This is a genomic window from Microbacterium sp. LMC-P-041, from assembly GCF_030209555.1.
Taxonomy (GTDB): domain Bacteria; phylum Actinomycetota; class Actinomycetes; order Actinomycetales; family Microbacteriaceae; genus Microbacterium.
The window spans coordinates 281477-335458 of sequence record NZ_JARVRV010000005.1 but is presented as its reverse complement, the minus strand read 5'-3'; the positions used below and the strand labels follow the sequence as shown (position 1 = coordinate 335458).

Below are 53982 nucleotides of genomic sequence, written 5' to 3'. Positions count from 1 at the left end.
AGGTCGTCGCCCGCGATCGTCCACACCGTCGCGGCCACCAGCAGGAGCACTCCCCACGCGAGCGGAGCCCGCACGAGCCGGCGACCGATCTCGCGCCGCAGCCTCCGCTCCGAGGTCGTCGTGGGCGCCGTGTCGGTCATCGCCCCCATCCTAGAGCGAGGCCGGACGTCATCACGGGGTCACGACGTCGCGTGCGGCAGTACCGTGGATCCATGACCGCTCCTGTTGATCCGACACTCACTCCCGCCTGGTCCGAACTCGCCGCGCTGCGCGAGTCGATCACCGCCGATCTGCGAGGCTGGTTCGCCGCGGATGCCGACCGTGCGGAGCGATTCTCGTTCCCGCTCGCAGACCTCCACGTCGACCTGTCGAAGAACCTCGTCACCGACGACGTTCTCGCAGCGCTTCTGCGCCTCGCCGAGCAGACGGGAGTCGCCGAGCGATACGCCGCGATGCTCCAGGGAAGCCACCTCAACACGTCCGAGGACCGCGCCGTGCTGCACACGGCACTGCGTCGACCGGCCGACTCCTCCCCCGCGCTCGTCGTCGACGGACAGGACGTGGATGCCGACGTGCAGGCCGTGCTCGACGCACTCAGCACTTTCGCCACCAGAGTTCGCTCCGGAGAGTGGCTCGGCATCACCGGAAAGCGCGTCACTCACGTCGTCAACATCGGCATCGGCGGCTCCGACCTCGGGCCCGTCATGGTCTACGAGGCGCTCAAGCCCTATGCGGATGCCGGGATCGAGGCGCGGTTCGTGTCGAACATCGATCCCACCGACCTCGCGCAGAAGACCGCGGACCTCGACCCCGAGACGACCCTCTTCATCGTCGCGTCCAAGACCTTCACCACCCTCGAGACGCTCACCAACGCCCGCCTGGCGCGCGATTGGCTGTGGGCCGGACTCCAGGCCTCGGGAGCCATCTCCGACGACGAGGACGCCCGCACCGACGCCGTCGCGCACCACTTCGTGGCGGTGTCGACCGCCCTCGACAAGGTCGCGGCCTTCGGGATCGATCCGGCGAACGCCTTCGGATTCTGGGACTGGGTCGGCGGCCGCTACTCGGTAGACTCCGCGATCGGCCTGTCGCTCGCGATCGCGCTCGGACCCGACACCTTCCGCGATCTGCTGGCCGGCTTCCATGCGGTCGACGAGCACGTGCGCACCACGCCTCTCGAGCGCAACGTCCCGGTGCTGATGGGTCTGCTCAACGTCTGGTACGTCAACTTCCACGGCGCGCAGTCGCATGCGGTGCTGCCCTACGCACAGCAGCTGAGCCGGTTCCCGGCCTACCTGCAGCAGCTGACGATGGAGTCCAACGGCAAGTCGGTCCGCTGGGACGGCACCCCGGTCACCACCGACACCGGCGAGGTGTTCTGGGGAGAGCCCGGAACCAACGGCCAGCACGCGTTCTACCAGCTCATCCATCAGGGCACCCGGCTGATTCCGGCCGACTTCATCGCGTTCGTGAACCCGGCCTACCCTCTGACCGACGGCGGGCAGGACGTGCACGAGCTGTTCCTGGCGAACTTCCTCGCGCAGACGAAGGCTCTGGCCTTCGGCAAGACCGCCGCAGAGGTCGAGGCCGAGGGAACCACCGGAGCGCTCGTCGCGGCACGCACGTTCGCCGGCAACCGCCCGACGACCTCGATCTTCGCACCCGCGCTGACACCGCAGGTGCTCGGTCAGCTGATCGCCCTGTACGAGCACATCACGTTCACGCAGGGCACGATCTGGGGCATCAACTCGTTCGACCAGTGGGGCGTCGAGCTGGGCAAGCAGCTCGCGATGCAGATCGCTCCGGCCATCGGCGGGGACGAGGCGGCCATCGACGCGCAGGACGCCTCCACGAAGGCGCTGCTCTCCTACTACCGCGCGAACCGGAAGTAGGCGAGACAGCGGGAGCGGCGGATGCAGTCGGTCACACGCGGCGACGCGCACGTCAGTGCGCGTCGCCGGGCACTGGTCGTCGTCGCCGTCCTGGTCGTCGCGGCCGGTCTCGTCACACACCTCGCCGGTCGGGGTCCGATCGCGGACGCACTCGGCGACGCCCTCTATGCGGTGATGATCTACGTCGTCATCGCGATCGTGCTCCCACGAGCCCCGGCCTGGATCGTGGGTGCGAGCGCCGCGGCGCTGTGCATGCTGATCGAGTGCTTCCAGCTCACCGGTCTGCCGGCGATCTGGTCCGAGGCCTTCTGGCCGGTGCGACTCGTCCTGGGCGTCGGATTCGATGCGCGCGACCTCGTCGCCTACGCGGTGGGCGCGGGTGCCGCCGCCCTCTGCGACCACGCGATCGGTCGCCGTCTCTGCGCACGCGCACAGTAGACAGAAAAAAGACCCCCGAGCGATGCTCGGGGGTCTTTCTCGTCGGTGGACCTAAGGGGATTCGAACCCCTGACCTCCTCGATGCGAACGAGGCGCGCTACCAACTGCGCCATAGGCCCTGACGTCTTCTACGCTATCACGCTCGAAGACCCTCTCGTGCCGCGAGGATCAGCCCGCTGCACGCTTCGCGAGGAGGTCGCGCACATGCGCCTCGATCTCCGCGTCGTCGACGTATCCCATCTTCGCGAACGGAGACGCAGCGGCCTGCGCGGCCGCCGGAATCTGCACGGGTGCGGCGGGCGCCATGCGCTCCGCTCGCTCACGAAGCTCGGCGAGACGAGCCGCAGCGCGGCGCTTCTCCTGCGCATCCAGCTCCGCTCTCGCCACCTGCGCGCGCGAGCCTGCGACCGACACCAGCGGCTCGGGCAGCGGACGCGGGGTCCATGTCGCCGGGCCCTGATCGTGCAGTTCGGGCTCTGCCCTCTGCACGGGCTGCTCGACGACGCGCACCGAACGCCGGGCGGCGCGGGCGGCGACAGCCGACATGCGCTGCAGGGCGAAGCCGGCGACGACGATGACCGACCCGCCGACCCAGAGCAGCAGCTGCGCCTGAAGCGCGATCAGCTGCCACACGCCGAGCCCGGTGACGACGAGACCGAGAAGCAGGGTCGAGGTGGCGACGATGCGCACACGGCGACGCGCGCGGGCCTGTCGAATGACGGGATCAGCCCTCGTGGCAGCCAGCTCTTCGCGGAGCTTCATGAGCTCCGCGGCTTCCTTCTCGGACTGCAGGCGCTTCGCGAGCTTCTGCTGCGCGAGGGCGGTCCGCGCGTTGAGTTCGAGGCGGACCTCGCCGGGGGTCTCGCTGGTCTCGGCCAGCACCCGAAGGGCCTGGTTCAGTCTGACGGCGTTGCGCTCCGCGGCGTCGTACTGGAAGCGCCCACGCCAGGAGGGCAGCAGGTAGAGCATCCACAGGAGCACAGCGACGAGGACTATCACTCCCCCGCTCAGCACCGGCCCGTCCATGTCGACAACGGTACGGGAACATCGCTGGTCACGACGCTCAGTCGGAGCGTGTGTCGCGAGGAGTTCTGAAGTCAGCGGCGTGTCAGAGCGCGAAACGGTCCGACGGCGGGATCGTCGCGGCGTCCGGAGGCACCTCGCCGTTCAGCCACCGGGCCAGCACGCCCTGCGGCACATCCTCGCGAGTGAGGGCGAACGCGTAGTGATCCCGCCAGTCGCCGTCGATGTGGATGTAACGGCGACGCAGCCCCTCGTAGCGGAAGCCGAGCTTCTGCACGACCCTCAGGCTCGCGACGTTCTCGGGCCGGATGCAGATCTCCATGCGATGCAGCGCATACTCCGTGAAGCAGGCATCGGTGGCGAGCGCGACGGCTGTGGGCGTGATGCCCTTGCCGGCGAAGCGCTCACTCACCCAGTACCCGATGGTCGCCGAGCACAACGACCCCCTGGCGACTCCCCACACGTTGAGCTGCCCGGCGATCTCGCCCTCGTACTCCATGACGAACGGATAGCCCGCGCCGTCGCGGTACTGCTGCAGCAGACGGCGGATGCTGAGTCGCATGTCGAACGAGACCGAGCCGTACGGGACGGTGGCCTCCCACGGCTGCAGCCAGGAGCGATTACTCAACAGCTCGTGCTGAAGAGCCCTCGCATCCCGAGAGCGCACGAGGCGCAACTCGATGGGACCATGCCGCATCCCCGTCGCCTGATCCATCCGCGCGCTCCCGACGCCGCGTCGACGCCTAGAGGCGTTCCGCGAACTCCTTGAGCCACGGCCGCAGCTCGGGGCCGAGGTCGTCGCGGTCGGAGGCGAGCTGGACGATCGCCTTGATGTAGTCGACGCGGTCGCCGGTGTCGTACCGGCGTCCACGGAAGATGACGCCCACCACACCGGGGCCGTCGGCGCTGGTGGCCAGCTCCTGCAGCGCGTCGGTCAGCTGGATCTCGCCGCCCTTGCCGGGTTCGGTGCGCTCGAGCACCTCGAAGATCGAGGCGGGCAGGACGTAACGGCCGATGATCGCCAGGTTCGACGGCGCGTCCTCGGGTGCGGGCTTCTCGACGAGGTCGGTGACGCGCACGGCATCCGATCCCTCGATGTCCTCGACGGCGGCGGCGCCGTACATGTGGATGCTCGCGGGATCGACCTCCATGAGGGCGATCACCGCGGCGCCGCTGCGTTCGTGCTCGGCGATCATCTCGGTGAGCAGCTGGTCGCGCTCATCGATGAGGTCGTCGCCGAGGAGCACGGCGAAGGAGCTGTCGCCGACGTGCGTGCGGGCACGCAGCACCGCGTGACCGAGTCCCTTGGGCTCACCCTGACGGACGAAGTGGATGTCGGCGAGGTCGCTCGAATGGATGACGCGCTCGAGACGCCCCGTGTCGCCCTTCTCCATCAGCTTGACCTCGAGCTCGGGGACCGAGTCGAAGTGGTTGGAGATCGCGTTCTTGTTGCGGCCGATGATGACGAGGATGTCATCGATCCCGGCGCTGGCGGCCTCTTCGACGACGTACTGGATCGCCGGCTTGTCGACGACCGGCAGCATCTCCTTCGGCATCGCCTTCGTCGCCGGCAGGAAACGCGTTCCCAGACCGGCAGCAGGAATGACAGCCTTCATCTTCCGTATACCCATCCACCCAGCCTAGTGGGGATGCCGCCGTAGACTCGGAGCCATGTCCCACGACGTAGAGCATGAGAAGCGCGCGCTTCGCGCCGAGCTCCGCGAACGCCGCCAGCTGCTGAGCGACTCGCAGCGGGAGGCCGCGGCATCCGCCATCACGCAGCGCCTCGACGAGCTGGTCGACGCGCTCGGCGCCCGGTCGATCTCGTGCTTCCTCTCGACCACGACCGAGCCGGGCACCCGGGAGTTCGTCACCGGCGCGGTGCGCCGCGGCATCCGGGTCCTGCTTCCTGTGACACGGGCCGACGGCCTTCTCGACTGGGCCGTGGCGACCGATGACGACGACGTCGCGGAAGGCCTCTTCGGGCTTCCCGAGCCGACCGGCGAGGTGCTCGGTCCGATCGCCGTCAACGATGTCGACCTGATGGTGATCCCCGCCGCGGCCGTCGACCGCACCGGGATGCGCATGGGCTGGGGGCGCGGGTACTTCGACAAGACCATCGGTTCGATGGAGAAGTGCCCTCCGGTCTACGCAGTCATCTATGATTCCGAGGTACTCGACTTCCTGCCGAGGGAGGTTCACGACCAGCCGGTCACCGGCGTCGTGACTCCCACGCAGACCCTCCACCTGTCGCCCACGCGACGCTGACCCGCGAGGATCGCAATGCCCACCTATGCCTATGCCTGCCGTTCGTGCGGTCACGCCTTCGACGCCGTGCAGAGCTTCTCCGACGACGCGCTCACCGTCTGCCCCGAATGCGGCGGCGAGCTGCGCAAGCAGTACGGATCCATCGGCGTGACCTTCAACGGATCTGGCTTCTATCGCACCGACTCGCGAGCGGGCTCCGGCTCTTCCGCATCCGCCCCGGCATCATCGAAGGCAGAGCCGGCCAAGACCACGACCCCGGCCCCCGCGTCGACCAGCACATCTTCTTCCTGACCCCATCAACTCCCCGGAGGCATCCATGCTCAAAGGTTTCAAGGACTTCATCCTCCGCGGCAACGTGATCGACCTCGCGGTCGCGGTCGTCATCGGCACCGCGTTCACGGCGATCGTCACCGCCGTGGTGAACAGCATCATCACCCCGCTCGTCTCGCTGTTCTTCAAGGCGGATGCGACGGGCAACTTCGGACCGCAGGTGCAGAGCATCTACGGAGATACCGTCACGTTCCCCATCGGCGATCTCATCTCGGCGATCATCAGCTTCCTCTCGGTCGCTCTGGTGGTGTACTTCGTGTTCGTGCTGCCGATGAACACGTTCAAGGCCCACGTCGAGGCGCGCAAGGGCACCGCGGCCGAGCAGCCGGAGGAAGAGCCGGCGGCCGCCACCGAGGCCGAGCTGCTCGTCGAGATCCGCGACCTGCTCGCCGGGAACAAGCCGCGCAGCTGACTCGCAGTCCGCACCGCGAAGCGCACGGTCCGATTCGGGCCGTGCGCTTCGTCGTCTCCCGAACACGCCTGAGCCGCCGGTGCTCAGTAGTGCGGGGGCACGTCCTGCATCAGGCGGTCGTCGTTGGGCCCCTTCGGGCCCGTCGTCCGCTGAGGTTCCCGGACGACCCGATCCGGGTCCGTGTCGGTGCCCGGCACGGGAGTCAGCCGGGCACGCCGCGATCCGGCGACCCGCACGACCTTCTGCCGCGGGGCACCGGAGTCCGGCTGATCAGTCATTCTGCGGGTCGGTGAGATCGATCGGCTGCGTGTCGTTGTCGGCTCGGGCCGCGGATGCCGAGATTCCCAAGACTCCCGCGATGCGCGTGGCCGCCGTGACGGGGTCGCTGTAGAGGTCGAAGGCGTGCACGCGCACGTAATGCCACCCGAGGCGGCGAAGCACGTTCGGGCGCAGCCGCAGGGCCTCGCGCAGTGACTCGCCCCGAGACTCCGGGTCGGACTCGATGACGACGGCCTTGCCGTTGTGCTGTGCGACGAGCGGCAGCAGACCGCGGTAGTCGACGTCGACCGCTGCGCCGAGACGGCGCAGCTCTCGTGCGAGGGCGAGCGTCAGCGGGTCGGCGAGATCCTCCAGTCGTGCGTCGCGTCCCCGGGTGGCGAGGCCGCCGAGGATCGACATCAGGGTGGCGGCGCCGAACTCGAGGCGGCCGTCGTCGAACGACGAGGGGCGGATCGACGAGACGATCACCATGGACCGGCGGGCGCGGGTCATCCCGACCGTCAGCAGCCGTTCCCCATCCGGCGTGGACAGGTCGCCGAAGTCGCTGAGCACTCGGCCGTGCTTGGTCAGGCCGTAGCCGAGTGAGAAGATCACCCGGTCGCGACTCTCGGCCACGGACTCCTCGAGGGTGAGCACCGCGAAGGGCTCGGCCGTGTCGCGACCGACGAAGTCGGCGACGTCGGAGCGCCCGGCGAATGCCGAGGTGACGGCGGCCCGCACGCGCTCGGCGTGACGCCTGCTCGCGGTGACCACCATGAGCGACTCGTCCGGGCGATGCACGGCGTGCTCCACGACCAGCGTGACGACGCGTGCGACCTCTGCCTCGGGGCTCTCCACCGCACCCGACACGGGGTCGGGTGCGCCGGTGCCGCCTTCGACGTAGTCGACGGTGAGGCTGCCGCGACCCAGGTACGAGCCCGCCCAGGGCAGCGAGACGATCTCGCCGCCGTAGAACGCGTCGTTGATGAGCTCTGCGAGGTCCTCGCCGCCCGCACGGTAGCTGCGCGTGAGGGTCATCACGGGAAGAAGTTCGGACAGGCGCTCGAACACCGACACGGAGTCGAAGGGCACCTCGTGCTCCCATTCGGGGCCGGGGTCCACGGCGACGTGGAACGCCGTCGGAAGCTGGGTGACCGGATCGCCGAAAGCGACGACCTGACGGGCACGGCGGATCGCCGGGGCCGCTTCGGCGAGGTTGATCGCGGCCGCATCGACGAGGAGCACCGTGTCGAACTCGACGGAGTCGGGGATCTGCGGCACGAGGTAGGGAGACGAGATCCAGACCGGCGCGAGCACGCCGACGAGTGTGGGCGCGGAGCTCACGATCTCCGCTGTCGTCGTCGCCGGCTGCTTCAGTGCGCGCCTAAGGTTCTGCGACTCCTGCGGTTCATCGACGATGGCGATCTTCCACTGGTTCGCGAGCTGCCAGGCGAGCAACGGACCGGCCATCGCGGCGTGCGCCTCGTCGACGAGACGGAAGTCCCGCTCGAGCCGGTCGACCACCGCCGTGTTCGCACCGAGCAGCGCTCGATCCTCCTGCAGAGCCCGTTCCAGCAGTGTCTGCCACCAGGCGAACTCCAGCTCGTCACCCACACGCGACTCGGCGACGTGGCGAACGGACAGCTCCGCGAGCAGCGGCTCGAGACCGAGGTCGGCCAGCCTATCGCGCAGCTGCGCGCGCTCCACGAGGTTGTCGAAGACGTCGGACTTCGCCGCGAGACCGGCGAGAGTGCGCACGAGGCGGGCGACGGGGAGCGTCGACAGCGGTTCCCTGCGGCCGAGCGCGACATCGAGCTCGGCGAGCTCAGCCGTGACGCGCTGCCACGAGGAGTGGACGTCGGCGAGCCCGAGTGGAACCTCGGGCGCCACTCCGGCTTCCACGAACCGCTGCCACTGGGTGCGCTGCGCCTGGATGCGCAGCAGCGATTCGTGCATCTCGGTGACATGGACGCCCGGGCGCACGTACTCCTTGGCGAGACGACGCAGCCGACGCCGGTTCGCCCCGGACATCGCGGGCGCGTCGCGGCGCGATCCGTGAGCCTGGATGAGCTCGCCCAGCGGACGCTCGAAGACGGTGGGGCTGAACCGGTCGAGAGAGTCGCGGATGCCCTGCAGCAGCCGCAGGTACTCACCGAGCTCGTCGATCGTCGAGAACGGGCGCATATGCGTCTGGGCGATGAGGGCATACCCGCGCTCGAGGAGGGCCGGCACGCTGTCGGAGTGCAGACGCGCTGCCAGCTGGTGCGCCGACTTCGCAGCCTCGGTGCTCGAGAACGTGACTCCGTACCAGGGCGAGTCGTCGGGTCCGAAGCGGAACTCGCCGAGGCGCGCGGCCTGCGCGAGCGCCGCTGCCGCCGACGAGCGATCGTCAGCGAGACGGCGGAGGGTCTCGGCGCTGAGTCGCGCCGTGGTCGACGGCGGGGTGGGCAGGGAGGCGAGCCTCGTGAGATGCCTGGTGGCGTCGAGCACCGACGAGTTCGTCCCCGCGACCGGAGCGGTGAGAGCGCTGCGATAATCCCTGAGCACCGTGCGGAGACGCACGAGAGCGTCATCGACGTCGCTGACCTTCGGAGCCGTCGCCTTCTCGTTCCGGCCGATCGCGCGGACGAGGTCCCGACGCACGTTCGCGGGCGATACCGCCAGGCTGTCGAGGCCGATGCCCGCAAGACGGTGCCGCACGCCGTCGAGGGTCGACCGTCGCGCCGAGACGACGAGCACCCTCTTGCCGGCCCGCACGAGTTCGCCGAGCGCGTTGATCACGGTCTGTGTGCCGCCTGTGCCGGGGAGCGTCGCGACGGTCAGCGAATGTCCGGCGGCGATCCTGGCGAGGAGCGCCTCCTGCTCGGCATCCGCATCGAGCAGCAGATTGTCGGATGCCGGCGCCCGGTCGTCCGGTCCGGTGTGGTGCGGCGCGGGTCGGCGGGCCGAGACCTGCTCGCGGTCACCGACGTGACCGGCCAGAGCGTTGAGCACGACGTGGTCCAGACTCCCGCCGTCGCGGGACATGGCACCGCCGACATCGGCGAAGGTCGAGACCACGAGCCGCGGCAGCACCGTGAAGGTGTCGATCGACCGCGTCGTGGCCCGAAGGCTGTCGATCACGGGCTGCGGCTTGAAGATCCCGCCGTCGTAGGCGAGGGAGGCGAGAGCCGCGGCGTCGATCGTGATGCCGAAGTGCTCACGCGCGATGCGCACGAGCTCGGGGTTCACCTCGAACGCGCCCTGCAGCTTGAGTTCGAAGTCGGAGTGGTGCCGACGGATGGCGAGGGGGCGAAGCAGCACGGGCGCCGAGAAATCCGCCCCGCCGATGCGCCAGCCGGCGACGCCGACTGCGAGGTGCACCGCCTCGATGCCGCGAACGGTGCGCAGCTCGGTGTTCTTCGCCGTGATCCGCTCGGCGGCGAGCCTCGCAGTGCGCAGACCGACCTCGTCGCGATAGAGATTCGACAGCAGGGTCGATTTGCCTGTGATGAACTGGGGAAGACTGCCGGGGTGGGCCTTCGAGATGTCGATGCTGGATTCGACCGTGTCGCGGAAGTTCACGAGCGGCGATGAGCCACCGAGGTCAGCAGCTTCCGCACGCAGCCGAGTGCGCTCGGCCTCTGCCGCATGCGCGATGCCGATACCGGAGACCGGCTCGTGCGATTCGCCGAGGGTCACTGCGGCATCGGTCGCTGCGTCATCCGCAGCCTTGCCTTCACGTCGCCACACACCTCACACACTAAGCGCGCCTCGCCCCGCAGGCGGTATCCCGGGCGGGTTTCACCGTATTTCCGCCCGCTCGAGGGCGGAGCGACGACCCTGCGGACTGCTTCTGCACCCGAGCGACGAGTCGGTGCGGTCTCCCCCGGTCGCGCTCGTGGGGACGCCCCCGTACCCCCGCTCCGGTCAGTATGGAGGCATGACCTTCCGCTATGACTTCGCACCGACTCCGTTCGGCGACGCCCTCGCGGTGTTCTCCGACGAGGGGCTCGTCCGATTCGACCTCTCGGAGTCGAATGATCCATCGGTTCCCTGGCTCCTCGAGAACGTCGCGAGCCAGCTCCGGGCCGTCCCGGAACCCGACCCCGGTGCGGCAGACGAGGTCACCGAACTCCTCGACGCGTACTTCGGTGGATCGCCGGTGCGATTCCACGATCACCTGGCGCTCGACTGGCGCCTCATCGACGGGTTCGCGCGCACGGCGCTGCAGACCATCACCACCATCGAATGGGGAGAGACGATCAGCTACGGGGAGGTCGCGGTGCTGGCCGGGCGCCCCGGTGCCGCGCGGGCCGTCGGCACCGCCTGCCGTCTCAGTCCCTTCTCCATCGTCGTCCCCGTCCACCGCGTGGTGCGGTCGGATGGCACGACGGGTCAGTACGGCGCGCATCCCGAGCGCAAGAGGTTCCTTCTCGACCTCGAGTCGCACGGCTGACCGCACACGGGGACCCCGACGAGTAGGCCGTCGGGGTCCCCGTTCGCGTCATCGGCCGCTCAGTGGTCGACGGCCTTCTCGGCCCCGAAACCGGTGAGCGAGCGCACTTCCATCTCGGCCGCCAGGAGCGGCGACTCCTTGGTCCGGCTCGTGACCGTCCCGAGCCAGCCGAGGAAGAAGCCGAGCGGGATCGACACGATTCCCGGATTGTTCATCGGCCACAGCACGATGTCGATCCCGGGGATCATCGAGGTCGGCGACCCGGAGAACACCGGCGACAGGATGATCAGGATGATCGCCGCGGCGAGGCCGCCGTACATGCTCCAGACCGCACCGCGGGTGTTGAACCGTCGCCAGAACAGCGAGTAGAGGATCGTCGGCAGATTCGCCGAGGCGGCGACCGCGAACGCGAGCGCCACCAGGAAGGCGATGTTCTGCCCCTGCGCACCGATGCCACCGACGATCGCGAGGATGCCGATCACGACCACCGTTCGGCGTGCGACGCGCACCTCGCCGTTGGGATCCGGCTCGACGGGGTTTCCGGCCGAGTCCTTCTTCCCCTTCTGGATCACGTTCGCATAGATGTCGTGCGCGAACGAGGCTGCTGCCGTGATCGTGAGTCCGGCCACCACCGCGAGGATGGTCGCGAAGGCGACGGCCGAGATGAACCCGAGGAGGACCGGCCCGCCGAGATACAGGGCGAGCAGCGGCGCCGCCGAGTTCGGCCCGCCGGGTGCCGCCGCGATCACGTCCGCGCCGACGAGCGCGCCTGCTCCGTAGCCGAGCACCAGTGTCAGCAGGTAGAAGCCGCCGATCAGCCAGATCGCCCACACCACCGAACGACGAGCCTCCTTGGCGGTGGGGACCGTGTAGAAGCGCATCAGCACGTGCGGGAGCCCCGCCGTTCCGAGCACGAGAGCCATGCCGAGAGAGACGAAGTCCCAGGGGTTCGCTCCGTACTGCAGTCCCGGCGCGAGGATCGCGTCGCCCTTGTCGGAATTCGCCACAGCCGCCTCGAGCAGCGTGTTGAGGCTGAATCCGTTGATCGCCAGCACCCAGATCGTCATCGCGATCGCACCGCCGATGAGCAGGAACGCCTTGACGATCTGCACCCAGGTCGTGCCCTTCATGCCGCCGATGAGGACGTAGACGATCATCAGCACGCCCACGACGGCGATCACGATCGACTGACCGAGTCGGCCGTCGATTCCGAGCAGCAGGGAGACCAGCCCGCCGGCTCCCGCCATCTGGGCGAGCAGGTAGAAGAAGCACACTGCGAGCGTGGTGATCGCGGCCGCCATGCGCACGGGCCGCTGCTTCAGTCGGAACGACAGGACGTCGGCCATCGTGAACTTGCCGGTGTTGCGCATCAGCTCGGCGACGAGAAGCAGTGCGACGAGCCAGGCGACGAGGAATCCGATCGAATACAGGAATCCGTCGTAGCCGTTGATCGCGATCGCACCGCAGATTCCGAGGAAGGATGCCGCAGACAGATAGTCGCCGGCGATCGCGAAACCGTTCTGCGGCCCCGTGAACGAGCGGCCCGCGGCGTAGTAGTCCGCCGCCGTCTTGTTGTTCCGGCTCGCACGGATGACGATGAACAGTGTCACCGCCACGAAGGCGACGAAGATCGAGATGTTGAGAACAGGATTGCTCTCCACCGCGATCTCCCCCGCGGCGGCGTGAATGCGGTTCATGCGTCAGCCTGCGCCTTCTCGAGCTCTTCGCGGATCTCGGTCGCTATCGGATCGAGTCTCCGGTTCGCGAATGCGACGTACCCCATCGTGATCGCGAAGGTGGTGACGAATTGTCCCAACCCCATGAGCAGCCCGACGGTGATATCTCCCCACACTCTCTGAGACATGAATTCGGTCGCGAAGGCGGCGAGCAGGACGTAGACGAAATACCAGATGAGGAAGAATGCCGCGAGCGGGAAGATGAATGAGCGCTGCGTCTTCTTCAGTTCGCGGAATCGTGGTGATTCCTCGACAGCGATGTAGTCGATCGCTCCCGGCGAATCTGCCGTCGGATGGTCGGTCATGGGGCCTCCTTGCCTCATGTTCTGCGGCTCGCCCCGCATTGCCAGGCGAATGATAGGGTCGACGCTACGAAACGGGGACACAGCGCCGTCACCCCCGAAAGTAGGTAGTCGTGAGCACATCGACCGAGATGGAATCAGAGACCGAACTCGTCGCCAGAGCAGTGCGCGAGCTCGCGCAGCGCACCCGGTTCCCGGTCGCCTTCGGCGGCCTGATCGACGAGGGCGTGGTCAGCGTCACCAGCATCGTCGGGAACCGCACGCACAGCCTCGACGGGTTGCGCGTCAGACCCGAACGCGGTCTCGGCGGACGGGCGATGATGGAGCTGCGCCCTCGCATGACGAGCGACTACGGGTCATCGCAGCAGATCACGCACGACTACGACGTGTTCGTGCTCGGCGAGGGCCTCAGGACCCTGCTGGCCCTGCCGATCGTCGTGAGCGGCCGTCCCCGAGGCGTCCTGTACGCGGGGGCCTGGGACCGGACACCCGTCGGCGGCGTGACCACGGCACCGGCGATGCAGGTCGCACAGTCCGTCGCAGAGGAGCTCCGAGTTCGCGACGAGGTGGAACGTCGCCTTCGCTCGGTCACGCCGTCGTCCGCATCCGTCCCCCCGCGCCATCGCGAAGAGCTGCGGGAGAGCTTCGCCGAGCTTCGCAGCATCGCGGCATCCGTCGATGATGCGGATCTTCGGGCGCGCATCGCACAGGTGGAGCAGCGCCTCGTGATGCTCGCGGACGACGCGGTCTCCACCGGCACCGGGCCTATCCCGACGGTTCATCTCTCCCGCCGCGAGACCGATGTGCTCGCCTGCGCCGCCCTCGGCGCGACGAATGCGGAGATCGGCGGGCAGCTCGGCCTTCGCGAGGGCACCGTCAAGGCGTATCTCGGCACGGCGATGTCCAAGCTCGACGCCTCGACCCGCCATGCCGCCGTGGCCAAGGCGCGGCGGGCCGGACTGCTCCCCTGAGTCACGCGCGGCGCTCCGCGGCACAGCGCTGCACAGCGCTGCACAGGCCCTGCTCAGCGCTCACGGCTATCGTGGATACTGGTCGGTGAACCCCGGCCCCGGACGAGGCAGACCAGTACCCGGTGAGCGAAAAGACTGGTCCGAAAGGACCGTCATGTCGTGGATCGTGCTTATCGTCTCCGGAGTCCTCGAAGCTGTATGGGCGACTGCGCTCGGCAAATCCGAGGGATTCACCAAGCTGTGGCCGAGCATCATATTCGCGGGCGGTCTGATCCTCTCGATGCTCGGGCTCGCATTCGCCATGCGTGATATCGCCACCGGCACCGCCTATGCGGTGTGGGTCGGCATCGGCGCGACTCTGACAGTGGTGTGGGCGATGATCACCGGCGACAGCGACATCTCCTGGCCGCGGATTCTGCTGCTCCTCGGCCTCGTCGGCTGCATCGTCGGCCTGAAATTGATCGACCCTGGTCACGAATAGCACTGCGGGCTCGGATATTCGGCAGTACTGTATTCCCATGGCAAGAAGAATTGTGCACCAGCTGGTTGACGACATCGACGGAAGCATCCTGGAAGTAGGCGAAGGCGAAACGGTCCATTTCTCGCTGAATGGCACTTCTTACGAGATCGATCTGAATTCCGCGCACGCAGAAGAACTGCGCGCGGCATTGGAACCGTATATCTCGGCTGGACGACGGGCCGGCTCGGCGGCCTCGTCGCGGTCGGCAGCACCCCGGAAGCGCGCGGGTCGCAATCCCGAGGTCGCGGCGATCCGCGCCTGGGCGAACGACAACGGCTACACGCTCTCAGAGCGGGGCCGCATTCCCGCCCCGGTCGTCGAGGCGTACAACGCCGCGCACTGACTCAGTCTGAGGTCGCGACTCCGGGTTGAGCCCACGGCTCATCCCGGAGCGTGATCTCCTGGGCCATGTCGGACAGGAACCGGATGACGACGTCACGCTCGTCCGGAGTGAGTCGCGCCGCCGAGTAGAAGCGCTTGGCCTGCTGACGACCCACCGTCTCCATGGCCGCCTGCCGCGTCTCCGGCGTGATGGTGATCGCGAGAGCGCGCCGGTCCGTCGGATGCGGCGCCCGCCGGATATGTCCGCCCTTCTCGAGGCGGTCGAGCAGCTTCGTCGTCGACGCGGTCGATATGCCGAGGTGTGTCGCGATCCCCCCGGGAGTGGCCGTGGCCCCGCGGTTCGCGCACACGATCAGGTAATGCAGTGCGCGCATGTCCGTGTCGTTCAGGCGCATGTAGCGCCGTGAGGCGAGTGACAGCTTCTGCTCCGCGTCGCGGAGCTCACCGAGGGCGCCCATGACGAGCGCGATCTGGCGCAGGTCCTCGGGGTCGACACCTGATCGATCGATCAGCGTGCTCCGCGGATCCGCCGACTCGACGTCGTAGATCGCCGCGTGCGCGAGGCCATCCGGAGAGATCGGGTCCTTGCGAGACAGCACATCGGACGCACCGCTTCCGCGGGGGGTGGCGTCCGGTCCGTCGTGCATGCCATCATGCTACACACGATTGTTTCGTGTTATGTTGATTATTAGCTAAGCTAGCGAAAATCGAGGAGGTTCCCCGTTGGATGAGGTCACCCTCCTCTCTGCAGACGGAGTCGCGATAGGCGTGTTCGCGAAAGACGCGGTACACACCACCGATACTCCTCTTCACCTGGCCTTCTCCTGCCATGTCTTCGACCGGCAGGGGCGTCTTCTCGTCACGCGGCGAGCGCTGACGAAGCGCACCTGGCCCGGCGTCTGGACCAACAGCTTCTGCGGTCACCCCCGCCCGGGCGAGGACATGACACAGGCAGTGCATCGACGCGCGCAGGACGAGCTCGGACTCCGTCTCACCGACATCTCCCTGGTGCTGCCTGACTACCGCTATCGCGCGGTCGACGCGAGCGGGATCGTCGAGAACGAGATCTGCCCCGTGCACGTCGCCATCGCAGACGGCCCCCTCTCCCCCGATCCCGACGAGGTCGCCGAGTGGGCCTGGGTCGATCCGGCCGAGTTCGCCGACGCCGTCATCGGTGCCCCCTTCGCGTACAGTCCCTGGCTCGTGGAGCAGCTGCCCCGGCTGCGCGACCTCGGGGTGGTGTGATCATGACCGCGACCGTGACGCAGACCGCGCCGCGAGAGGACATGAGCACCCGTGTCGAAGAGGTGCTCCGACAGCGCTTCGCCATTCACTGCGAGAACGCCGAGGTGTACGGAGCCGAGTTCGCCGCCCTCTGGCGCGCGACCGCCGACCACGCTCTCGGCGGCAAGCTCGTGCGCCCGCGGCTGCTGCTCGACATCCACCGCGCGCTCGTCCCGACCGCAGGCGAGGACGCGATGATCGGGGCCGTCGACATAGCGACCCATATCGAGCTCCTTCACTATGCCTTCCTCCTTCACGACGACGTCATCGACGGAGACCTGACCCGCCGCAAGCGACCCAACCTGATCGGGCAGCTCGCCGCCGGCACACCCGGCGCCTCCGAGCAGGACGCGCTGCACTGGGCCAGGTCCAGCGCGATCCTGATGGGCGATCTGATGCTCTCGGCCGCGATCATGGGCTTCGCCCGGGCGGATGTGCCGGCGCACACACGAGGACGCCTCCTCGACCTGGTCGAGCAGACGATCCTCGAGACGGTGGCCGGCGAGCACACCGACGTCGCATTGAGCCACGGGATCATCGCCTCCGACGTCGACACCGTCCTGTCGATGAGCGTCTACAAGACGGCCACCTATTCGTTCTCGCTCCCGCTGCGCGCCGCGGCGCTCCTCGCCGACTCCTCCACCTCGGCCGAGGAGACGCTGCAGGCCGTCGGCCGCCACCTGGGTCTCGCCTACCAGCTTCAGGACGACCTGCTCTGCGTCTTCGGCGACCACCGGACACACGGCAAGGACCCCTTCTCCGACCTGAGAGAGGGCAAGGAGACGGCCATCATCGCCTTCGCGCGGTCGACGAGCGCCTGGCACGACATCGAACCGCGGTTCGGTTCGGCGGACCTCAGCCTGCAGGACGCCACCTCGATGCGCGATCTGCTGCGCGAGTGCGGAGCGGAGCGATTCGTGATCGGCCTCATCGGCGATCAACTCGACGCGGTCTACGCCCTGCTGTCCGAGGCGGAGCTCGCCGGCGAGATCAGCTCGGATGCCGCACGGTCGATCCTCGTCTCCACCTCCCGCCTCGAAGGGCGTCACGCATGACCCCGAACCCTCACGACGCATCGGGTGCGAGTCTGGGGCGGTTCAACCGCGCCGCCGACACCGCATCCACCGAGGTCATCCGCACATATTCGACATCCTTCGGACTCGCGACGCGCCTGCTCGGCGAGAGACACCGTCAGCACGTGCGCAACATCTACGCGATGGTTCGCATCGCGGACGAGATCGTCGACGGAGTCGCCGCCCAGGCGGGGCTCGACGAGTCGGCGCAGAGCGGAGCGCTCGCGTCGTACGTCTCGGAGACGCACCGGGCGATGAGCGTCGGATACAGCACGGACCTCGTCCTGCACGCCTTCGCGCGAACGGCGAGGGAGTGCGGGATCGGCGAAGATCTCACGCAGCCGTTCTTCGACTCGATGGCCGCCGACATCGCTGCGGAGTCGCACTTCACGTCCTACGACGCGGCGGCTCATGAGCGCTACGTCTACGGCTCTGCCGAGGTGGTCGGCTTGATGTGCCTGCGCGTCTTCCTGCGGGACGAGCGGCGCACCGACAGAGAGCTCGAGACCCTGACGCACGGAGCACGGCAGCTCGGTGCGGCATTTCAGAACGTGAACTTCCTGCGCGACCTCGCGGATGACACGGATCGACTGCAGCGCGGTTACCTCGGCGACGGCGGCCGCCTCACCGACGGCGATCGGGACGAGTGGGTGCGCACGATCACGGCGCAGCTCGATGATGCGGCGCGCTCGATCCCGCTGCTGCCCAAGGACTCTCGCGCCGCGGTCCGCAGCGCACTCGCGCTGTTCGCCGCTCTCACGCGCCGGGTCGCGAGGACTCCGGCCTCGAGTCTCTACGAGCAGCGGGTGCGCGTACCCGATCCGGTGAAGGCGATGCTGGCCGCGCGCTCGGTGCTCGTGACCGCGATGGAGCGGAGCCGATGAGCCGGGTAGCGGTCATCGGCGCAGGCGTCGCCGGTCTCGCCGTCGCCGGGCTGCTCGCCCGTGACGGCCACGATGTGACCGTCTACGAGAAGAACGGCCGGGTCGGGGGTCGTGCAGGCACCATCGAACGCGACGGCTTCCGCTTCGACTCCGGGCCCTCGTGGTACCTCATGCCCGAGGTGTTCGATCACTTCTTCGAGATGATGGGCACCTCGACCCAGGAGCAGCTCGATCTGACCCTCCTCGATCCCGGGTATCGCGTATTCCGTGCGCCCCTCGCGGACGGGCGCACGGCGCCGTCCGTCACGGTTCCCACCGGTCGTGACGCGGTCTCGCGCCTCTTCGAGTCACGCGAGCCCGGCGCCGCACAGGCCCTGGATGCCTACCTCGACTCGGCGCACGACGCCCGTGTGATGGCCGAGCGCTATTTCCTCTACAACCCGTTCACGAGGCTGCGCACGCTGATGACACCGGAGGTGCTGCGCGCACTCCCCCGTCTCTTCAGCCTGCTGGGCACGCGCCTGCAGTCGTTCGCGGCGCGGCGTTTCCGTGACCCGGTCATCCGGCAGCTGCTCGGGTACCCCGCCGTGTTCCTCGGCACGGACCCCCGCACCGCACCGGCGATGTACCACCTCATGAGCGCTCTCGACCTCGATGAGGGCGTCAGCTACCCCCAGGGCGGATTCTGGCGCGTCGTCGAGCGCATCGCGGAGCTCGCGGAGGCGGCCGGAGCCGAGATCGTGCTGGATGCCGATGTCACGGCGATCAGCACCGGCGTCCGGTCGGGTGCTCCGACCGTCACGGGCATCGAGTGGCGCGACGCCGACGGAATCGCGCACCGGGCCGAAGCGGACATCGTGGTGTCCGGCGCCGATCTTCACCACACCGAGACGGCGCTGCTGCCGCCGCACCTGCGCACCTACCCCGATTCCTGGTGGCAGCAGCGCACGAGCGGTCCCGGCGCCGTGCTGGTGATGCTCGGCATCCGTGGTTCCGTGCCCGAGCTGCCGCATCATTCCCTGTTCTTCACGGAGGACTGGGATGCGAACTTCGACGCGATCTTCGGCGACGACCCCGAGATCCCCTCACCCGCATCGATCTATGTCTGCCGCCCGAGCGCGACCGACCGCACCGTGGCCCCCGAGGGCCACGAGAACCTCTTCGTGCTCGTGCCGATCCCCGCCGACACGGCGTTGGGAGCGGGCGGCTCCGACGGTGCAGGCTCCGCGGCGATCGAGCAGGCCGCGGATGCGGCGATCGACCAGATCGCGAGCTGGGCCGGCATCCACGACCTGCGTGAGCGCATCGTGGTACGCGAGACCAAGGGCCCCGCGGACTTCCTCGAGGACTACAACTCGTGGCGCGGCGGGATGCTGGGGCCGGCGCACATCCTGTCCCAGAGCGCGATGTTCCGTGCTCAGAACGAGTCGCGCCAGGTGTCGGGCCTGTACTACGCGGGTGCCACGACCGCGCCGGGCGTGGGGGTGCCGATGTGCCTCATCAGCGCGGAGATCGTTCTCAAGCGCATCCGCGGCGACCATTCCAGCGGCCCTCTCGATGTCGCGACCCCGGCAGGGTCCACCCGCGGGGAATCCTGATGGGCTTCCTGTATCTCGCGCTCCTGCTCATCACGCTCGGCTGCATGCTGCTGCTCGACCGGCGGTTCCGACTCTTCTTCTGGAGCGACGCGGTGACCGCGGCGATCGTCACGGCGATCGGACTCGCCTTGTTCCTCGCGTGGGACGTCGCCGGCATCGTCGGAGGGATCTTCTTCCGGGGCGAGGCCGCCGTAGCGACGGGGATCGTCCTCGCCCCCGAGCTCCCCATCGAAGAGCCTGTCTTCCTGCTCTTCCTCGTCGTCTGCACCATGGTCGTCTACACCGGGGCTGTGCGGATCCTCACCCGACTGCGCCGACGCCCGGTGGAGGTCGCCTCGTGACCTACATCGAGCTCTCCGCATGGTTCGTCGGCGTCGCCGTCGTGGCGGCCGCCGTTCTCTCCGTGGTCGCTGGTCGGAACAGAGCCCATCTCGGCGCGATCGCCGCGACCGTCGTCGTGCTCTTCCTCCTCACCGCCGTCTTCGACACCGTCATGATCGCCACCGGACTGTTCCACTACTCCCCCGATCACCTCCTCGGGGTGCACATCGGTCTCGCACCGCTCGAGGACTTCGCCTATCCGCTCGCAGGGGCCGTGCTGCTGCCGACCCTGTGGGCAGCGCTGCGCGCACGTCGACGCGCGCGCGCCGGCCTCCGAGGCGCCGAGGAGGATCCCTCGTGAGCTCCTCGACCCGCGGATCCACCGGTCGCGACGCCCGGCAGATCGTCCTCTCCTCCCGCCCCATCAGCTGGATCAACACGGCATTCCCCTTCGCGGCCGCCTACCTCCTCAGCACGCGCGAGATCGACCTGACGCTGATCATCGGCACCCTCTACTTCCTCGTGCCGTACAACCTGGCCATGTACGGCATCAACGACGTGTTCGATTACGCGTCCGACCTCGCCAACCCGCGCAAGGGCGGGATCGAGGGCGCGCTTCTCGCCCCCCGCATACACCGCGCGACCCTGTGGGCGGCGGTCGTGACGAACGTGCCGTTCCTGGTCTACCTCGTGGCGGTCGGGAATCCCGCATCCTGGCTCTGGCTCGCGATCAGCGTGCTCGCGGTGATCGCCTACTCCGCACCCGGGCTCCGGTTCAAAGAGCGGCCGTTCCTGGATTCGACGACCTCGAGCCTGCACTTCGTCACTCCGGCGATCGTGGGGCTGACCCTCGCCGAGGGCGCCGTCACCTCGACAGCGGTCATCGTGCTGCTCGCGTTCTTCCTGTGGGGCATGGCCGCGCACGCCTTCGGAGCGGTGCAGGACATCGCACCCGACCGCGAAGGGGGCATCGGCTCGATCGCGACCGTGATCGGAGCACGGGCGACCGTACGGCTGTCGATCGCGCTGTGGGCACTCGCCGGCATCGCCATGCTGTTCACGTCCTGGCCGGCGCCCTTGGGCGCCGCCCTCGCGCTGCCGTACATCGTCAACGCCGCACCCTGGTGGAACGTCACCGACGACACATCGGCGGGGACCAACCGCGCGTGGCGGCGCTTCATCTTCCTCAACTACTTCGCCGGGTTCCTCGCGACGATGATCCTCATCCTCGCCTGGGTCTCCTGACGCACCCCGATCCCCTGCACCTTCCGAGAGGAATCTGATGTCCACCCCTGAGCACGCGCCCACCCCGCCGACCCGAGAGCGCACGCGTCGGCACTCCTGGGCGCGCGTCTTCATCCCCGTCGCCCTCATCCTCATCTGGCTGGTGGGCGCAGGGCTCGGCGGCCCGCTGTTCGGCAAGGTCGACGAGGTCTCATCGAACGATCAGACGAGCTACCTGCCTGAGTCGGCCGATGCGACGCAGGTGCAGAAGCTCCTCGGCGAGTTCAACGACAGCGATGCCATTCCGGCGATCGCGGTGTTCGTCGCCGATGACGAGCTGTCGGAGTCAGACCTCCAGACCATCTCGGATGCGGTGGCCGACGCGCCCTCCGTCGAGGGCGTGAGCGAAGACGTCTCTCCCGCTCTGACGTCGGACGACGGCAAGGCCGTCCAGGCGTTCATCCCGATCGAGGGCGACGCGGAACTCGCCGACGCGATCGATGCACTCGGCACTCAGCTGCGGGATGCCGCGCCTGACGGCGTCACCGTCTACATCACGGGTCCCGCAGGATTCAGCGCCGACCTCGTCGCCGGGTTCGCCGGCATCGACGGCCTCCTCCTGGGCGTGGCCCTGCTCGCGGTGCTCGTCATCCTCGTGCTGGTCTACCGCTCGTTCCTGCTGCCGATCGTCGTGCTCTCGACGAGCCTCTTCGCACTCTGCGTCGCGCTCCTCGTGGTCTGGTGGCTGGCGAAGTTCGAGGTGCTGCTGCTCAGCGGCCAGACCCAGGGCATCCTCTTCATCCTGGTCATCGGAGCGGCCACCGACTACGCGCTGCTCTTCGTGGCGCGGTTCCGCGAAGAGCTGCGCGTCACCCGAGACAAGGGGGCCGCCGTGCTGGCGGCCTGGAAGGGCTCCTTCGAGCCGATCGTGGCCTCCGGCGGGACTGTCATCGCCGGACTGCTCTGCCTGCTGCTCAGCGACCTCAAGTCGAACAGCACCCTCGGTCCGGTGGCCGCCATCGGCATCGTGTTCGCGATGCTCGCCGCGCTCACACTGCTGCCGGCTCTCCTGCTGTTGTTCGGCCGCGCGGTGTTCTGGCCCCGTCGCCCGAAGTTCGAGCCCGAGGTCGTCGCTGACGAGCACGGCATGCGCAAGACGGGCCTGTGGGCACGGCTCGCGAACATCATCACCCGCCGCCCTCGCGTCATCTGGATCGTGACGACCCTGGTGCTGCTCGCCGGCGCTTCGGGCGTCCTGCAGCTGAACGCCGTCGGCGTGCCCCAGTCCGATCTCGTGCTCGGCGCGTCCGAGGCGCGCGACGGTCAGGTGGCTCTGGGCGAGCACTTCCCCGGCGGCTCCGGCAGTCCCGTGTACGTGGTCGTCGCGGAGGACGAGCTGCAGGATGCCGCCGACGTGCTGCTGGCCGACGATGGAATCGACGGGGTCTCTGTCACGGCCGCTGACTCGCCGAGCGGTTCGGCGCCGGTCACGGAAGACGGCCTGGTCGCCGTCGGCCCTCCCGGGACCCCGGTGCCCGAGCCCACCGTCGTCGACGGAGACGTTCTTCTTCAGGGCACTCTGACCGACGCGGCCGACTCTGACGCGGCTGCCGCGACGGTGCGGGACCTGCGCACCCAGCTGGACGAGCTCGATGCTCTGGTCGGCGGAGTGACGGCGACCGCGATCGACACGAACGACGCCTCGATCCATGACCGCAACCTGATCATCCCGGTCGTCCTGGTCGTGATCATGCTGATCCTGATGCTGCTGCTGCGGTCGATCCTCGCGCCGGTGCTGCTCATCATCACCACGGTGCTGTCGTTCGGCACGGCGATGGGCGTCTCGGCACTGGTCTTCAACGGAGTGTTCGACTTCCCCGGTGCCGATCCTGCGGTTCCGCTCTACGGATTCGTGTTCCTCGTGGCACTCGGCATCGACTACAACATCTTCCTGATGACGAGGGTGCGCGAGGAGTCGCTCGAGCACGGCACACGCGAAGGCGTGCTTCGCGGACTCTCGATCACCGGCGGCGTGATCACGTCTGCGGGTCTCGTGCTCGCAGCGACCTTCGCCGCCCTGTCGGTGATCCCGATCCTGTTCCTCGCGCAGCTCGCGTTCATCGTCGCGTTCGGAGTGCTGCTCGACACCTTCGTGGTGCGCTCGCTGCTCGTGCCGGCACTCGCCTACGACCTGGGTCGAGTGATCTGGTGGCCGTCGAAGCTGTGGCGCAACGGCCGTGACTGAGATGTGCCCTCGACTGGATTCGAACCAGCGACCTGCCCTTTAGGAGAGGGCTGCTCTATCCTGCTGAGCTACGGGGGCGAGGATTCCATCCTAGAGGAAGCCCCGCCCCCGCCTTCCGTTCACGCGGCGAGTGCCAGGTACGGCTCCCATCGCGGGTCGCTCCGCTCCGTGCCGCGGACCGTCCACGCCGTCCCGTGCGGAGGACGAGGTGCGAACCTCAGTTCCCAGCGCATCTCCTGCGGCGTGCGGTCGCTCTTGGTGTTGTTGCAGCGCAGGCAGCACGCGACGAGGTTCTCCCACGAATCAGCCCCTCCGCGCGAACGCGGCATCACGTGGTCGATGGTCGAGGCGGCCTTGCCGCAGTACCCGCAGCGGTGGTTGTCACGGCGGAGGACGCCCCGCCGTGTGACCGGGACGCGTCTGCTGATCGGAATGCGCACATACCGCGAGAGGACGATGACGGCAGGACGGTCGTAGACGCCGTGACTGCCCCAGACGGGGTCGTCCTCGACACGTTCGATGACCGTCGCCTTGTCGTTCATGACCAGGACCAGGGCTCTCTTGAACGACACGATCGCGAGCGGTTCGTATCCTGCGTTCAGTACAAGTGTGCGCATCGTCATCCTCTCGATCCGCCGGGACGGCTTCCCGGCACTCTCGACTCACACGAAGCCGCACAGGACGGAAGCGTTCGCGGGGATGAAAAAAGGCGCTGTCTACAGACAGCGCCTCATGCGCACGGCAAGACCGTGGCGTCCCTGCGGACGATGCAGAAGGACGTGACGACCGAGGGCATCCATGGTTCGGATGTTCGGTATTCGCTCCATCAGCTTCTCCCGACTATGCGACAACGGGTTCAGGCTAACCCATCAGCAGCACAGGAGGGTCAAACTGCGGGTGAACGCACGAAGGCGTGTCCGCGAGGGAAAGATGAAGGTGCGAGCGATCAGCCCGCGTTGGCGCCGAGCCAGGCGATCGGCTCCATGAGGCCGCCGTTGACCCAGACCTCGAAGTGCAGGTGGTTGGCTGTCGAGCGTCCGGTGCTGCCGACGAAGCCGATGAGCTGTCCGGCGGCGACGGTCTGCCCCGCCTGGACCTGACGTGAACCGTAGATCATGTGACCATAGGTCGTCTGCACGCGCTGACCGCCCACGACGCTGTCGAGCATGACGGCGACGCCGTATCCGCCGATGCTCTCGGCAGAGGCACGGACGACGCCCGCAGCCGCAGCGTAGATCGGGGTGCCGGCCGGGGCGAGCATGTCGGCGCCCTGGTGAGCGCCGCCGACGGTGCGGCTGACGTTGTAGGAACCCTGAGGAAGCGGGTACCGGACCTCGCCGGAACCGGGCGACACCAGCGCGTAGCGACCGATGTCGAAGCTGGTGTTCGACGCAGAGGCGACGGAGGCTGCAGCAGCGGCCGCGCGGGCCTTTGCGGCCTCTTCGGCCTTCTTCTTCTCGATCTCGTCCGGAGTCGTGGCGCTGAAGGTACCGCGACTCAGCGGAGCGGCGGTCGCGTCGGACGCGACGACCAGAGACTGGGCGTCGACAGCAGCGAGCTGCTGGACGGTCGCCGCGGTCTCTGCCGGCTTCGATGCGGCGTAGGCGGGAAGAGCGACAGCAGCGACGAGAGCACCGACGGCCCCGAAGATGGCGATCGAACGCAAGGGCTTAACGACCTTGCGAGCGTCGACGCGGCTGCGAGAGCTGCGGGCGACTGCTCGATCTTCAGTTGTCTTCTCGGGCGATTCGATGTCTTTGGCCAAAACTTAGTCCTCCTGCGCCTGCACGCTCGGGAAGCGCTGGCTCGTCGGCACTCTGCTCTCGTGGCACGTATGTAGCTCGGGTACGTTGTGCGGTCTGACCGGGAGGTCGACGAGCCTGGAAGGCGAATCCTCTCGGGTGTCGTCAGCGGGCTTCTTCGACGACTCGTCCGAGGTTACCGGAAGATAACGATCCTGTCACCCTGCGAACCTGGCAATCCTCGGAGAGGCGGAATCACGCGGATGTCGGGCCCTTCGGCCTCGAAGATCAGGCGGGCTCGCCGACCAGGAAGATGTGCGAGGCGAGTTCGACGGGGAGCTCCAGACCGTCTTCCTTGCCCTCCATCTGGATGAGCACGTAGCCCTCGTTGAAGCGATAGTCGCCCTTCGCACCGGGAACCACGCCTGCGTCTCGCAGCTGCTCGAGCAGCTCCGGGTCGACCTGAGCGGGCTCGGCGAGACGGCGGACGGTGCCATCGATCGGAGCGCCGGCGGCGTTCAGCTTCTGCACGAGCCCGATGACGCCCTCGTCGAACGTGCGCGCAGGCGCGTCGCCGAGCTGGTCGAGGCCCGGGATCGGGTTGCCGTACGGGGACTCCGTGGGGTGGCCGAGCAACTCGACGAGACGACGCTCGACCTGCTCGCTCATCACGTGCTCCCAGCGGCACGCCTCTTCGTGGACGAACGCCCAGTCGAGGCCGATCACGTCGGAGAGAAGGCGCTCGGCGAGGCGGTGCTTGCGCATGACGTTGACCGCCTTGCGGCGGCCGGCGTCGGTGAGTTCGAGGGTGCGGTCTTCGGAGACGACGACGAGGCCGTCGCGCTCCATGCGCCCGACCGTCTGCGAGACCGTCGGACCCGAGTGGCCGAGCCGCTCGGAGATACGCGCACGCAGCGGCACGATGTTCTCCTCCTCGAGTTCGAGGATGGTGCGGAGGTACATCTCCGTGGTGTCGATCAAGTCCGTCATGTGGCCCTCCGGGTCTTCTTAGGCAAGCCTACATTCCCGCGCGGACATCAGGGCGTCATGCGGCGAAGGCACCGGGGGCCCACGCCGTAGAATCAACGCATGGCGATCGAGATTCCCCGTGACCTCCTGCCCGCTGACGGCCGCTTCGGCTGCGGTCCCTCGAAGGTGCGCACCGAGCAGCTCGATGCGCTGCTCGCCGCAGGTCCGACGTTGCTCGGCACCTCGCACCGACAGGCACCCGTCAAGAACCTGGTGGGCAGCGTCCGCGAGCAGCTCGCAGCACTCTTCCGCCTTCCCGAGGGATACGAGATCATCGTCGGCAACGGCGGCTCGACGGCGTTCTGGGACGCCGCCGCCTTCGGCCTGATCGAGCGCCGCAGCCAGAATCTGGTGTTCGGGGAGTTCGGCGGCAAGTTCGCCGCCGCCGCTGCCGCACCGTGGCTCGAGGCGCCGGATGTGCGCAAGTCCGAGCCGGGCTCGCGCACCGCTGCAGAGGTCGTCGACGGCATCGACGTCTACGCCTGGCCGCACAACGAGACGTCGACCGGCGTCTCGGCACCGATCGAGCGCGTGGTCGCCGACGGCGCTCTGACCGTCATCGACGCGACCAGCGCGGCCGGTGGCATCGACTTCGACGCCTCTCAGGCGGACGTCTACTACTTCGCGCCGCAGAAGAACCTCGGCTCCGACGGGGGCCTGTGGTTCGCCGCGGTGTCGCCCGCCGCCGTCGACCGCATCGAGCGCATCGCCGCTTCGGGTCGGTACATCCCGGAGTTCCTCAGCTTGAAGAACGCCGTCGACAACTCGCGACTCAACCAGACGCTGAACACTCCCGCACTGACGACGCTGCACCTGCTCGACAGCCAGCTCAGCTGGATCCTGTCGAACGGCGGCCTCGCCTGGGCCGGCGCCCGCACGGCGGAGTCGTCCGGCATCCTCTACGACTGGGCGGCGGCGTCCACGGTGGCGACCCCGTTCGTCACGGACGCGGCGCACCGGTCACCGGTCGTCGTGACCATCGACTTCGACGACAGCATCGATGCGGCGGCGGTCGCCAAGACCCTGCGCGCCAACGGCATCGTCGACACCGAGCCGTACCGCAAGCTCGGTCGCAACCAGCTGCGCGTCGCGACCTTCGTCTCGATCGAACCGGACGACATCCGACAGCTCACCCGCTCTCTCGACTACGTCCTCGGGCAGCAGGGCGCCTGACACCCACCGACGAAGACGAAAGGGGCCGCGTGCGAACGCGGCCCCTTTTCTCATTCGTCCCGTGGACGATCATTCCTCGTCGTCGGAGTCCTCGTCGTCGTCGGAGTCGTCGGAGTCGTCATCCTCGTCGTCGGAGTCGTCATCCTCGTCGGAGACGTCGTCCTCATCGTCATCCGCGGCGGCGGAGTCGTCGAGCTCGTCGATGTCGACTCCGTCGAGGTCGCCGGCGTGCAGCTCTCGCGGCTCCGCGGCCAGTTCGTCCTCATCGAGATCATCGTCGTCGTCGAGTTCATCGTCGTCATCGTCGTCGAGGTCATCGCCGTCGAGATCGTCATCGGAGTCGTCGTCCTCGACAGATGCGGCATCCTCGTCGTCCGCGGCGGCCGCGGCCGCCTGCTCCGCGAGCTCCACCTGGTGGGCGCGGTACTCGGCGAGGCGTTCGGCCCACGGCACCCATTCGGGTGCGAGCAGGGCGCCGTCGCCCGGCAGCAGCTCGAGTTCGAGCACCGTCGGCTCCTCGTCATCGACGCGAGCGACCGTGACGGTCCAGAACCAGCCGGGGTATCCGGGGAGTCGGTTCTCGAAGCGCAGCGAGACCGAGCCGTCCTCCTCGGGGAGATAGTCGGCTGCGGGTCCGACGGTCGACGCCGGAGTGATCTCGTGCAGGGCGGCGAGCGCGAGATCGTGAGCGTCGATCAGACGCTGGTCCGCCTCAGGCTTCGAGGTCATCGGCTACCTTGCGCAGAACTGCCGCGATCTTGCGGCCTTGTGCAGACGAGGGGTAGCGGCCGCGACGCAGGTCGCCGCCCATTCCGTCGAGGAGCTTCACGAGATCCTCGACGATGATCGCCATGTCGTCCGCGGGCTTGCGCTTCGCCTTCGCGAGGCTCGGCGGCGCTTCGAGCACCCGGACGGACAGCGCCTGCAGGCCGCGCTTGCCGTCGGCGACACCGAACTCCACGCGTGCACCCGCCTTCACAGCGGCGCCGGCCGGCAGAGCGGAGGCGTGCAGGAAGACGTCCTGGCCGTCATCGGCGGCGATGAAGCCGAAACCCTTGTCTTCGTCGTAGAACCTGACCTTGCCGGTGGGCATGGAAGAAACCTCGCTGAGTCGGTGTGGAGCTGGATGGGACGCACGTGTGCGGCCACCCCCAGCCTACCGGTCGCCGGGCACGGAATCCGTAGGTCACGATGCGGAACCGTGCCACCCCGCAACGACTAGGCTGAGACGGATGAGCACCAAGAGTCCCGAACCTGAGGTTCCCGTTCGCCGCATCGATCGCATTCTGGCGTTCACGGCACTCGGACTCGCTGCGGCGTCCATCATCTGCTTCTTCGCGATCATCATCGGCACAGCGGTCGGCATGCAGCAGGAGGACTTCGGTTCAGGCGCATGGCCGTTCATCGCCGCGATCCCCTACTGGGGGCTCCCCGCCGCCTTCGTCATGATCATCGTGCTCCTCGCCATGAGCTTCATCCGCAAGGGGCGCGCGGCATCGCGGCCCTGAGGTATCCGGCATGAGCACGCACGCCCGACCGCTGGCCGAATGGCTGTCCGCGGCGAGCGACGAGCAGCTCAGCACCCTCTTCACGGCACGGCGCGTGCGCCCGGACGTCAACTGGCAGGACTTCTTCGACGCCGCCGAAGCGCTTCTCGATTCCGCGTCGCTCGCTCGGGTCCTCCCCACCCTGACGCGCGACGAGGCCGCAGCCCTTCTCGCGTTCGCAGCGAGTCCCGCGTCGGAACACTCCGCGCAGCGCGAGACCCTCGAAAGCCTCGCGCTGCTGCGCCCGGACGGGGCGCCCTTCCCGCCGGTGGTCACCGCCGTCGCAGATCGTGCGGAGCCGAGCGCGCCCAGCGACACCGTGCCGGAGCCCACGACCGACACCGAGACGGCCCACGCTGCCGAGCGCGCCTTCACCACCGTCTCGGCCCTGGCCGATCTGCTCCTGCTCGCCCGCGAGAAGCCCTTCACCCTGCTGGCCGGCGGCAACGTCAGCGCCGGCGAGAAGCGACAGCTCGGCGAGTCGGGCGTCGTGGCCGAATCGATCGACGCGCTGATCGCCATCGCCGTCGACTCGCGCCTCGTCGCACCGGACGCGCGCAGACTGCGCACGACGCCACAGACCGAGGAATGGCTGCGATCGTCCGTGGCCGATCGGTGGAGCACCCTGGTCGAAGGCTTCCGCGACGCTCTCCCCCGCGGTCTGCGCACCACGGAGGGCGGGTGGATCCCCCCGAGCGACTGGGCCGACGCTCACCCCTGGGACCCTGCCTGGGCAGAGCAGAGCACGGCTCTGCTGGAGCGCGCTCGTCTGCTCGGGCTCATCGCCGACGAGGGCCGTGAGCCCGCATGGGCGGCGGCGATCCGGCGCGGCGCGAGCGTCGACGCCACTCCCCTCACGGCACTCCTCCCGAGCGAGGTCGATCGCATCTTCCTCCAGAACGATCTGAGCGCGATCTCCCCCGGCCCGCTGGCCCCCGGTCTGGACGTGCGGCTGCGCACGATCGCCGCGCGCGAGTCCGCCGCTCAGGCCTCCACCTATCGGTTCGCTCCCGAATCGATCGCCCACGCACTCGTCGCCGGCGAGACCGAGCAGTCGATCCTCGAGTTCCTCGAGTCGCTCTCGCTCACCGGCATCCCCCAGCCGCTCCGGTATCTCGTCACCCAGACCGCCCAACGGCACGGCCTGGTGCGGGTGTCGACAGACGCCGAGACCGGGCGAACGCGCATCGAGAGCAGCGACCAGCATCTGATCGAGGCCATGTCCGTCGACCAGGGGCTGCGGCCGCTCGCCCTCACGAAGCACGTCGCCTCGCTCACGACCCGCGTCGGGCGCGACACCGTGTACTGGGCGCTCACGGATGCCCGCTACCCGGCGACGCTCGTCGACGAAGACGGACACGCGGTGGCCGGCGAACGGAACCCGGTCTCCGAGGCGACGCCCGACCCGGCGCCGGACTACTCGGGCCTCATCGCCGCGCTGCGCTCGCACCAGGGTGCCGACGCCGACGCGGCCTGGCTCGACCGCGAGCTCGAGGCCGCCGTGCGCGCGAAGGCCGTGCTGCGGGTCAGCGTGGGCATGCCGGACGGATCGACCAGGGAGCTGATCCTCGAGGCGACCGGGCTGGGCGGAGGCCGGCTGCGCGGGCGCGACCGGGCGGCAGACGTCGAGCGCACGCTTCCGGTGTCGAGCATCCGCGCCGCCACCGTGATCGCACAGTAAACTGGACAGCTATGTCTGATGGCCCCCTGATCGTCCAGAGCGATCGCACCGTGCTGCTCGAAGTCGCCCACGCCGATGCCGAGAGCGCCCGCCACGAGCTGGCGATCTTCGCGGAGCTCGAACGCGCGCCGGAGCACATCCACACCTACCGGATCACGCGGCTCGGCCTGTGGAACGCCCGCGCCGCCGGGCACACCGCCGAGGACATGCTCGACACGCTGGACCGCTGGTCCCGGTTCCCCGTGCCCCCGTCGGTGGCCGTCGACCTGCGCGAGACCGTGAACCGCTATGGGCGCCTCGTCATCGAACGCGACGACGAGGGCACCCTGATCCTGCGTTCGACCGACCCCGCCGTGCTCGCACAGGTGGCGAACAACAAGCGCATCCAGCCGCTGCTGATCGGCCACCCGGCTCCCGACACGTTCGTCGTCGATGCCTGGGCGCGCGGTCAGATCAAGCAGGAGCTCCTGAAGATCGGCTGGCCTGCAGAAGACCTCGCCGGTTACACCCCCGGCACCCCGCACGAGATCGAACTGGCAGAGGACGGATGGGCGATTCGCCCCTACCAGCAGGATGCCGTCGACGCCTTCTCGAAGGACGGCTCGGGCGTCGTCGTCCTCCCCTGCGGCGCCGGCAAGACGATCGTCGGCGCCGGCGCGATGGCCGCGACGAAGACCACGACCCTCATCCTCGTCACCAACACGGTCTCGGCTCGGCAGTGGCGCGACGAACTGCTCAAGCGCACGAGCCTCACGCCCGAGGAGATCGGCGAGTACTCGGGGCAGGCCAAAGAGGTCAAGCCGGTGACGATCGCGACCTACCAGATCCTCACGGCCAAGAGGAAGGGCGAGTACGCCCACCTCGCCCTGCTGGATGCTCTCGACTGGGGCCTCATCGTCTACGACGAGGTCCATCTGCTCCCCGCACCGGTGTTCAAGCTGACCGCCGACCTCCAGGCGCGTCGCCGGATCGGCCTCACCGCCACGCTGGTCCGCGAGGACGGACGCGAGGGAGACGTGTTCAGCCTGATCGGGCCCAAGCGGTTCGACGCCCCGTGGAAGCAGATCGAGGCGCAGGGTTTCATCTCCCCCGCCGTCTGCTACGAAGTTCGGGTCGACCTCCCGCCGGACGACCGGCTCGAATACGCCGCCGCGACCCACGACGAGCGCTACCGCCTCGCCGCCTCCGCCCCGGCGAAGATCGACGCCGTGCGCGAGCTCATCGCGAAGCACAAGGACGAGCGGATCCTCGTGATCGGTCAGTACCTCGACCAGCTGGACTCCCTGTCGCAGTCGTTGAACGCGCCGCAGATCACCGGCGCGACGCCCATCGACGAGCGTGAGGAGCTCTACCGCGCGTTCCGCGAGGGCGAGATCTCGCTGCTCGTGGTGTCGAAGGTCGCGAACTTCTCGATCGACCTCCCCGAGGCGTCCGTCGCCATTCAGGTGTCGGGTTCGTTCGGTTCCCGCCAGGAGGAGGCTCAGCGCCTCGGCAGGCTCCTGCGCCCCAAGCAGTCGGGCCGCACGGCGAGCTTCTACACGCTCGTCGCACGCGACACGATCGACCAGGACTACGCCCAGAATCGGCAGCGGTTCCTCGCCGAACAGGGATACAGCTACACGATCATGGATGCCGACGCGATCGCGGCCTGACCGTCTTCACTCCCTCGGAACAGCGCCGCTACGCGGAGGGCGAAAGCGCCGCTCCGAAGGATAGTCAGCATCCGCATGGCCGAAGTCACCATAATGGGGACATGACTGATGCGCGCATCCTGGTCGTCGACGACGAACCCAACATCCGCGACCTGCTCTCGACGGGTCTCAGCTTCGCCGGGTTCCAGGTGAAGACCGTCGCCAACGGCGCCGCCACGATCTCGGCGGTGCTCGAGGAGGAGCCGGACCTCATCATCCTCGACGTGATGCTTCCGGACATGAACGGCTTCAGCGTGACCAAGCGTCTTCGCGGCGCCGGGTTCACTGCGCCGATCCTGTTCCTCACAGCGAAGGACGGCACGGACGACAAGATCGAGGGGCTCAACGCCGGCGGCGACGACTATGTCACCAAGCCGTTCAGCCTCGACGAGATCGTCGCCCGCGCTCAGGCCATCCTGCGCCGCACGATGCAGGCCGACGAGGAGTCGATCATCCGGGCTGGCGAGCTGTCGATGGATCAGGACACCCACGACGTGCAGGTGGGCAAGGAGTCGATCGAGCTGAGCCCGACCGAGTTCAAGCTGCTGCGCTATCTGATGCTGAACCCGAATCGCGTGCTGTCGAAGGCCCAGATCCTCGACCACGTGTGGGAGTACGACTTCAACGGCGATGCCGGCATCGTCGAGAGCTACATCTCGTACCTCCGCCGCAAGATCGACCCGCACACCGAGGAGTCGGTGATCCAGACGAAGCGCGGCTTCGGATACATGCTCAAGGTCGGCAAGTAGTCCGGCACACCGCCGCACGCTGACGCCGCACAGCATCCGTCTCCAGGGAGGTCCGCATGGCGCACAAGCCTGACGCGATCACCCGGTGGTGGCGGTCGATCAGCCTGCGCGCCAAGGTGACGGGTGTCACGGTCGCAGTGCTCGCACTGGGTCTTCTCGCCGCGGGCATCGGCACCGTGCCGATCCTGCGCAACTCGCTCATCAGCAACATCGATGCGCAGCTTCCGGCCCTGGTGTCGGCGGATCTCGCGAGCCGCTACTTCGAGGTGACGGTCGAGGACGGCGAGACCGTCTACACCCCCACCGACTCGCCGCGAGACTTCTTCGTCGCGATCTACGACGCCGAGGGCGTGCTGCAGACGACCACGGGGAACTCCGCCAACGGACAGCCGCTCTTCCCCGCGACCTATTCGCCTCTCGACGTGCAGGCGAACGAGGACACGCCGTTCACGATGGAGGGGACCGAAGGGTCGAGCTTCCGCGCCGCTGTCGCGCGGGTGCCCGGAGAGGGCGACGGATCGCTGCGTATCCAGATCGTCGCGATGCCTCTCGAGTACGCGGATCGCATCATCAGCCAGTACTTCGGCATCTACATCACGGTCGCGTTCGTCACGATCTTCCTGGCCGCTCTGCTGACCCGCGGTCTGGTGACGCTGACATTCCGTCGACTCGGGCAGGTCGAGTCGACCGCCATGTCGATCGCCGCCGGCGATTTCACCCAGCGTCTCACCGATCTCGAGCCCACGACCGAGGTCGGCCGCCTGAACAGCGCGATCAACACGATGCTCGACCGCGTCGACGCGTCGCTCGCGCAGCGAGATCGCACCGTGCAGCACATGCGGCGCTTCATCGGAGATGCCAGCCACGAGCTGCGCACTCCCCTGGTGAGCGTGCGTGGATACGCCGAGCTCTACCGCATGGGCGCGATCAAGGGCGAGGAAGACACCGCACGCGCGATGGAGCGGATCGAGAAGGAGGCGATCCGCATGGGCGTCCTGGTCGAGGACCTCCTCGCTCTTGCGCGCCTCGACGAGGAGCGGGAGCCCGAGATCGAAGCCCTCGATCTTCGACCGATCGCGCGGGACGCCGCTCTCGACCTGCGCGCGGCGGCTCCGGCGCGCACAGTGACCGTGGTCGATCGCACCGTCGAGGCTCCGCTGATCGATGTCACCACGCGCTCCACACCCGTCGTTCCCTCCGCTCCGGAGACGCCAGCACCCCGTGGGCTCTCACGCGGAACGCTCGCGCGCCTGCGCCGTCGCCCCCGGAACTCCGGTGCAGCCGTGCCGGCGATCGACTTCACCGAAGCGGCGGACATCCCCGTGCGCACGCCGCCGATCGTGCTCGGTGAGGAGAACAAGGTCCGCCAGGTCGTCACGAACCTGCTGGGCAATGCGCGACGCTTCTCGGCGGAGGAGAGTCCGATCGAGATCGTGGTCGACGCAGATCGTGTGCGAGGCACGGGGAGCATCGCGATCGTCGATCACGGTGAGGGGATCCCGCCGCAGATCCGCGAGCAGATCTTCGAGCGCTTCTGGCGCGCCGACACCTCGCGCGCTCGCGAGACGGGAGGGTCTGGCCTGGGTCTCGCGATCGTCTCGTCCATCGTGAAGGCGCTGCACGGAAGCGTCGCGGTGTCGGAGACGCCCGGCGGCGGAGCGACGTTCACCGTCACCCTCCCCCTCGCACCTTCACGCGCGACACCTGCGCATCTTCTCGAGGACACCCAGCCGATCGAGCCGCTCGACATCTGACGGCTCCTGCTGCACGGAGAATCCTCCGCGCAGGTTCTCCACAGCGGCTGCGGGCGATCGCGCCGCATCGGCATCCGGCAGTCGCCCCTCCCCTACCGTCGGAGAACCGAACGAGAGGAGTTCCCATGTCCGTCATCACCGTCGACACCGAAGCAGTAGGTGCCGCCCAAGGAGCCGCACTGGCCACGATGGAGCGTCTGCAGACCGAGTCTGCGACGCTCATGTCCCAGCTGACGCAGCTGCAGGCATCGTGGGTCGGCACCGCCTCAGCCGCGTTCCAGTCATGCGCTGAAGAGTGGCGAGGAGCCCAGCTGCACGTCGAGCAGGTGCTCGAGTCCATCGGGCACTCGCTGGGCAGTGCGGCGACGCAGTACGCGGATGCCGATCAGTACTCGGCGAGCCTGTTCCGCTGACTCACGGGTTCGACCGCCCGCGAACGCAGAAACGCCCCGACCGAGGTCGGGGCGTTTCTGTTCAGCAGTGATGGATCAGAAGTCCATGCCACCAGACGGGTCACCCATCGGGGCCGGAGCCTTCTCGGGCTTGTCAGCCACGACGACCTCGGTGGTGAGGAAGAGAGCCGCGATCGATGCTGCGTTCTGCAGCGCCGAGCGGGTCACCTTCGCCGGGTCGATGATTCCCGCTGCGAACATGTCGACGTACTCACCGGTAGCCGCGTTGAGGCCCTGACCCGAGGGAAGCTCGGAGACCTTGTTCGCGACCACACCCGGCTCGAGGCCGGCGTTCAGGGCGATCTGCTTCAGCGGAGCCTCGATCGCGACGCGAACGATGTTCGCACCGGTCGCCTCGTCGCCCGAGAGCGAGAGAGCGTCGAGAGCCTTGGTGCCGGACTGGATCAGCGCGACGCCACCACCGGGGACGATGCCCTCCTCGACGGCTGCCTTCGCGTTGCGGACGGCGTCCTCGATGCGGTGCTTGCGCTCCTTGAGCTCGACCTCGGTTGCCGCGCCCGCCTTGATGACGGCGACGCCACCTGCAAGCTTGGCGAGGCGCTCCTGCAGCTTCTCGCGGTCGTAGTCGCTGTCGGTGTTCTCGATCTCGCGACGGATCTGCGTGACGCGACCCTCGATCTGGTCTGCCTCTCCGGCACCCTCGACGATCGTGGTCTCGTCCTTGGTGACGATGACCTTGCGAGCGCGACCCAGCAGGTCGAGCGTGGCGTTCTCGAGCTTCAGGCCGACCTCTTCGGTGATGACCTGACCACCGGTGAGGATCGCGATGTCCTGCAGCTGCGCCTTGCGGCGGTCGCCGAAGCCGGGTGCCTTGACGGCGACCGACTTGAAGATGCCCTTGAGCTTGTTGAGCACGAGAGTCGCGAGAGCCTCGCCCTCGACGTCCTCGGCGATGATGACGAGCTCCTTGCCGTCCTGGATCACCTTGTCGACGATGGGCAGAAGGTCCTTGATGTTCGAGATCTTCTGGTTCGCGATGAGGATGTAGGCGTCTTCGAAGACAGCCTCCTGGCGCTCCGGGTCCGTCACGAAGTACGGGTTCAGGTAGCCCTTGTCGAACCGCATACCCTCGGTGAGCTCGAGCTCGGTGCCGAAGGTCTGCGACTCCTCGACGGTGACGACGCCCTCCTTGCCGACCTTGTCGATCGCCTCGGCGATGAGCTCGCCGATGGCGGGGTCAGCAGCCGAGATCGAAGCGGTCGCAGCGATCTGCTCCTTGGAGTCGATCTCCTTCGCGCTGGCGAGGAGCTCCTCGGTGATGGCCGCGACGGCCTTCTCGATGCCGCGCTTCAGCGAGATCGGGTCTGCGCCGGCTGCGACGTTGCGCAGACCCTCGCGGACCAGAGCCTGGGCGAGCACCGTGGCGGTGGTGGTTCCGTCACCGGCGACGTCGTCGGTCTTCTTGGCGACCTCCTTGACGAGCTCCGCACCGATCTTCTCGTACGGGTCGTCGAGCTCGATCTCCTTGGCGATGGAGACGCCGTCGTTCGTGATCGTGGGGGCGCCCCACTTCTTCTCCAGCACGACGTTGCGACCGCGCGGGCCGAGCGTCACCTTGACGGCGTCGGCGAGAATGTTGAGGCCGCGCTCGAGGCCGCGGCGGGCCTCCTCATCGAAAGCGATGATCTTTGCCATGAGTTTTGTCGTCCCTCCTGGACGTAGACGTTGGGTTTAGCACTCAGAGTGAGAGAGTGCTAACGCCATTCTGGCACTCGACCCCATCGAGTGCAAGCTGCGGGGAGGGACCGCGCGGCGCTCTACGGGGCAGGAGTGTCTGCGGGAGTCTCGGGAGCGGTGGTCGCGCGATCGAGTCCGATGACCACCGTGAGCTGCTTCGCGCCGGTGTCGTTCAGATCGGTGTAGAAATCGCTCTGCTCCACCTGCGCTCCGCCGATGAGGTTCGCGAGGCCGATGGCCGCGAGCTCGTCCTCGTCGGCGACGTAGTAGACCGTCGTCGTCGAGAAGTCCTGGCTCGCACTGTCGGTCGCGAACACGACGTCCGCTGCCCAGCCGTTGTTGATCAGGACGTCGCGCATCTGCTCGTCGAGCCCCTCGTCCGGGGATGCGTTGAGGATCATCACCGAGTAGGTGACGTCGACGACTCCGGTCTCGACGGGTGCAGGACTGGCCGTGGGGACGGCCTCCGGGAAGAGGCTGATACGGCCCATCACCACCAGCGAGCCGAAGATGCCGCCGATGATGAGCACCAGAGCGGCCACGAAAGACCAGAGGAGCACGACCCAGCCGTTCATCCCCGGGGCTTCGGCGCGATGCGCTCCGACGCGTCCGGATGATCGGGGGACGTCGTCGAATCGATCTCGGCTGGGCTTTGACACCCCTCGATGCTAACGGCACCGACCTCTGTATCCGCATCGAGCGCCGTCGGCGCGTGGCGGACGCGCGAGTCAGCCGACGAAACCGGGCGTGCGAGCGGCTCTCTGGAATGATCTCGAGTCGCGGATGCGCCGCAGCCGACGCACCAGCATCGGGTCGTACTCGAGGGCGGCCTCCGACTCGATCAGACGCCCGAGGAGCTGGTAGTAGCGCGCGGCGCTCATACCCAGCTGGGCGCGGATGGTCTCCTCCTTCGCGCCGCCGTGCCGCGGCCACGCGGTCTCCAGCGCGAGGATCGCACGATCGCGCTCGCTCAGCTCTCCCAGCATGAGATCAGATTAGGTCGCCGCCCCGCCGATTCCGGCACGCCACTCCCACCATCGCCCGAGTGGGTCGGCGGCTGCGCGCACCTGCCCGTCGAGCGCCACGACGAAACCGGGCCACTCCGCGGCGACGACGGGCGGATCCCAGGCGTCGAGGAGCGCGGGAGGGTCGATGGTCAGCCAGCGCGCGCCGAGCCCCCGGATGCGGTCGACGAGGGCTTCACGGGCCTCCCGGGGAATGTGCACCAGCACGCCGGGAGTCGTGACGACGAGGGCGGCGTCGCGGGGCGCCTCGGCGGCGAGCTCGTCGATCTGCTCGAGCGCGTCGCCTGCGACGAGGTGGGGAGGGGCGGATGCCGCGATGTCGAGCGCCGCCGACACCCGTTGCTCACGCCCCTCCTCCCCCGGCCACACCAGACCCAGCAGCCAGCGCCGGTCACGCTCGTCTCGCGCGTCGAGCGGCGCGAGGTCGATGCCGGCTCGCCACACCACATCGGGCATCCGCATCGGCGGAAGGGCTCCGTCGACACGGCTCTCGAGGATCACGGTGGAGGGGCCGTCCGCGGGGTCGAGCGACGCGCGCAGCCGCCCGTCCGCGCCCACGAAGCGATACGAGTACCTGTCCGGATAGAGGCACAGTCCTGCGGAGGCTCCGACCTCGAGCAGCGCGATCGGGCCGTCGATCTCCGACAGCGCGGGCAGAAGTGGCGCGAGACGCAGAGGTTCGTTCGTCTGCAGGCGCCGGCCGCTGCACTCGGCCACGATCTCATCGGCGCGCGCGATCACGAATGACCGCCAGGCGCCGTAGCCGACGAGGCCGGCGCCCAGCATCCGTGTCACCGCGAACACGAGCGGGGGCTGCCGTCTGTTCTCCGGAATCCGCGCGAGCACGCCCTGGACCTCGGAGTCGGCGGCGACACCGTCGGCCCACTCGACATACAGGTCGCTGCGCCCCGGCGCCTCCTGCTCGGCGAAACGCGCGTAGCGCTGCTGCACGGCATCCGTCATGGATCCATTGTCTCGTGGCGCCGAGCGCCTCTGAACGCGAGAGAATGGATCAGACCCCCAGGAGGACCGATGTCGTACAGCGTGGACAAGACCGAAGAAGAGTGGCGCGAGGAGCTCGGCGAGGAGCAGTACGCCGTGCTGCGCGAAGCCGCCACCGAGCGCGCCTGGACGGGCGAGCTTCTCGACGAGGGCCGAGCGGGCCTCTACACCTGCGGCGCCTGCGGTGCCGAGCTGTTCAAGAGCGGCACGAAGTTCGACTCCGGATGCGGCTGGCCGAGCTTCTACGAGTCGATCCGCCCTGACGCGGTGCAGCTCATCGAGGACACGACGCTCGGCATGGTGCGCACCGAGGTGCGCTGCGCGAGCTGCGGCTCTCACCTGGGTCACGTCTTCCCCGACGGATTCGGCACGCCCACCGGCGACCGCTACTGCATGAACTCGATCGCCCTGAACTTCACACCCGAAGAGTCGTGAACGCCCTCGAGGCGGTCCGCGCACGGCAGTCCTGGTCGAAGGTCACCGACGACGCGCCGTCGCGCGATGAGCTGCTGACGCTCGTCGCCGCAGCGGGTCGTGTGGCCGATCATTCGTCGCTGCGCCCGTGGCGTCTCATCGAGCTCCGCGGGTCCGACCGCGAGGTGCTCGGCGCGGCGATCGCGAAGGCGGAGGGTGACAAGTCCCCGTCGACCAAGCCTCTTCGCGCTCCGCTGCTGATCGCCGTGGTCGCCAGCTATCGCAAGAGCGACAAGGTTCCCCGGTGGGAGCAGGAGGCGGTCGCGTCAGGCGTCGCCCACATGCTCAGCCTGCTGCTCGACGAGGCCGGCTGGGGTGTGCTGTGGCGCACCGGTCGGTACACGCGCTCGAAGGCCATCGCGAAGGCTCACGGCATCGGCAAGAACGAAGAGCTGCTCGGCTGGCTGTATGTCGGCGGCAAGCCGCAGGGCAAGAAGCCGGGACGCCGCAAGCCGGTCGACGCCCGGGCACTCGTGACGCGGATGCCGCAGCCGAAGAAGAAGTAGGGCGCTCAGCTGCGTCGGCGCCGCGGGAGTGCGACGACCACGGATGCCACGGCGACGATCACCATGCCGACGATCTGCCAGAGCGCCGGCCCCGCGGCCGCGGGCCAGATGAGGTCGATGATCACCGACGTGGCGAGCTGACCGAGCACCGAGCCGAGGCCCATCAGCAACACGCCGGTATGCGCGACGATGAAGGCGCCGAGCAGGATGTACGCCGCGCCGAGGAATCCTCCGAGGTACAGCCACGGCTCGGTCGGCAGCGCATCGGGCACCCCTCGCACGGCGATGCTGATGCCCGCGGCGGCCAGCAGCGCGACGGTGCCGGCGATGAAGCTCATGAAGGTGGCCGCGAGGGGCGACCTCACGCGCTGAGCCAGCCTGCCGTTGGTCGCTGCCTGCCAGGCGATGCCGACACCCGCGGCGAACGGCAGCAGCAGCATCCAGAGCGGTGCGGTGGCCAGCACGTCCCCGCTCAGGGAGATGCCCACTGCGGCGAGCGCGAACGCGCCGCCCGCCACGCGTCCCGGCGTGATCGCGACGACTCCCGCCGGGCCGAACCCGATCCTGTCGAGGACGAGGCCGTGCAGCGTCTGTCCCGCCACCACGCCGACCGTGAACAGCGAGACGCCGAGCACGCCGGCGGTGATCCCCTGGGTCGATACGGTGAGTGCGCCGCAGGCGCCGCCGAGCAGCATCCAGAACGGGATGGTCCGATCGCGGATGCCGCTGCGCAGTCGTCCGACGCCTCGACGAGCCGAGGGAAGGCAGACGATCACGATCGCCAGGGCTGCGAGTCCCACAGAGAACGAGATGAGACCGGCCGCGATGCCGTTGTCGATCTCGACGCCCAGCACCCCGTTGATCCGGGCCTGGACAGCCGTCATGACGCCGATCGCGACTGCTCCGCCGAGCGCGAGGGGCGGGGAGAGACGACGAACCTGAGTCACCCGTCGACCCTAGCCGAGCGAGGATCCTCCTCCCGCAGCGTGCACGATGTCCGTGGCCGGGCGTACCCTGACGGCATGTGCGCGAGCTACGGACTTGACCCCCGGTTCACCGACACCGAACTCCTCGCAGCGGCCGACGAGGCCGTGCTCGACGGTCTCCGGGAGTGGGCTGAGCAGAATGCCCGCGAGACCGTTCGCCCCACCGGCAAGAACCTCCGCAATCTCAATCCGATCGTCGTCCAGCCCGACACCGCTCCGACGCTCGAGCCGGCGTGGTGGGGATTCCTCATCAACGGGGAGCCGTCGAAGTTCCCGTCGATCAACACCCGCTCCGAGCGGCTGCAGGAGCGCCCCGGCGGATTGAAGAGTCGCGCGCTCGTCCCTGCGACCAGCTGGTACGAGATGAAGAAGCCCGAGCGCGTGTGGCACGAGTTCCTCGTCGACGAGGGGGCCCTCTTCGGGATGGCGGCGGTCACCCAGAGAGGTCGCACCGCCGACGGCGAGTCCTTCACCTGCTACTCGATCGTGATGCGCCCGGCTCCTCCGCACCTCGCGGACGTGCACGACCGGATGCCGCTGCTGATCCCCGCGTCCCTGAGTGAGGAGTGGCTCACCGCCGAGCCCACGAAGGACATCATCGACGAGGCGCTGCTCGCCGCTGCGACGCTCGACGAGCGCGTGCACGCCGCGCCGCGCGCGAGCGACAAGGGCGCGGATCGGCTGTTCTGAGCTCATGGATTCGACGGATCTCGTCGCCACCGCGGCGGAGCGTGCAGAGGAGCTGCCGGGCGCGGCGCGGGAGAACCCGTTCGGTCCCGAGTGGGACGTGTACAAGGTGCGCGGACGCGTGTTCCTGCTGATCCCTCTCGACCAGACCGGGAGGGTCACGCTCAAGTCGCATCCCGACGACTCGGTCGCATTGCGCGAGACCTTCGCCGACATCGTCCCGGGGTACCACATGAACAAGAAGCACTGGATCACCCTCATGCCGGGGCCGTCACTCGACGAGGAACTCGTGTCCGAGCTGGTCACGGAGTCGTACCGTCTGGTGGTCGAGAAGCTCCCACGCGCCCAGCGGCCCGTGGATCCCGACCTGTTCGGGCGCCCCTCGTCCTGACGATTCCGCACCGGCCATCCACCGTGAGGATGACCCGCTGCCTCCGGGGAACGGTACCCAGGGAGGACGCGCGGGCTGCGGCGCCGTCGATAGCGTCGTAGACATGATCACAGCAGAAGGCCTCACGAAGAGATTCGGAGACAAGACAGCCGTCCAGGACGTGTCGTTCACGGTCAAGCCGGGCACGGTCACCGGGTTCCTCGGTCCGAACGGCGCGGGAAAATCCACCACGATGCGCATGATCGTCGGCCTCGACCGGCCGACGTCCGGCATCGCGACCGTCGCCGGCCGGGAGTACCGGAAGCTTCGCGCCCCGCTCACCGAGGTGGGGGTGCTTCTCGACGCGAAGGCGGTGCACACCGGCCGCACCGCTCGCAATCATCTGCGTGCGATGGCGGCGACCCACGGCATCCCCGCGTCGCGCGTCGACGAGGTCATCGACCTGGCGGGCATCGCGCCCGTCGCCCGCAAGCGCGCCGGGAAGTTCTCACTCGGCATGGGGCAGCGGCTCGGAATCGCCTCGGCCCTGCTCGGGGATCCGCACACGCTGATCCTCGATGAGCCTGTCAACGGCCTCGACCCCGAGGGGGTGCGATGGGTGCGACAGTTCGTGCGCCATGCGGCGTCCGAGGGGCGCACGGTCCTGTTGTCCAGCCACCTGATGAGCGAGATGGCGCAGACCGCCGATCACGTGATCGTGATGGGCCGGGGCAGAGTGCTCGCCGACGCTCCGCTCGAAGAACTCGTCCGCGCCTGGACGACGAACACCGTGCGCGTCCGCACGCCCCGCGCAGCGGATCTGGCCACAGCGGTCGGCGGTCCGTCGGTCGAGATCGTGAGCTTGGCTCCCGACCTTCTCGACATCGTCGGCCTGCCGGCCTCCCGCATCGGCGACCTCGCCGCTCGCCACGGCATCCCCCTGCACGAGCTCACCCCGACCACCGGGTCGCTCGAAGACGCCTATCTGGCGCTCACCGGCGACTCGGTCGAGTACCGCACGAAGGAGATCTCATGACCGTCCAGGCTCCTGCCCGCACGCGCCAGCACGTCGACACCGGACACCGCCTCACGTTCGTCCGCGCGATCCGCGGCGAGTGGATCAAGCTCTCCACGCTTCGCTCCACCTGGTGGTCCATCGGCATCGCCGCAGTGCTCACCGTCGGCATCGCGGTGCTCATCGCTCAGGCGATCGACCTGCCGGGCTTCGACCCCATTCAGGCCGTGGTCATGCCGATCCAGTTCACGATGCTGCTCGCGGGCATCCTCGGTGCGATCTCCGTGACGGGTGAGTACTCGACCGGAATGATCCGCTCGACGCTGGCAGCCAACCCGAAGCGCGGCTCCGTGCTCGCCGCCAAGGCCGTCGTGATCGCGGTCTTCCTGTTCGTGTCGTCTCTGGTGATCTTCTCAGCCGCAGCTGTCGCCGTCTCCGCGGTCGTCGCGTCGCGCGATCAGAGCATCGACTGGTCCGATCCGGCGGCATCGCTCCTTCCGATCGTCGTGTCGTCGCTTGCCATGTCCGTCTTCGCTCTCATCGGCGTCGCATTCGGCTTCATCCTGCGCTCGGGCGCCGGAGCCATCGCCGCGACCGTCGGCCTGCTGTTCGTCCTGCCGATCGTCTCGAGTTTCTTCACGATCGCCGGCGACGCGTGGACGTGGCTCCTCGAGACCGCGAACTACCTGCCGGTCGCCGCCGCTCAGAGTGCGATCCTTCCCGAGGGAGCCGCCCTCGAGGGCCCGGTCGCGTATCTCACGCTGGCCGGCTGGGTGGCTGCGGGCATGCTCGCCGCGTGGGGCGTGCTCCGCACCCGCGACGCGTGACCGAGAGCCGACCGATGACCGATCCGCGTAGAGTCGGCCGGTGACCACCCCGATCAGCCGCAGCACCTCAGTCCGCGAGGACGAGGGGCTGCGGCTGCCGCGTCCCCCGGGCGTCCTGCGCCGTTTCTGGGCGCGGCATCCGGTGGTCGCCGACGTCGTCATCACGATCCTGTGCCTGCTCCTCTCCCTCGTTCCCGCTGGTGCGATCACCCGCGATCTTCCGATGCCTCTCGCCATCGGCGTGGCGATCCTGGTCCCCGCCGCGGTGGTCGGCACCTGCGTGACTCTGCTCTGGCGGCGCAGACACCCGCTGGTGCCGTTCGTGGCATCTTTCGCACTCGAAGCCCTGTTCCTCTTCGCGCTTCAGCCGATCGGCGCTCCTGTCCTGCTGGTCAGCTGCTACTCGCTCGCCGTGTACCGCTCGTCGCGGGCGGCGTGGACCGGCTTCGGCATCGCGATCGCGTCGCTCGCAGCGCTCGCCGGTGCGCTCACCCTCACCGGCGTCATCACTCTGCAGATCGCCGCGAACGCCGTCGTGATGTCGCTGGTCCTCGGACTCATCGGCACTTTGATCGGTGTGAATGTCGGAGGACGCAAACGCTACCTGGCTGCGCTGATCGACCGCTCCCACCAGCTGCTCGTGGAACGCGATCAGCAGGCCCAGCTGGCCGCAGCAGGCGAACGCGCCCGCATCGCCCGCGAGATGCACGACATCGTCTCGCACTCGCTCACGGTGATCGTCGCCCTGTCCGAAGGCGCAGCCGCGACACCGGATCCCGTGCAGGCGCGAACGGCGGCGTCCTCCGCCGCCGAGACGGCTCGCAGCGCGCTCACCGAGATGCGCGCGATGCTCGGAGTCCTCCGCGCCGATGAATCGCCACTCCCCCTGGCACCTCTCGAGCCGACGCCACCGCAGGAGACGGTCGCAGTGGCGCAGCGCGCCGGTTTTCCGGTGACGCTCTCCGTCACAGGAACCGCCTCGATCTCCACCGCTCTGTCGCATTCGCTCGGCCGCATCGTGCAGGAAGGCGTCACGAACGCCATGAGGCACGCGCCGATGGCGACGTCGATCGAGGTCAGACTGATCTACGCCTCGGATTCGGTGATCGTCGAGATCGTCAACGACGGCGTCTCCGGCCCTGTCGGCACGACCGGGTTCGGCCTGCGCGGGCTCGTGGAACGTGCCGCGCATTCGGGCGGCACGATCACCTCTGAACCCGTCGAACGCGGTCGGTGGATGCTGCGCGCCGAGCTGCCTGTGTCGCCCGCCGATCCTGCTGACCTCGAACCGAAGGATGCACCATGACCGAGCCGATCAGGCTTCTCCTCGTCGACGACCAGGCTCTCATCCGCGTCGGCTTCCGGATGGTGCTCGACGCCGAGGCCGACATGGTCGTGGTCGGCGAGGCCGCGGACGGGCATGACGCGATCGTCCAGGCGTCCGGACTCCGTCCCGACCTCGTGCTGATGGACATCCGGATGCCGGGGCTCGACGGGATCGCGGCGACCGAGGCCATCGTCCGCGAGAATCCGGACACCCGTGTTCTGGTGCTCACGACGTTCGATCTCGACGAGTACGCCTTCGGCGCGATCCGCGCCGGCGCGAGCGGATTCCTCCTGAAGGACGCGCAGAGGCACGAGATGATCTCGGCGATCCGAGCCATCCACCGCGGTGACGCGGCCCTCTCACCGCGGGTCACGCGGATGCTGCTGGAGCATGTGACCCCGACGCTCGGCGCGACACCTGCAGCGTCCGCCACTGTGACCGAGGACCTGACGGCAGACCTCACCGACCGCGAGCGCGACGTCTTCGTCGAGATCGCGCGCGGCCTCACGAACGCGGAGATCGCTCAGGCGCTGTTCGTCAGCGAATCCACCGTGAAGACGCATGTCGGCAGGATCCTGTCGAAGCTGGGATCCCGCGACCGCATCCACCTGGTCATCCTGGCTCACAGGATGGGTCTGGTCGACGGCGGCCTGTCCTCGGGCTCTTAGCAAGGGCGGAGGACAGGCCGCCAGCCTCAGGCCTTCGCCGGTGTCCACTCGGAGACGCGGTTCAGCGTCTCGATCTCGTCCTCGCGCAGTTCCAATCGCGCTCCGGCGAGAAGGTCAGGAACCTGCTCGACCGTCCGAGCACTCGCGATCGGGGCGGCGACCGTCGGCTGAGCACGCAGCCACGCCAACGAGGTCGCCGCGATCGAGGCGCCGTGGGCGTCGCCGATCTCCTCGAGAGCGTCGATGATGCGCAGCCCCGCCTCCGTCGCGTATTTGGCCGCACCGGAGGCGCGCGGCGAGGTCTGACCCTCGACGGCCGTCGAACGGTACTTGCCGGTGAGGAATCCGCTCGCGAGCGAGTAGTAGGGCACCAGGCTCAGACCGAACTCCTGCGCCACCGGGATGATCGTCTCCTCGACGTCGTTGCGGTGAACGAGGTTGTAGTGGGGCTGCACGGCGACGGGCGACGCCGATCCCGTGCGACGGGCGATCTCCACCCACTCACGGATGCGCTGCGCCGTGTAGTTCGACACCGCGACGTTGCGTACGAGGCCGTCGTGGACGAGCTCGCCGAATGCGGTGACCGTCTCCTCCAGCGGCACGGTCTCATCGTCGAAGTGCGCGTAGTAGAGATCGATGGCGTCGACGCCCAGTCGGGCGAGCGATGCCTCGGCGGCCCTGCGCACGTTCGACGCCGACAGCCCGGAGAACTCCGGGTGCTGGCTCACCTTGGTCGCCACGATGACGCCTTCGGGCTTGCGTGACGCGAGCCACTCACCGATGATCGTCTCGCTCTCGCCGCCCGAGTTGCCCGGCACCCACGAGCTGTACCCGTCTGCGGTGTCGACGAAATCGCCACCACCCGCCACGAAGGCGTCGAGCACGGCGAAGGAGGCATCACGGTCGGCCGTCCAGCCGAACACGTTGCCTCCGAGCGAGAGCGGGAAGACGTCTAGGTCACTGTTTCCGATACGAGTCATACCGGGGAGAACGTGTGCTCTGCTCGCACTATTTCCCGTGTGACGATCTGTGTCGTCGAGGGAGGCGCGGATGCGATCCGCTGGACGGTGCCGACTACAGGACTCGAACCTGCAACCCCCGTATTACAAGTACGGTGCGCTACCAATTGCGCCAAGTCGGCGGACACCACCCAGCTTAGCGATGGGCGGCGGGCACCGACGAACTACGGCGCCGGGGTCTCCGAGGGTGCGGGCTCCGTGGTCTCGGTCGGCGCGGGAGTCGGAGTCTCGGTGGCGTAGTACGCGTCGCTCGCGACCGTGAGCACGAACTGCGAGAACTCGCTCGGGTCGTCGAGGGCGCCGACGTAGGCCTCGCCGTTCACGACGATCATGGGCGCGGCAGTGAGCACGAGGTCGTCCGAACCGACGAGCGGGCCCTCCAGCGCACGGGACGTGGCTTCCTTCGCCCAGGTGACGTAGTCCTGATCCTCGATGCACGACCGGACGCTCTTGACGTTGTCCGAGCCGACCGCGCCGGCGATGTCGGCCAGCTGAGAATCGGAGAAGCCGTCGGTGTTCACCTCGGGCTGGTCATCGAGCAGGTCGTGGTTGAACGCGTAGAACTGTGCCGGCGAGTGCGTCGCGACACAGGCCGCGGCCGCCGCCGAACGCAGGGAGTACTTGGTGCCGTTCGAGCTCGCGGTGAGCAGCGCGACCGGGTGGTAGGTGACCGTCGCCGCACCCTCCGAGATCCAGTTGACGAGCTGGCGCGCGTTGGCGCGCTCGAATTCACCGGCATCCGGCGACAGGTAGTCGACGTAGATGTGGATGTCGACCGTGCTCGACGTGGTGGGCTCCGGGGTCGGCGTCGTCTCGCCACCCGCCTCGGTCTCCTCCGGGCTCGGAGGCGCGACCGTCTCGTCGGACATCGCGGACGCGCTGATGTCGGAGACGAGGATGCCGTCGTCGTTCATCCCGCCCGGGGTGAGCTGCGGCTTCGAGACCTGTGCAGAGACGGCGAGCGTGATCGCGGTGCCGATGGCGCCGACGGCGACGACGGCGATCGCCCCGAGGATGATTCGTCGCATCACGCGCGCCCTCGACTGCTGGGCATGCACCTTCTGTGCCTTCTCCCGCACGACCTCACGCGAATTGCGAGGGCTGGGGACGTTCGGCGTCTCGTCGCTCGACATCGTTCCTCTAGACAGTCTCAGGGGGGCAGGGTGGCCCCGGACGCCACTCGGGCGGCGAACGCCGCGTTAAGCGGCCGAGATCGATGTTAACCAGCCAGGCTGAGAAATACCCAGATGCACGGGCATCTGCCATACTGATCCCGACCCGATGAGGGGTCACGGCGGATCGCTCCGCCGCTCTATCACTACGGATCGTCCGGCACGTACCTGCCGGTGAAGGAGAAACACAATGGCATCTGTGACTTTCGACGAGGCCACCCGCCTCTACCCCGGCGGAACCCGCCCGGCTGTCGACAAGCTCAACCTCGAGGTCGCTGACGGCGAGTTCCTCGTTCTCGTCGGCCCGTCCGGCTGCGGAAAGTCCACCTCGCTGCGTATGCTCGCCGGCCTCGAAGAGGTCAACGCCGGCCGCATCCTCATCGGCGACCGCGACGTCACCGACGTGCCGCCGAAGGACCGCGACATCGCGATGGTGTTCCAGAACTACGCGCTGTACCCGCACATGACGGTCGCCGAGAACATGGGCTTCGCGCTCAAGATCGCCGGCGTCGGCAAGGAAGAGCGCGCCAGCCGCGTGCTCGAGGCCGCGAAGCTGCTCGACCTCGAGGAGTACCTGACCCGCAAGCCGAAGGCCCTCTCGGGTGGTCAGCGTCAGCGTGTCGCGATGGGTCGCGCGATCGTCCGTCAGCCCCAGGTCTTCCTCATGGACGAGCCGCTGTCGAACCTCGACGCCAAGCTCCGCGTCCAGACGCGCACGCAGATCGCGTCGCTGCAGCGCCGCCTCGGCGTCACCACGGTCTACGTCACGCACGACCAGACCGAGGCTCTGACCATGGGCGACCGCATCGCCGTGCTGAAGGACGGACTCCTCCAGCAGGTCGGTTCGCCGCGTGACCTGTACGAGAAGCCCGAGAACGTCTTCGTCGCCGGGTTCATCGGCTCGCCCGCGATGAACCTGTTCAGCGCAGACCTGGCAGACGGCGGCGTGCGCTTCGGCACCGAGGTCGTCCCGCTCGACCGCGACACCGTGGGCCGCGCCAACGGCTCGCAGGTCACCGTCGGCGTCCGCCCGGAGGACATCACCGTCGGCCCCGCCGACGGCAAGGGCCTCTCGGTCGTCGTCGACCTCGTCGAGGAGCTCGGCGCTGACGGCTACCTCTACGGTCACACCGAGATCAACGGCAAGCGCGCCGACCTGGTCGCACGTGTCGACGGTCGCAGCCACCCCAACGCCGGTGAGACCGTCACCCTCGCGGCGAACGCGGGCCACGTGCACGCGTTCGACATCGAGTCGGGCGTTCGCCTGAACGACAAGCCGATCGTCTCCGCCTGATCGGACCCACTGACGCGGCGCGGGCTGACTTCGGTCGCCCGCGCCGCTTCTTTCTTTTCCGCCCCCACCCACTGGAGAGACATGCAGGATGCGCTGCGGATCACGGCGAGCTCGATCGACCCGGCCCTGCTCGCCCTCCCCTGGTCGACCCCCCTCGGCAAGTGGCCGTCCGAGCAGATCGTGTCGCTTCCCAAGGGGCTGTCACGGCATCTGGTGCGCTTCGCCGACCTCTCGGGCAAGGTCGTCGCGGTCAAAGAGACGACCGATGAGATGGCGAGGCGCGAGTACGAGATGCTCGGCAACCTGGCCAGGCTCGATGTGCCCTGCGTCGACCGCGTCGCCGTGATCGCGGGGCGATCGGATGCCGCCGGCGAGCCGCTCCCCGCCGCGCTCGTCACCTCGCACCTGCGCTTCTCCATGCCGTATCGCGCCCTCTTCACCCGGGTGCTGCGCCCCGACACGGCGAATCGCCTGGTCGACGCCCTCGCGGTGCTCCTGGTGCGCTTGCACAACGTCGGCTTCTACTGGGGCGACGTCTCGCTCTCGAACACGCTCTTCCGCCGGGACGCCGGCGCTTTCGCGGCCTACCTCGTCGACGCCGAGACCGGTGAACTGCACGAGGAGGGGCTCACCGACGGGCAGCGCCTCTACGACCTCGACCTCGCCCGCACCAACATCGCCGGGGAGATCATGGACCTCGCGGCCGGCGGACGGCTCGAGCACGGCGTCGACGCGGTCGCGATCGCCGACGGCATCGTCTCGTCGTACCACTCGCTGTGGGCGGAGCTGACGGTGCAGGAGTCCTTCGCCGCGGCGGAGACCTGGCGCATCACGGAGCGCGTCGAACGCCTCAACGCCCTCGGATTCGACATCGACGAGATGTCGATGTCGACGACCTCCGACGGCACGGTCGTCGAGATCCAGCCGAAGGTGGTGGATGCCGGACACCACCAGCGCCGCCTGATCCGCCTCACGGGCCTGGACGTCGAGGAGAACCAGGCCCGCCGCCTGCTCAACGATCTCGACGAGTTCCGTGCCCGTTCGACCAAGCAGTGGGTCGACGAGGAGATGTACGCGCACGAATGGCTGACCCGCGTGTTCGAGCCCGTTGTGCGTGCGATCCCCTGGGAGCTGCGCGCCAAGCTCGAACCCGCAGAGGTGTTCCACCAGGTGCTCGAGCACCGGTGGTATCTCTCTCAGGCGCAAGGACGCTCAGTCCCGCTCGCCGAGGTCCTCACGAGCTACATCAACGAGGTGCTGCGCCACCGCCGCGACGAGGCGACCATCATGGGCCCGCCCACCGAGACGATGAGCCTGCCCGTCATCACAGGCACGCACTCCGTCGCCGATGACGACGACGAGGTCGACTGGCGCGACCTCGTCTGAGGTCAGTACCCGACCGTGAAGCGTCCGCGACGGTGCACCGGGCGCTCGATCTCGTCGACCACCGCGACCGCGAAGTCCGCCCCCGAGATGAAGGACTTGCCCTCGGCGTCACGCACGAGCACATCTCCACCATCGCGATAGTGACCGGTGCGCTCACCCTCGGCCCAGGGTCCGAAGACCTCGGCCGGGTGGATGAAGAACCAGTCCAGCGACCGGTCCGTGCTCTGGAGCAGTGCGAGCGAGTCGATGCCGACCTGTGCCTCGTGCTTGTACTCCTCAGGGAAGTCGAGGTCGAAGAGGCGCGGGCCCTCCGGGGCGACCAGGCTTCCACCGGCGCCGCCGACCACGCCGAGACGGGTGCTCGTATCGGCGAGCTCCGCGATGACGTTCGTCAGCGCCTCGAGCACGCGGTCCGCCATGTCGCCACGCGGCGAGAGGGCCGAGACGACGGCATCCGCTCCGTCGAAGGCGTTCGCGAGCGACGAGGCGTCCAGCGCCGAGCCCTGCACGTACGAGGCGCCGTCGACAGCATCGGTCGGCGTGCTGCGTGAGATCGCGATCACGTCATGGCCGCGGCTCACCGCCTCGGACACGATGTGGCGTCCGGCGTAGCCTGTTCCTCCGAGCACGACGATCCGAGCCATGACTTCTCCCCTACTTCTTCGCGTTGCGGATGGACGACACCTGGTAGAGCGCGACCGAGGTCGCGATGCCGGCGTTGAGCGATTCGGTCACGGCCGAGATCGGGATCGACACGATCTGATCGCAGGTCTCGGCGACCAGACGCGAGAGGCCCTTGCCCTCTGAACCGGTCACGATCACGACGGGGCGGTCGGCCAGCTGCAGCTCGGGCAGCAGGACGTCGCCGTCGCCGTCGAGGCCGAGCACGAAGACGCCCTGCTTCTTGAACTCCTTGAGCTGCGTGGTGAGGTTGGTCGCCAGCGCGACCGGCACGCGTGCCGCAGCACCGGCACTCGTCTTCCAGGCTGCCGAGTTCACACCGGCCGAACGACGCTGCGGCAGGATGATGCCGTGTCCGCCGAACGCACCGGTCGAGCGGATGATCGCGCCGAGGTTGCGGGGGTCGGTGATGCCGTCGAGGGCGACGAACAGAGGGACCTCGCCCTTGTCGATGACGGCCTCGAGGAGGTCCTGCGGGTGCGCGTACTCGTATGGCGGCACCTTGACGGCGACGCCCTGGTGGACTCCGTCGAAGCCGGCCATGCGGTCGAGCTCCTGACGCGTGACCTCGAGCACCGGGATACCGCGGTGGGTGGCGATCGACAGCATCTCCTTGACGCGGTCGTCCATCTCGACGCGCTGCGCGATGTAGAACGCCGACGCGGGGATCTTCGCCCGAAGAGCCTCGAGCACCGAGTTGCGGCCGGTGACGACCTCGACCTCAGTGGTGTTGTCCTTCGCGCGGGCCGAGCGGTTCGGGTTGCCGCCGGACGTCTGACGCTGCCCCGGCTTGCCCTTTCCGCCCGATGCCGCATAGCGCTCGGCCGCGGCCTTGCGCTTGCCGGCCGGGTGCCAGGCGCGGTCCTCCGCCTTCGGGGTCGGTCCGCGGCCCTCGAGCGACTTGCGTCCGAGTCCGCCGGTGCCCTTGGTGGGGCCCTTCTTCTTGCCGTTGCTTGCGCCGGGGCGCTGTGGCTTAGCCATCGATACTCCAATGAGTTCCGGCCGGAGAGTCCTCCAGCGTGATTCCTGCCGCGGCGATCGCATCACGGATGCGATCGGCCGCCGCCCAGTCCTTGTCAGCGCGCGCCTGCGCGCGCTGGGTGATCATCGTCTGCACGAGCGCGTCGAGAGCAGAGGCCTGCGCATCGCCCGTCGACGCGACACCCACGCGCTCGAATCCGAGGACGTCGAGCATCGCGAGCACCTCGCTCCTCGCCGTCCCGGCGCCGTCGGCATCACCGGCGTCGAGCGCCGCATTGCCCGCGCGCACGGTGTCGTGCAGGACTCCGAGCGCCTGCGGGATGCCGAGGTCGTCATCCATCGCGGTGGCGAACGCCTCGGGCAGCGGCGTGCGCTCCCCCCAGCCGAAGGTCTTCGGAAGCATGCGCTCTGCGCGCTCGACGAACGTGCGGATGCGGCCGAGTGCCGCCTCTGCCTCGGTCCACGACGACTCCGAGAGGTCGAGGCTCGAGCGATAGTGCGCGGCGGCGAGTGCGTAGCGCACCACCTGCGAATCCCGCTCCGAGAGCACGTCGCTCGCCAGGGTGAAGTTGCCCAGAGACTTCGACATCTTCTGTCCGCCGACCGTCACGAGGCCGTTGTGCACCCAGTAGCGTGCGAAGCCGTCTCCGGCCGCGGTCGACTGGGCGAGCTCGTTCTCATGATGGGGGAAGCGCAGGTCGAGGCCTCCGCCGTGGATGTCGAACTCGGATCCGAGGTAGCGCTTGGACATCGCCGAGCATTCGATGTGCCAGCCGGGGCGACCTGCGCCCCAGGGCGACTGCCACACGGCATCCGCCTGCTCGTCGGGCTTGGCACCCTTCCACAGCGCGAAGTCCTGCGGGTTGCGCTTGCCGCGAGGGTCGGCATCCTCCGCCGCCTCCATCGCGTCGACGGACTGGTTCGTCAGCGACCCGTACTCCGTCCACGAGCGGACGTCGAAGTAGACGTCGCCGGAACCGTCCGGTGCAGGGTACGCGTGGCCGCGCTCGATGAGGATCGCGATCAGCTCCTGCATCTGCGGGACGGACGCCGTCGCGCGCGGCTCATAAGTCGGGGACAGGATGCCGATGCCGGCATACGCTGCGGTGAACTCCTGCTCCATGCGGTATGCGAGCGCCCACCACGGCTCGACGTCCGTCGCGTTGACGAGCACCTTGTCGTCGATGTCGGTGACGTTGCGCACGAACGTGACGCGGCCGTAGCGGTGAGTCAGCCAGCGCCGCAGGAGGTCGAAGCTCAGCGCCGCTCGGACGTGACCGATGTGAGGGCCGGACTGCACGGTGGCTCCACAGACGTACATCGTGATGTTCTCGGGATCGAGAGGCACGAAGTCGCGCAGCTGCTGTGCGCGGGTGTCGTAGAGGCGGAGAGTCACCGCACAAGCTTACCGGGCGGCGCAATCCGAAGACTGGGTGTGACCCCGGCCCTGCCGCCGCTCAGTCGACCGGGTAGACCTGCCCGGTCTG

Annotated in this window: 59 protein-coding genes, 3 tRNA genes and 1 riboswitch (2 of these 63 only partly in view); of the genes, 34 read left to right on the top strand and 28 right to left on the bottom strand. The window is 68.3% G+C overall.

Annotation, left to right across the window (positions count from 1 at the left end; genetic code table 11):
* Nucleotides 1-140 carry the beginning of a hypothetical protein gene (locus QRN21_RS11815; RefSeq protein WP_285364189.1) on the bottom strand. Its footprint begins 904 nt before the window's first position, so the window shows 140 of its 1044 coding nt (coding positions 1-140); it begins with the start codon at nucleotides 138-140; its stop codon lies beyond the left edge, outside the window.
* Nucleotides 141-212: 72 nt separating this feature from the next.
* Here QRN21_RS11815 and pgi point away from each other — a divergent pair, with 72 nt between their 5' ends.
* Both pgi and QRN21_RS11805 read left to right on the top strand, forming a co-directional pair.
* A complete protein-coding gene (gene pgi / locus QRN21_RS11810; RefSeq protein WP_285364188.1) occupies nucleotides 213-1892 on the top strand; it encodes a glucose-6-phosphate isomerase in 1680 nt (559 codons plus the stop codon).
* A 21-nt stretch (nucleotides 1893-1913) separates the two neighbouring features.
* Nucleotides 1914-2330 (top strand): ribosomal maturation YjgA family protein, encoded by a 417-nt coding sequence (locus tag QRN21_RS11805; protein ID WP_285364186.1) that lies wholly within the window; start codon nucleotides 1914-1916, stop codon nucleotides 2328-2330.
* A 46-nt stretch (nucleotides 2331-2376) separates the two neighbouring features.
* On the opposite strand, the gene QRN21_RS11800 is transcribed toward QRN21_RS11805, so the two are convergent.
* The 4 genes from QRN21_RS11800 to galU all read right to left on the bottom strand — a co-directional run bounded on the left by QRN21_RS11800 (nucleotide 2377) and on the right by galU (nucleotide 4984).
* Nucleotides 2377-2449, bottom strand: a tRNA-Ala gene (locus tag QRN21_RS11800).
* A gap of 49 nt (nucleotides 2450-2498) precedes the next feature.
* Nucleotides 2499-3356 carry a hypothetical protein gene (locus QRN21_RS11795; protein WP_285364184.1) on the bottom strand — a complete coding sequence of 286 codons (858 nt, stop codon included), beginning with the start codon at nucleotides 3354-3356 and terminating at the stop codon, nucleotides 2499-2501.
* 82 nt (nucleotides 3357-3438) lie between these two features.
* A complete protein-coding gene (locus QRN21_RS11790) occupies nucleotides 3439-4050 on the bottom strand; it encodes a GNAT family N-acetyltransferase (RefSeq protein ID WP_053099195.1) in 612 nt (203 codons plus the stop codon).
* A 46-nt stretch (nucleotides 4051-4096) separates the two neighbouring features.
* Entirely contained in the window at nucleotides 4097-4984 is an 888-nt protein-coding gene (gene galU, locus QRN21_RS11785; RefSeq protein WP_053097201.1) for a UTP--glucose-1-phosphate uridylyltransferase GalU, read from the bottom strand.
* Nucleotides 4985-5024: 40 nt separating this feature from the next.
* On the opposite strand from galU, the gene QRN21_RS11780 reads away from it, so the two are divergent.
* From QRN21_RS11780 to mscL, 3 genes are read left to right on the top strand one after another with little or no spacing between them, the layout of a single operon-like run.
* Nucleotides 5025-5621: a 5-formyltetrahydrofolate cyclo-ligase gene (locus QRN21_RS11780; RefSeq protein WP_053097203.1), complete on the top strand. Its 597-nt coding sequence runs from the start codon at nucleotides 5025-5027 to the stop codon at nucleotides 5619-5621.
* A gap of 15 nt (nucleotides 5622-5636) precedes the next feature.
* A complete protein-coding gene (locus QRN21_RS11775; protein WP_053097205.1) occupies nucleotides 5637-5912 on the top strand; it encodes an FmdB family zinc ribbon protein in 276 nt (91 codons plus the stop codon).
* 25 nt (nucleotides 5913-5937) lie between these two features.
* On the top strand, nucleotides 5938-6363 hold the full coding sequence (gene mscL, locus QRN21_RS11770; protein ID WP_053097207.1) for a large conductance mechanosensitive channel protein MscL: 426 nt from the start codon (nucleotides 5938-5940) through the stop codon (nucleotides 6361-6363).
* An 83-nt stretch (nucleotides 6364-6446) separates the two neighbouring features.
* Here the strand turns inward: mscL and QRN21_RS11765 are convergent, their stop codons facing one another.
* Nucleotides 6447-6641 carry a hypothetical protein gene (locus QRN21_RS11765; protein ID WP_053097209.1) on the bottom strand — a complete coding sequence of 65 codons (195 nt, stop codon included), beginning with the start codon at nucleotides 6639-6641 and terminating at the stop codon, nucleotides 6447-6449.
* On the bottom strand, nucleotides 6634-10353 hold the full coding sequence (locus QRN21_RS11760; protein ID WP_056279930.1) for an ATP-binding protein: 3720 nt from the start codon (nucleotides 10351-10353) through the stop codon (nucleotides 6634-6636). The genes QRN21_RS11765 and QRN21_RS11760 overlap by 8 nt, the downstream gene beginning before the upstream one ends.
* A gap of 190 nt (nucleotides 10354-10543) precedes the next feature.
* On the opposite strand from QRN21_RS11760, the gene QRN21_RS11755 reads away from it, so the two are divergent.
* Complete coding sequence (locus QRN21_RS11755; protein ID WP_053097213.1) at nucleotides 10544-11059, top strand: methylated-DNA--[protein]-cysteine S-methyltransferase; 516 nt, start codon at nucleotides 10544-10546, stop codon at nucleotides 11057-11059.
* Nucleotides 11060-11118: 59 nt separating this feature from the next.
* On the opposite strand, the gene QRN21_RS11750 is transcribed toward QRN21_RS11755, so the two are convergent.
* Nucleotides 11119-12756: a monocarboxylic acid transporter gene (locus QRN21_RS11750; protein WP_056279927.1), complete on the bottom strand. Its 1638-nt coding sequence runs from the start codon at nucleotides 12754-12756 to the stop codon at nucleotides 11119-11121.
* The gene (locus QRN21_RS11745; RefSeq protein WP_053097216.1) at nucleotides 12753-13100 is read right to left on the bottom strand and encodes a DUF485 domain-containing protein; all 348 of its coding nucleotides are present in this window, start codon (nucleotides 13098-13100) and stop codon (nucleotides 12753-12755) included. Before QRN21_RS11745 ends, QRN21_RS11750 begins: the two co-directional genes overlap by 4 nt.
* Nucleotides 13101-13210: 110 nt before the next feature.
* Between QRN21_RS11745 and QRN21_RS11740 the strand changes: the two genes are divergently transcribed.
* From QRN21_RS11740 to QRN21_RS11730, 3 genes are all read left to right on the top strand, one after another.
* On the top strand, nucleotides 13211-14068 hold the full coding sequence (locus QRN21_RS11740) for a LuxR C-terminal-related transcriptional regulator (RefSeq protein ID WP_053097217.1): 858 nt from the start codon (nucleotides 13211-13213) through the stop codon (nucleotides 14066-14068).
* Between the two features lie 76 nt (nucleotides 14069-14144).
* Nucleotides 14145-14212, top strand: a riboswitch (guanidine-III (ykkC-III) riboswitch).
* Nucleotides 14213-14222: 10 nt separating this feature from the next.
* Complete coding sequence (locus QRN21_RS11735; RefSeq protein ID WP_053097219.1) at nucleotides 14223-14549, top strand: DMT family transporter; 327 nt, start codon at nucleotides 14223-14225, stop codon at nucleotides 14547-14549.
* A 37-nt stretch (nucleotides 14550-14586) separates the two neighbouring features.
* Nucleotides 14587-14931: a histone-like nucleoid-structuring protein Lsr2 gene (locus tag QRN21_RS11730; RefSeq protein WP_053097221.1), complete on the top strand. Its 345-nt coding sequence runs from the start codon at nucleotides 14587-14589 to the stop codon at nucleotides 14929-14931.
* Between the two features lies 1 nt (nucleotide 14932).
* On the opposite strand, the gene QRN21_RS11725 is transcribed toward QRN21_RS11730, so the two are convergent.
* A complete protein-coding gene (locus QRN21_RS11725) occupies nucleotides 14933-15577 on the bottom strand; it encodes a MarR family winged helix-turn-helix transcriptional regulator (RefSeq protein WP_082297860.1) in 645 nt (214 codons plus the stop codon).
* A 76-nt stretch (nucleotides 15578-15653) separates the two neighbouring features.
* On the opposite strand from QRN21_RS11725, the gene idi reads away from it, so the two are divergent.
* From idi to QRN21_RS11685, 8 genes are read left to right on the top strand one after another with little or no spacing between them, the layout of a single operon-like run.
* Nucleotides 15654-16175 (top strand): isopentenyl-diphosphate Delta-isomerase, encoded by a 522-nt coding sequence (idi, locus tag QRN21_RS11720; RefSeq protein WP_056279923.1) that lies wholly within the window; start codon nucleotides 15654-15656, stop codon nucleotides 16173-16175.
* A gap of 2 nt (nucleotides 16176-16177) precedes the next feature.
* Entirely contained in the window at nucleotides 16178-17269 is a 1092-nt protein-coding gene (locus QRN21_RS11715; protein WP_187250550.1) for a polyprenyl synthetase family protein, read from the top strand.
* Nucleotides 17266-18171 (top strand): phytoene/squalene synthase family protein, encoded by a 906-nt coding sequence (locus tag QRN21_RS11710; RefSeq protein WP_285364179.1) that lies wholly within the window; start codon nucleotides 17266-17268, stop codon nucleotides 18169-18171. The genes QRN21_RS11715 and QRN21_RS11710 overlap by 4 nt, the downstream gene beginning before the upstream one ends.
* A complete protein-coding gene (crtI, locus tag QRN21_RS11705) occupies nucleotides 18168-19769 on the top strand; it encodes a phytoene desaturase family protein (RefSeq protein WP_285364178.1) in 1602 nt (533 codons plus the stop codon). The genes QRN21_RS11710 and crtI overlap by 4 nt, the downstream gene beginning before the upstream one ends.
* A complete protein-coding gene (locus QRN21_RS11700) occupies nucleotides 19769-20110 on the top strand; it encodes a lycopene cyclase domain-containing protein (protein WP_285364177.1) in 342 nt (113 codons plus the stop codon). The genes crtI and QRN21_RS11700 overlap by 1 nt, the downstream gene beginning before the upstream one ends.
* Complete coding sequence (locus QRN21_RS11695; RefSeq protein WP_053097231.1) at nucleotides 20107-20451, top strand: lycopene cyclase domain-containing protein; 345 nt, start codon at nucleotides 20107-20109, stop codon at nucleotides 20449-20451. Before QRN21_RS11700 ends, QRN21_RS11695 begins: the two co-directional genes overlap by 4 nt.
* Nucleotides 20448-21335, top strand: a complete 888-nt coding sequence (locus tag QRN21_RS11690) for a prenyltransferase (RefSeq protein WP_285364176.1) — start codon at nucleotides 20448-20450, stop codon at nucleotides 21333-21335. Before QRN21_RS11695 ends, QRN21_RS11690 begins: the two co-directional genes overlap by 4 nt.
* Before the next feature lie 37 nt (nucleotides 21336-21372).
* The gene (locus QRN21_RS11685) at nucleotides 21373-23559 is read left to right on the top strand and encodes an MMPL family transporter (protein ID WP_285364175.1); all 2187 of its coding nucleotides are present in this window, start codon (nucleotides 21373-21375) and stop codon (nucleotides 23557-23559) included.
* Between the two features lie 4 nt (nucleotides 23560-23563).
* Here QRN21_RS11685 and QRN21_RS11680 read toward each other — a convergent pair.
* The 4 genes from QRN21_RS11680 to QRN21_RS11665 form a co-directional block, all read right to left on the bottom strand.
* A tRNA-Arg gene (locus tag QRN21_RS11680) sits at nucleotides 23564-23637 on the bottom strand.
* A gap of 41 nt (nucleotides 23638-23678) precedes the next feature.
* Nucleotides 23679-24176: an HNH endonuclease gene (locus QRN21_RS11675; RefSeq protein WP_053099198.1), complete on the bottom strand. Its 498-nt coding sequence runs from the start codon at nucleotides 24174-24176 to the stop codon at nucleotides 23679-23681.
* A gap of 329 nt (nucleotides 24177-24505) precedes the next feature.
* Nucleotides 24506-25225: a M23 family metallopeptidase gene (locus tag QRN21_RS11670; protein ID WP_053099199.1), complete on the bottom strand. Its 720-nt coding sequence runs from the start codon at nucleotides 25223-25225 to the stop codon at nucleotides 24506-24508.
* Nucleotides 25226-25589: 364 nt separating this feature from the next.
* Nucleotides 25590-26291, bottom strand: a complete 702-nt coding sequence (locus QRN21_RS11665; protein ID WP_053097237.1) for an iron-dependent transcriptional repressor DtxR — start codon at nucleotides 26289-26291, stop codon at nucleotides 25590-25592.
* A gap of 99 nt (nucleotides 26292-26390) precedes the next feature.
* Here QRN21_RS11665 and serC point away from each other — a divergent pair, with 99 nt between their 5' ends.
* The gene (serC, locus tag QRN21_RS11660; RefSeq protein WP_187250553.1) at nucleotides 26391-27503 is read left to right on the top strand and encodes a phosphoserine transaminase; all 1113 of its coding nucleotides are present in this window, start codon (nucleotides 26391-26393) and stop codon (nucleotides 27501-27503) included.
* Between the two features lie 69 nt (nucleotides 27504-27572).
* Here serC and QRN21_RS11655 read toward each other — a convergent pair whose 3' ends face one another.
* Together QRN21_RS11655 and QRN21_RS11650 are read right to left on the bottom strand one after the other, a co-directional pair.
* Nucleotides 27573-28232 (bottom strand): DUF3027 domain-containing protein, encoded by a 660-nt coding sequence (locus QRN21_RS11655; RefSeq protein ID WP_285364174.1) that lies wholly within the window; start codon nucleotides 28230-28232, stop codon nucleotides 27573-27575.
* Nucleotides 28216-28596, bottom strand: coding sequence for a cold-shock protein (locus QRN21_RS11650; protein WP_053097241.1), 381 nt, complete (start codon nucleotides 28594-28596; stop codon nucleotides 28216-28218). Before QRN21_RS11650 ends, QRN21_RS11655 begins: the two co-directional genes overlap by 17 nt.
* A 139-nt stretch (nucleotides 28597-28735) precedes the next feature.
* On the opposite strand from QRN21_RS11650, the gene QRN21_RS11645 reads away from it, so the two are divergent.
* From QRN21_RS11645 to QRN21_RS11620, 6 genes are all read left to right on the top strand, one after another.
* Nucleotides 28736-29011 (top strand): hypothetical protein, encoded by a 276-nt coding sequence (locus QRN21_RS11645; protein WP_053097244.1) that lies wholly within the window; start codon nucleotides 28736-28738, stop codon nucleotides 29009-29011.
* 10 nt (nucleotides 29012-29021) lie between these two features.
* Nucleotides 29022-30731 (top strand): helicase-associated domain-containing protein, encoded by a 1710-nt coding sequence (locus tag QRN21_RS11640; RefSeq protein ID WP_285364173.1) that lies wholly within the window; start codon nucleotides 29022-29024, stop codon nucleotides 30729-30731.
* 11 nt (nucleotides 30732-30742) lie between these two features.
* The gene (locus QRN21_RS11635; protein ID WP_285364171.1) at nucleotides 30743-32383 is read left to right on the top strand and encodes a DNA repair helicase XPB; all 1641 of its coding nucleotides are present in this window, start codon (nucleotides 30743-30745) and stop codon (nucleotides 32381-32383) included.
* Nucleotides 32384-32484: 101 nt separating this feature from the next.
* Complete coding sequence (locus QRN21_RS11630; protein ID WP_053097249.1) at nucleotides 32485-33171, top strand: response regulator transcription factor; 687 nt, start codon at nucleotides 32485-32487, stop codon at nucleotides 33169-33171.
* A 56-nt stretch (nucleotides 33172-33227) separates the two neighbouring features.
* Entirely contained in the window at nucleotides 33228-34925 is a 1698-nt protein-coding gene (locus tag QRN21_RS11625) for a sensor histidine kinase (RefSeq protein WP_072591604.1), read from the top strand.
* A gap of 125 nt (nucleotides 34926-35050) precedes the next feature.
* Complete coding sequence (locus tag QRN21_RS11620; RefSeq protein WP_056279906.1) at nucleotides 35051-35338, top strand: WXG100 family type VII secretion target; 288 nt, start codon at nucleotides 35051-35053, stop codon at nucleotides 35336-35338.
* A gap of 75 nt (nucleotides 35339-35413) precedes the next feature.
* Here the strand turns inward: QRN21_RS11620 and groL are convergent, their stop codons facing one another.
* The 4 genes from groL to QRN21_RS11600 form a co-directional block, all read right to left on the bottom strand.
* Nucleotides 35414-37033 (bottom strand): chaperonin GroEL, encoded by a 1620-nt coding sequence (gene groL / locus QRN21_RS11615; RefSeq protein ID WP_053097253.1) that lies wholly within the window; start codon nucleotides 37031-37033, stop codon nucleotides 35414-35416.
* A gap of 122 nt (nucleotides 37034-37155) precedes the next feature.
* Nucleotides 37156-37734 carry a LytR C-terminal domain-containing protein gene (locus QRN21_RS11610; protein WP_230100374.1) on the bottom strand — a complete coding sequence of 193 codons (579 nt, stop codon included), beginning with the start codon at nucleotides 37732-37734 and terminating at the stop codon, nucleotides 37156-37158.
* 69 nt (nucleotides 37735-37803) lie between these two features.
* Nucleotides 37804-38061, bottom strand: coding sequence for a DUF3263 domain-containing protein (locus QRN21_RS11605; protein ID WP_053097256.1), 258 nt, complete (start codon nucleotides 38059-38061; stop codon nucleotides 37804-37806).
* A 9-nt stretch (nucleotides 38062-38070) separates the two neighbouring features.
* Entirely contained in the window at nucleotides 38071-39063 is a 993-nt protein-coding gene (locus QRN21_RS11600) for a DUF2332 domain-containing protein (protein ID WP_053097259.1), read from the bottom strand.
* Nucleotides 39064-39132: 69 nt separating this feature from the next.
* Here QRN21_RS11600 and msrB point away from each other — a divergent pair, with 69 nt between their 5' ends.
* Together msrB and QRN21_RS11590 are read left to right on the top strand one after the other, a co-directional pair.
* Complete coding sequence (msrB, locus tag QRN21_RS11595) at nucleotides 39133-39537, top strand: peptide-methionine (R)-S-oxide reductase MsrB (RefSeq protein WP_285364169.1); 405 nt, start codon at nucleotides 39133-39135, stop codon at nucleotides 39535-39537.
* Nucleotides 39534-40082: a nitroreductase family protein gene (locus tag QRN21_RS11590; protein ID WP_053097263.1), complete on the top strand. Its 549-nt coding sequence runs from the start codon at nucleotides 39534-39536 to the stop codon at nucleotides 40080-40082. The genes msrB and QRN21_RS11590 overlap by 4 nt, the downstream gene beginning before the upstream one ends.
* A gap of 5 nt (nucleotides 40083-40087) precedes the next feature.
* On the opposite strand, the gene QRN21_RS11585 is transcribed toward QRN21_RS11590, so the two are convergent.
* Nucleotides 40088-41029: a DMT family transporter gene (locus QRN21_RS11585; RefSeq protein WP_285364166.1), complete on the bottom strand. Its 942-nt coding sequence runs from the start codon at nucleotides 41027-41029 to the stop codon at nucleotides 40088-40090.
* A gap of 75 nt (nucleotides 41030-41104) precedes the next feature.
* On the opposite strand from QRN21_RS11585, the gene QRN21_RS11580 reads away from it, so the two are divergent.
* From QRN21_RS11580 to QRN21_RS11555, 6 genes are all read left to right on the top strand, one after another.
* Complete coding sequence (locus tag QRN21_RS11580; protein WP_056279898.1) at nucleotides 41105-41758, top strand: SOS response-associated peptidase family protein; 654 nt, start codon at nucleotides 41105-41107, stop codon at nucleotides 41756-41758.
* A 4-nt stretch (nucleotides 41759-41762) separates the two neighbouring features.
* Complete coding sequence (locus QRN21_RS11575) at nucleotides 41763-42146, top strand: MmcQ/YjbR family DNA-binding protein (protein WP_285364164.1); 384 nt, start codon at nucleotides 41763-41765, stop codon at nucleotides 42144-42146.
* Nucleotides 42147-42249: 103 nt separating this feature from the next.
* The gene (locus QRN21_RS11570; protein WP_285364163.1) at nucleotides 42250-43161 is read left to right on the top strand and encodes an ABC transporter ATP-binding protein; all 912 of its coding nucleotides are present in this window, start codon (nucleotides 42250-42252) and stop codon (nucleotides 43159-43161) included.
* Nucleotides 43158-43967, top strand: a complete 810-nt coding sequence (locus QRN21_RS11565; protein ID WP_285364161.1) for an ABC transporter permease — start codon at nucleotides 43158-43160, stop codon at nucleotides 43965-43967. Before QRN21_RS11570 ends, QRN21_RS11565 begins: the two co-directional genes overlap by 4 nt.
* A 40-nt stretch (nucleotides 43968-44007) precedes the next feature.
* Nucleotides 44008-45273, top strand: a complete 1266-nt coding sequence (locus tag QRN21_RS11560) for a sensor histidine kinase (RefSeq protein ID WP_285364160.1) — start codon at nucleotides 44008-44010, stop codon at nucleotides 45271-45273.
* Nucleotides 45270-45962 (top strand): response regulator, encoded by a 693-nt coding sequence (locus tag QRN21_RS11555; RefSeq protein ID WP_187250561.1) that lies wholly within the window; start codon nucleotides 45270-45272, stop codon nucleotides 45960-45962. The genes QRN21_RS11560 and QRN21_RS11555 overlap by 4 nt, the downstream gene beginning before the upstream one ends.
* A 26-nt stretch (nucleotides 45963-45988) precedes the next feature.
* Here QRN21_RS11555 and QRN21_RS11550 read toward each other — a convergent pair whose 3' ends face one another.
* The 3 genes from QRN21_RS11550 to QRN21_RS11540 all read right to left on the bottom strand — a co-directional run bounded on the left by QRN21_RS11550 (nucleotide 45989) and on the right by QRN21_RS11540 (nucleotide 48114).
* A complete protein-coding gene (locus QRN21_RS11550) occupies nucleotides 45989-46942 on the bottom strand; it encodes an aldo/keto reductase (protein ID WP_285364159.1) in 954 nt (317 codons plus the stop codon).
* An 88-nt stretch (nucleotides 46943-47030) separates the two neighbouring features.
* A tRNA-Thr gene (locus QRN21_RS11545) sits at nucleotides 47031-47103 on the bottom strand.
* Nucleotides 47104-47145: 42 nt separating this feature from the next.
* Complete coding sequence (locus QRN21_RS11540) at nucleotides 47146-48114, bottom strand: DsbA family protein (protein ID WP_053097290.1); 969 nt, start codon at nucleotides 48112-48114, stop codon at nucleotides 47146-47148.
* Between the two features lie 229 nt (nucleotides 48115-48343).
* On the opposite strand from QRN21_RS11540, the gene QRN21_RS11535 reads away from it, so the two are divergent.
* Nucleotides 48344-49447, top strand: coding sequence for an ABC transporter ATP-binding protein (locus QRN21_RS11535; RefSeq protein ID WP_053097292.1), 1104 nt, complete (start codon nucleotides 48344-48346; stop codon nucleotides 49445-49447).
* Between the two features lie 81 nt (nucleotides 49448-49528).
* Nucleotides 49529-50833, top strand: a complete 1305-nt coding sequence (locus QRN21_RS11530; RefSeq protein WP_053097294.1) for a DUF4032 domain-containing protein — start codon at nucleotides 49529-49531, stop codon at nucleotides 50831-50833.
* Between the two features lie 2 nt (nucleotides 50834-50835).
* On the opposite strand, the gene QRN21_RS11525 is transcribed toward QRN21_RS11530, so the two are convergent.
* From QRN21_RS11525 to QRN21_RS11510, 4 genes are all read right to left on the bottom strand, one after another.
* Entirely contained in the window at nucleotides 50836-51477 is a 642-nt protein-coding gene (locus QRN21_RS11525; RefSeq protein ID WP_072591608.1) for an NAD(P)-dependent oxidoreductase, read from the bottom strand.
* 10 nt (nucleotides 51478-51487) lie between these two features.
* Complete coding sequence (gene rlmB, locus QRN21_RS11520; protein ID WP_053097298.1) at nucleotides 51488-52495, bottom strand: 23S rRNA (guanosine(2251)-2'-O)-methyltransferase RlmB; 1008 nt, start codon at nucleotides 52493-52495, stop codon at nucleotides 51488-51490.
* On the bottom strand, nucleotides 52488-53891 hold the full coding sequence (cysS, locus tag QRN21_RS11515) for a cysteine--tRNA ligase (RefSeq protein ID WP_285364156.1): 1404 nt from the start codon (nucleotides 53889-53891) through the stop codon (nucleotides 52488-52490). Before cysS ends, rlmB begins: the two co-directional genes overlap by 8 nt.
* 61 nt (nucleotides 53892-53952) lie before the next feature.
* On the bottom strand, nucleotides 53953-53982 hold the final stretch of the coding sequence (locus tag QRN21_RS11510; RefSeq protein WP_056279884.1) for a short chain dehydrogenase. 561 nt of this gene lie beyond the right edge of the window; the window shows 30 of its 591 coding nt (coding positions 562-591); its start codon lies beyond the right edge, outside the window; it ends in the stop codon at nucleotides 53953-53955.

Bases quoted from the DNA above. Each gene is read 5' to 3' on its own strand.
- QRN21_RS11645 (WP_053097244.1), top strand. From the start codon at position 28,736: ATGAGCACCAAGAGTCCCGAACCTGAGGTTCCCGTTCGCCGCATCGAT.
- QRN21_RS11550 (WP_285364159.1), bottom strand. From the start codon at position 46,942: ATGACTCGTATCGGAAACAGTGACCTAGACGTCTTCCCGCTCTCGCTC.
- QRN21_RS11540 (WP_053097290.1), bottom strand. From the start codon at position 48,114: ATGTCGAGCGACGAGACGCCGAACGTCCCCAGCCCTCGCAATTCGCGT.
- QRN21_RS11640 (WP_285364173.1), top strand. From the start codon at position 29,022: ATGAGCACGCACGCCCGACCGCTGGCCGAATGGCTGTCCGCGGCGAGC.
- QRN21_RS11700 (WP_285364177.1), top strand. From the start codon at position 19,769: ATGGGCTTCCTGTATCTCGCGCTCCTGCTCATCACGCTCGGCTGCATG.
- QRN21_RS11780 (WP_053097203.1), top strand. From the start codon at position 5,025: ATGTCCCACGACGTAGAGCATGAGAAGCGCGCGCTTCGCGCCGAGCTC.
- QRN21_RS11730 (WP_053097221.1), top strand. From the start codon at position 14,587: ATGGCAAGAAGAATTGTGCACCAGCTGGTTGACGACATCGACGGAAGC.
- QRN21_RS11795 (WP_285364184.1), bottom strand. From the start codon at position 3,356: ATGGACGGGCCGGTGCTGAGCGGGGGAGTGATAGTCCTCGTCGCTGTG.
- serC (WP_187250553.1), top strand. From the start codon at position 26,391: ATGGCGATCGAGATTCCCCGTGACCTCCTGCCCGCTGACGGCCGCTTC.
- QRN21_RS11535 (WP_053097292.1), top strand. From the start codon at position 48,344: ATGGCATCTGTGACTTTCGACGAGGCCACCCGCCTCTACCCCGGCGGA.
- QRN21_RS11600 (WP_053097259.1), bottom strand. From the start codon at position 39,063: ATGACGGATGCCGTGCAGCAGCGCTACGCGCGTTTCGCCGAGCAGGAG.
- QRN21_RS11630 (WP_053097249.1), top strand. From the start codon at position 32,485: ATGACTGATGCGCGCATCCTGGTCGTCGACGACGAACCCAACATCCGC.
- QRN21_RS11675 (WP_053099198.1), bottom strand. From the start codon at position 24,176: ATGCGCACACTTGTACTGAACGCAGGATACGAACCGCTCGCGATCGTG.
- QRN21_RS11620 (WP_056279906.1), top strand. From the start codon at position 35,051: ATGTCCGTCATCACCGTCGACACCGAAGCAGTAGGTGCCGCCCAAGGA.
- QRN21_RS11790 (WP_053099195.1), bottom strand. From the start codon at position 4,050: ATGCGGCATGGTCCCATCGAGTTGCGCCTCGTGCGCTCTCGGGATGCG.
- QRN21_RS11750 (WP_056279927.1), bottom strand. From the start codon at position 12,756: ATGAACCGCATTCACGCCGCCGCGGGGGAGATCGCGGTGGAGAGCAAT.
- QRN21_RS11735 (WP_053097219.1), top strand. From the start codon at position 14,223: ATGTCGTGGATCGTGCTTATCGTCTCCGGAGTCCTCGAAGCTGTATGG.
- QRN21_RS11605 (WP_053097256.1), bottom strand. From the start codon at position 38,061: ATGCTGGGAGAGCTGAGCGAGCGCGATCGTGCGATCCTCGCGCTGGAG.
- QRN21_RS11745 (WP_053097216.1), bottom strand. From the start codon at position 13,100: ATGACCGACCATCCGACGGCAGATTCGCCGGGAGCGATCGACTACATC.
- groL (WP_053097253.1), bottom strand. From the start codon at position 37,033: ATGGCAAAGATCATCGCTTTCGATGAGGAGGCCCGCCGCGGCCTCGAG.
- galU (WP_053097201.1), bottom strand. From the start codon at position 4,984: ATGGGTATACGGAAGATGAAGGCTGTCATTCCTGCTGCCGGTCTGGGA.
- QRN21_RS11725 (WP_082297860.1), bottom strand. From the start codon at position 15,577: ATGCACGACGGACCGGACGCCACCCCCCGCGGAAGCGGTGCGTCCGAT.
- pgi (WP_285364188.1), top strand. From the start codon at position 213: ATGACCGCTCCTGTTGATCCGACACTCACTCCCGCCTGGTCCGAACTC.
- QRN21_RS11805 (WP_285364186.1), top strand. From the start codon at position 1,914: ATGCAGTCGGTCACACGCGGCGACGCGCACGTCAGTGCGCGTCGCCGG.
- QRN21_RS11655 (WP_285364174.1), bottom strand. From the start codon at position 28,232: ATGACCTCGAAGCCTGAGGCGGACCAGCGTCTGATCGACGCTCACGAT.
- QRN21_RS11775 (WP_053097205.1), top strand. From the start codon at position 5,637: ATGCCCACCTATGCCTATGCCTGCCGTTCGTGCGGTCACGCCTTCGAC.
- QRN21_RS11755 (WP_053097213.1), top strand. From the start codon at position 10,544: ATGACCTTCCGCTATGACTTCGCACCGACTCCGTTCGGCGACGCCCTC.
- QRN21_RS11650 (WP_053097241.1), bottom strand. From the start codon at position 28,596: ATGCCCACCGGCAAGGTCAGGTTCTACGACGAAGACAAGGGTTTCGGC.
- QRN21_RS11665 (WP_053097237.1), bottom strand. From the start codon at position 26,291: ATGACGGACTTGATCGACACCACGGAGATGTACCTCCGCACCATCCTC.
- mscL (WP_053097207.1), top strand. From the start codon at position 5,938: ATGCTCAAAGGTTTCAAGGACTTCATCCTCCGCGGCAACGTGATCGAC.
- QRN21_RS11570 (WP_285364163.1), top strand. From the start codon at position 42,250: ATGATCACAGCAGAAGGCCTCACGAAGAGATTCGGAGACAAGACAGCC.
- msrB (WP_285364169.1), top strand. From the start codon at position 39,133: ATGTCGTACAGCGTGGACAAGACCGAAGAAGAGTGGCGCGAGGAGCTC.
- QRN21_RS11635 (WP_285364171.1), top strand. From the start codon at position 30,743: ATGTCTGATGGCCCCCTGATCGTCCAGAGCGATCGCACCGTGCTGCTC.
- QRN21_RS11530 (WP_053097294.1), top strand. From the start codon at position 49,529: ATGCAGGATGCGCTGCGGATCACGGCGAGCTCGATCGACCCGGCCCTG.
- crtI (WP_285364178.1), top strand. From the start codon at position 18,168: ATGAGCCGGGTAGCGGTCATCGGCGCAGGCGTCGCCGGTCTCGCCGTC.
- QRN21_RS11555 (WP_187250561.1), top strand. From the start codon at position 45,270: ATGACCGAGCCGATCAGGCTTCTCCTCGTCGACGACCAGGCTCTCATC.
- QRN21_RS11765 (WP_053097209.1), bottom strand. From the start codon at position 6,641: ATGACTGATCAGCCGGACTCCGGTGCCCCGCGGCAGAAGGTCGTGCGG.
- QRN21_RS11710 (WP_285364179.1), top strand. From the start codon at position 17,266: ATGACCCCGAACCCTCACGACGCATCGGGTGCGAGTCTGGGGCGGTTC.
- QRN21_RS11715 (WP_187250550.1), top strand. From the start codon at position 16,178: ATGACCGCGACCGTGACGCAGACCGCGCCGCGAGAGGACATGAGCACC.
- rlmB (WP_053097298.1), bottom strand. From the start codon at position 52,495: ATGGCTAAGCCACAGCGCCCCGGCGCAAGCAACGGCAAGAAGAAGGGC.
- QRN21_RS11525 (WP_072591608.1), bottom strand. From the start codon at position 51,477: ATGGCTCGGATCGTCGTGCTCGGAGGAACAGGCTACGCCGGACGCCAC.
- QRN21_RS11685 (WP_285364175.1), top strand. From the start codon at position 21,373: ATGTCCACCCCTGAGCACGCGCCCACCCCGCCGACCCGAGAGCGCACG.
- QRN21_RS11625 (WP_072591604.1), top strand. From the start codon at position 33,228: ATGGCGCACAAGCCTGACGCGATCACCCGGTGGTGGCGGTCGATCAGC.
- QRN21_RS11575 (WP_285364164.1), top strand. From the start codon at position 41,763: ATGGATTCGACGGATCTCGTCGCCACCGCGGCGGAGCGTGCAGAGGAG.
- QRN21_RS11580 (WP_056279898.1), top strand. From the start codon at position 41,105: ATGTGCGCGAGCTACGGACTTGACCCCCGGTTCACCGACACCGAACTC.
- QRN21_RS11565 (WP_285364161.1), top strand. From the start codon at position 43,158: ATGACCGTCCAGGCTCCTGCCCGCACGCGCCAGCACGTCGACACCGGA.